Source organism: Indolivaga capnocytophagoides DSM 22835 (assembly GCF_000426485.1).
In the GTDB taxonomy this organism is placed as follows: Bacteria; Bacteroidota; Bacteroidia; order Bacteroidales; family Dysgonomonadaceae; genus Dysgonomonas_A; species Dysgonomonas_A capnocytophagoides.
This window is the reverse complement of sequence record NZ_AUFL01000015.1, coordinates 115,344-157,580: the sequence shown is the minus strand read 5'-3', so window position 1 is coordinate 157,580 and position 42,237 is coordinate 115,344. Positions and strand designations below refer to the sequence as shown.

The 42,237-nt window shown below is 38.1% G+C and carries 36 protein-coding genes, 3 tRNA genes and 1 pseudogene; 22 read left to right on the top strand and 18 right to left on the bottom strand.

Features of this window, described 5'->3' with window-relative positions; genetic code table 11:
* Positions 1–239: 239 nt before the first annotated feature.
* On the top strand, positions 240–1,580 hold the full coding sequence (locus K322_RS0109585; RefSeq protein WP_026626694.1) for a dihydroorotase: 1,341 nt from the start codon (positions 240–242) through the stop codon (positions 1,578–1,580).
* A 222-nt stretch (positions 1,581–1,802) separates the two neighbouring features.
* Here the strand turns inward: K322_RS0109585 and K322_RS0109580 are convergent, their stop codons facing one another.
* Positions 1,803–3,206, bottom strand: a complete 1,404-nt coding sequence (locus tag K322_RS0109580; protein ID WP_035331793.1) for an OmpA family protein — start codon at positions 3,204–3,206, stop codon at positions 1,803–1,805.
* A gap of 285 nt (positions 3,207–3,491) precedes the next feature.
* Between K322_RS0109580 and K322_RS19060 the strand changes: the two genes are divergently transcribed.
* From K322_RS19060 to K322_RS0109530, 10 genes are all read left to right on the top strand, one after another.
* Positions 3,492–4,826 (top strand): DUF3329 domain-containing protein, encoded by a 1,335-nt coding sequence (locus tag K322_RS19060; RefSeq protein ID WP_157279410.1) that lies wholly within the window; start codon positions 3,492–3,494, stop codon positions 4,824–4,826.
* A gap of 5 nt (positions 4,827–4,831) precedes the next feature.
* A complete protein-coding gene (locus K322_RS0109570) occupies positions 4,832–5,704 on the top strand; it encodes a beta-1,6-N-acetylglucosaminyltransferase (RefSeq protein ID WP_026626692.1) in 873 nt (290 codons plus the stop codon).
* Positions 5,705–5,723: 19 nt separating this feature from the next.
* Positions 5,724–6,356 carry a DJ-1/PfpI family protein gene (locus tag K322_RS19055; RefSeq protein WP_051290733.1) on the top strand — a complete coding sequence of 211 codons (633 nt, stop codon included), beginning with the start codon at positions 5,724–5,726 and terminating at the stop codon, positions 6,354–6,356.
* A 154-nt stretch (positions 6,357–6,510) separates the two neighbouring features.
* The gene (gene cysK, locus K322_RS0109560) at positions 6,511–7,458 is read left to right on the top strand and encodes a cysteine synthase A (RefSeq protein WP_026626691.1); all 948 of its coding nucleotides are present in this window, start codon (positions 6,511–6,513) and stop codon (positions 7,456–7,458) included.
* 449 nt (positions 7,459–7,907) lie between these two features.
* Entirely contained in the window at positions 7,908–10,190 is a 2,283-nt protein-coding gene (locus K322_RS0109555; RefSeq protein WP_026626690.1) for a TonB-dependent receptor, read from the top strand.
* A 77-nt stretch (positions 10,191–10,267) separates the two neighbouring features.
* On the top strand, positions 10,268–11,608 hold the full coding sequence (locus K322_RS0109550) for an HmuY family protein (protein ID WP_026626689.1): 1,341 nt from the start codon (positions 10,268–10,270) through the stop codon (positions 11,606–11,608).
* 81 nt (positions 11,609–11,689) lie between these two features.
* Entirely contained in the window at positions 11,690–15,952 is a 4,263-nt protein-coding gene (locus K322_RS0109545; RefSeq protein ID WP_026626688.1) for a cobaltochelatase subunit CobN, read from the top strand.
* Positions 15,953–16,023: 71 nt separating this feature from the next.
* Positions 16,024–16,722: a membrane protein gene (locus tag K322_RS0109540; RefSeq protein WP_026626687.1), complete on the top strand. Its 699-nt coding sequence runs from the start codon at positions 16,024–16,026 to the stop codon at positions 16,720–16,722.
* Positions 16,723–16,766: 44 nt separating this feature from the next.
* Positions 16,767–17,363 carry a MotA/TolQ/ExbB proton channel family protein gene (locus K322_RS0109535; protein WP_026626686.1) on the top strand — a complete coding sequence of 199 codons (597 nt, stop codon included), beginning with the start codon at positions 16,767–16,769 and terminating at the stop codon, positions 17,361–17,363.
* A gap of 1 nt (position 17,364) precedes the next feature.
* Entirely contained in the window at positions 17,365–17,697 is a 333-nt protein-coding gene (locus K322_RS0109530; protein ID WP_026626685.1) for a DUF2149 domain-containing protein, read from the top strand.
* Positions 17,698–17,908: 211 nt separating this feature from the next.
* Here the strand turns inward: K322_RS0109530 and K322_RS0109525 are convergent, their stop codons facing one another.
* Positions 17,909–18,883, bottom strand: a complete 975-nt coding sequence (locus K322_RS0109525; RefSeq protein WP_026626684.1) for an adenosine kinase — start codon at positions 18,881–18,883, stop codon at positions 17,909–17,911.
* 87 nt (positions 18,884–18,970) lie between these two features.
* Between K322_RS0109525 and K322_RS0109520 the strand changes: the two genes are divergently transcribed.
* Together K322_RS0109520 and K322_RS0109515 are read left to right on the top strand one after the other, a co-directional pair.
* Positions 18,971–19,044: transfer RNA gene (locus tag K322_RS0109520), tRNA-Asn, on the top strand.
* Between the two features lie 16 nt (positions 19,045–19,060).
* Positions 19,061–19,134: transfer RNA gene (locus K322_RS0109515), tRNA-Asn, on the top strand.
* Between the two features lie 207 nt (positions 19,135–19,341).
* Here K322_RS0109515 and K322_RS0109510 read toward each other — a convergent pair.
* Positions 19,342–20,337, bottom strand: a complete 996-nt coding sequence (locus K322_RS0109510) for a DUF6268 family outer membrane beta-barrel protein (protein WP_026626683.1) — start codon at positions 20,335–20,337, stop codon at positions 19,342–19,344.
* 165 nt (positions 20,338–20,502) lie between these two features.
* Here K322_RS0109510 and K322_RS0109505 point away from each other — a divergent pair, with 165 nt between their 5' ends.
* The gene (locus K322_RS0109505; protein WP_026626682.1) at positions 20,503–21,393 is read left to right on the top strand and encodes a helix-turn-helix domain-containing protein; all 891 of its coding nucleotides are present in this window, start codon (positions 20,503–20,505) and stop codon (positions 21,391–21,393) included.
* Positions 21,394–21,450: 57 nt separating this feature from the next.
* Here K322_RS0109505 and K322_RS0109500 read toward each other — a convergent pair whose 3' ends face one another.
* The 6 genes and pseudogenes from K322_RS0109500 to K322_RS0109475 form a co-directional block, all read right to left on the bottom strand.
* Complete coding sequence (locus K322_RS0109500; protein WP_026626681.1) at positions 21,451–22,287, bottom strand: SMP-30/gluconolactonase/LRE family protein; 837 nt, start codon at positions 22,285–22,287, stop codon at positions 21,451–21,453.
* 250 nt (positions 22,288–22,537) lie between these two features.
* Positions 22,538–22,741, bottom strand: a complete 204-nt coding sequence (locus K322_RS21360) for a hypothetical protein (RefSeq protein ID WP_395847060.1) — start codon at positions 22,739–22,741, stop codon at positions 22,538–22,540.
* A pseudogene (locus K322_RS19050) lies at positions 22,731–23,435 on the bottom strand (IS3 family transposase); the annotation flags it as partial. The pseudogene K322_RS19050 and the gene K322_RS21360, both read right to left, overlap by 11 nt.
* A gap of 403 nt (positions 23,436–23,838) precedes the next feature.
* Entirely contained in the window at positions 23,839–24,201 is a 363-nt protein-coding gene (locus K322_RS20265; RefSeq protein ID WP_157279408.1) for a phage integrase SAM-like domain-containing protein, read from the bottom strand.
* Positions 24,110–24,541: an Arm DNA-binding domain-containing protein gene (locus K322_RS20260; protein ID WP_051290731.1), complete on the bottom strand. Its 432-nt coding sequence runs from the start codon at positions 24,539–24,541 to the stop codon at positions 24,110–24,112. The genes K322_RS20265 and K322_RS20260 overlap by 92 nt, the downstream gene beginning before the upstream one ends.
* Before the next feature lie 240 nt (positions 24,542–24,781).
* Positions 24,782–24,854: transfer RNA gene (locus K322_RS0109475), tRNA-Lys, on the bottom strand.
* 141 nt (positions 24,855–24,995) lie between these two features.
* Here K322_RS0109475 and K322_RS0109470 point away from each other — a divergent pair.
* Both K322_RS0109470 and K322_RS0109465 read left to right on the top strand, forming a co-directional pair.
* Entirely contained in the window at positions 24,996–26,189 is a 1,194-nt protein-coding gene (locus K322_RS0109470) for an MFS transporter (protein WP_035331792.1), read from the top strand.
* 69 nt (positions 26,190–26,258) lie between these two features.
* The gene (locus K322_RS0109465; RefSeq protein ID WP_026626679.1) at positions 26,259–26,747 is read left to right on the top strand and encodes a DUF4251 domain-containing protein; all 489 of its coding nucleotides are present in this window, start codon (positions 26,259–26,261) and stop codon (positions 26,745–26,747) included.
* Between the two features lie 182 nt (positions 26,748–26,929).
* Here K322_RS0109465 and K322_RS20820 read toward each other — a convergent pair whose 3' ends face one another.
* Together K322_RS20820 and K322_RS0109455 are read right to left on the bottom strand one after the other, a co-directional pair.
* Positions 26,930–27,094: a hypothetical protein gene (locus K322_RS20820; RefSeq protein ID WP_157279406.1), complete on the bottom strand. Its 165-nt coding sequence runs from the start codon at positions 27,092–27,094 to the stop codon at positions 26,930–26,932.
* A 615-nt stretch (positions 27,095–27,709) separates the two neighbouring features.
* Positions 27,710–28,975 carry a DNA recombination protein RmuC gene (locus K322_RS0109455; RefSeq protein ID WP_026626677.1) on the bottom strand — a complete coding sequence of 422 codons (1,266 nt, stop codon included), beginning with the start codon at positions 28,973–28,975 and terminating at the stop codon, positions 27,710–27,712.
* 175 nt (positions 28,976–29,150) lie between these two features.
* Here K322_RS0109455 and K322_RS0109450 point away from each other — a divergent pair, with 175 nt between their 5' ends.
* The 5 genes from K322_RS0109450 (at position 29,151) to K322_RS0109430 (ending at position 32,171) form a co-directional block, all read left to right on the top strand.
* Positions 29,151–29,492, top strand: a complete 342-nt coding sequence (locus K322_RS0109450; protein WP_026626676.1) for a hypothetical protein — start codon at positions 29,151–29,153, stop codon at positions 29,490–29,492.
* A gap of 8 nt (positions 29,493–29,500) precedes the next feature.
* Positions 29,501–30,439, top strand: coding sequence for a bifunctional methionine sulfoxide reductase B/A protein (locus K322_RS0109445; protein WP_026626675.1), 939 nt, complete (start codon positions 29,501–29,503; stop codon positions 30,437–30,439).
* 273 nt (positions 30,440–30,712) lie between these two features.
* A complete protein-coding gene (locus K322_RS0109440) occupies positions 30,713–31,237 on the top strand; it encodes a DUF5606 family protein (protein ID WP_026626674.1) in 525 nt (174 codons plus the stop codon).
* 151 nt (positions 31,238–31,388) lie between these two features.
* The gene (locus K322_RS0109435; RefSeq protein ID WP_026626673.1) at positions 31,389–31,733 is read left to right on the top strand and encodes an MGMT family protein; all 345 of its coding nucleotides are present in this window, start codon (positions 31,389–31,391) and stop codon (positions 31,731–31,733) included.
* 3 nt (positions 31,734–31,736) lie between these two features.
* Positions 31,737–32,171: a Fur family transcriptional regulator gene (locus K322_RS0109430; RefSeq protein WP_026626672.1), complete on the top strand. Its 435-nt coding sequence runs from the start codon at positions 31,737–31,739 to the stop codon at positions 32,169–32,171.
* On the opposite strand, the gene K322_RS0109425 is transcribed toward K322_RS0109430, so the two are convergent.
* The 7 genes from K322_RS0109425 to K322_RS0109395 all read right to left on the bottom strand — a co-directional run bounded on the left by K322_RS0109425 (position 32,161) and on the right by K322_RS0109395 (position 41,817).
* Positions 32,161–33,051, bottom strand: a complete 891-nt coding sequence (locus tag K322_RS0109425; RefSeq protein WP_026626671.1) for a DMT family transporter — start codon at positions 33,049–33,051, stop codon at positions 32,161–32,163. The genes K322_RS0109430 and K322_RS0109425 overlap by 11 nt on opposite strands.
* Positions 33,052–33,110: 59 nt before the next feature.
* A complete protein-coding gene (locus K322_RS0109420; RefSeq protein ID WP_026626670.1) occupies positions 33,111–34,319 on the bottom strand; it encodes an ABC transporter permease in 1,209 nt (402 codons plus the stop codon).
* A gap of 12 nt (positions 34,320–34,331) precedes the next feature.
* Positions 34,332–35,501: an ABC transporter permease gene (locus K322_RS0109415; protein WP_026626669.1), complete on the bottom strand. Its 1,170-nt coding sequence runs from the start codon at positions 35,499–35,501 to the stop codon at positions 34,332–34,334.
* A gap of 6 nt (positions 35,502–35,507) precedes the next feature.
* Positions 35,508–36,497 (bottom strand): HlyD family secretion protein, encoded by a 990-nt coding sequence (locus K322_RS0109410; protein ID WP_026626668.1) that lies wholly within the window; start codon positions 36,495–36,497, stop codon positions 35,508–35,510.
* A 188-nt stretch (positions 36,498–36,685) separates the two neighbouring features.
* The gene (locus tag K322_RS0109405) at positions 36,686–38,107 is read right to left on the bottom strand and encodes a TolC family protein (protein ID WP_026626667.1); all 1,422 of its coding nucleotides are present in this window, start codon (positions 38,105–38,107) and stop codon (positions 36,686–36,688) included.
* 181 nt (positions 38,108–38,288) lie between these two features.
* Positions 38,289–40,760 (bottom strand): bifunctional UDP-N-acetylmuramoyl-tripeptide:D-alanyl-D-alanine ligase/alanine racemase, encoded by a 2,472-nt coding sequence (locus K322_RS0109400; protein WP_026626666.1) that lies wholly within the window; start codon positions 40,758–40,760, stop codon positions 38,289–38,291.
* Between the two features lie 70 nt (positions 40,761–40,830).
* A complete protein-coding gene (locus tag K322_RS0109395) occupies positions 40,831–41,817 on the bottom strand; it encodes a GSCFA domain-containing protein (RefSeq protein ID WP_026626665.1) in 987 nt (328 codons plus the stop codon).
* 146 nt (positions 41,818–41,963) lie between these two features.
* On the opposite strand from K322_RS0109395, the gene K322_RS0109390 reads away from it, so the two are divergent.
* Positions 41,964–42,218, top strand: a complete 255-nt coding sequence (locus tag K322_RS0109390; protein WP_026626664.1) for a hypothetical protein — start codon at positions 41,964–41,966, stop codon at positions 42,216–42,218.
* The last annotated feature ends 19 nt before the right edge of the window (positions 42,219–42,237 follow it).

Sequence of the window (42,237 nt, the reverse complement as noted above, 5' to 3'; positions counted from 1 at the left end):
TCGGGATATTTAATCATCCACTGATAAAATGTTTTTCGGCTGATATTGTGTACTGAGCAGATTTCTCCCAGTGTATACTCATCCTGTTCTATTGCGTCTGCGATTTTCTTGCCTAGTTTTTCTGTGTACTTTGCCATAATTTGAATGTGTTTTTTAGTATAGATAAAAAATGAGATTTCCGACAGTTCAATCGTAAAACATTATCTTTGTCCAAATAATAATCATCAAATCAATGAGCCATGTACTTAATACATAATGCAACAATTATAAACGAAGGAAAGTCTTTTACAGGATCAGTCCTTGTAGATGGAGAACTGATACAAACCATCTATAAAACGACAGGAGATGTTCCACAAGACATACTCAATAGAGCCGAAATCATCGATGGAACGGGACGTTGGCTTATTCCGGGAGTAATCGATGATCAGGTACATTTTCGTGATCCCGGACTGACACACAAGGGTGATATTACGACAGAAAGCAAAGCTGCTATCGCAGGAGGTGTCACATCATATATGGAGATGCCCAACACCAAACCTCAGACTACAACCATAGATGCTTTAAATACAAAGTTCGAATCAGCTTCCGAACGATCATATTCTAACTACTCATTCTATCTGGGAGCAACCAATGATAATCTGGATGAATTGAAAAAAGTCGACAAAAAAAATGTCTGCGGTATAAAAATATTCATGGGATCTTCTACCGGTAATATGCTTGTTGATAAACGTAAGGCATTGGAGTCAATCTTCGGTGAAATCGACATGTTGATCGCAACCCATTGCGAAGAAGAAGAAATTATACAGAAAAACATAGCCTATTACAAAGGGCTGTATGACGAAGATGCCCCTGTAAAATATCATCCATTGATACGGAGCGCAGAGGCTTGTTATCAATCATCCGCAAAAGCTATAGAACTTGCAGACAAACATGGAGCAAGGCTACATATATTACATTTATCCACCGCCCGTGAAATCAGCTTATTTGATATAAAACCGTTGATTGATAAAAAAATCACGGGAGAAGTTTGTGTACATCATCTTTGGTTTTCGGATGAAGATTATGAAAAATATGGCACACGCATTAAATGGAATCCTGCCGTAAAAACGAAGGAAGACAGAGAAGCTCTGATGAAGGGTCTTTTAAGCGGTAAACTTGATGTTATAGCAACTGATCATGCCCCTCACCTACTTGAAGAAAAAATCGGGGGATGTTTTAAAGCAGCATCAGGAGGCCCATTGGTTCAACATTCTTTGCAAATGATGCTGGAACTTGCTAAAAATGGAAAAATAAGCAAAGAAGATGTGGTAGACAAAATGTGTCATGCTCCGGCAACCTTATTCAGAGTACACAAGAGAGGATATATCAGGGAAGGCTATTTTGCAGATCTTGTTTTAGTAAATCCCGAAAAAAGCTATACAATTACCCAGGAAAACATTCTCTACAAATGCAAATGGTCTCCACTCGAAGGAGAAACAGTTTCCTCCACTATCGAAAAGACATTTCTTAATGGACAGATAGCTTTTGAAAATGGAATAATCAAGGGAATTAAAGGTAAAGCTTTAACTTTCGATTACTAAATTCTCAGACCTTCTTGTCTCGTTCTCTCTTCGATAATTATTAATTGTTGACTTTGTAAGCATAACCAGCAAAGCAGGTCATTGCTTTAAAAAACATCATTAAATACTTTCTGTTACTTATTAATATCTCTATCGTTTTAGTATTTATTACAACATTTTATTATTATAAAAAGAAAGACCTTCAGTGAAAACTGAAGGTCTTTTCCTTATATCTTAGAGTTGTTATTCTATCACAAATATTACTACACGATTCCATTCATTTACTGTAAATGGCTGTATTCTATCTCCCGACCAGTTAATAGAAACCCGTGCCGGATTAATACCATATTTTTCGACAAGAGCTTGAGACACTGCTTTAGATCTACGTTCCGACAATTTCATGTTATATTCCGGGTAAGCAGTCTTTTTATCGGCATAACCCGTAACCACAACATTAACTTCAGGGTGCTGATTCAAATAATTAGCAGCTTTATCTATCTTAATCCATTCTGATTGATCAATTACAGATTTATCAATTCTAAAGAATACAGGATCCGGTAAGAATTTAATATCTGTCGAAGGTCTAACGACTTCCACAGGTGGTGGCGGTGGAGGACATGTCGGACATTTCTGATTAGCGATAGTCTCTCTCAATGTATTAACTTGATTGTTCAATCTGTTAATTAACTCTGCATCCATTGGTTCCGCAACCTGCCAATTAGTTTTCCCGAACTTATATGCTAAAGACAATGTCGCTTGTCCGATGGCATCCATACTTTTCTCATCACCAACTTGGCCATCGAATGAATCACTGACCAATGACCCTGAAAACTCAGCATGCAAAGCTAATCTTTCACTTAATCTGAATTTTGAGATAATACCGGCATGAGCACCTACAAGCATTATATTATCATTCCCCATATGAGAGAAAGCATTATACAAACCAATCCCTCCAAAAGGAGTTAATTCAAAGAATCGTTTAGGATTATAATTTCCCACAAGATTAAAGAAGTCAAACATGAAATCAATGTTTACTTGAAAATAGCGCACATGATCCACATATAAAGCTCCTTTTTGTCCCGGTTTCCAGAAATAAGTATTCCCATTTTTACCAATAACAGATTCTTCACTACCGGGATTTGAGGTATTCCAACCTCTATAATTCCATGTAGGATCCCAAGTCAACATACTAGGGTCACCTTGATATTCTTTACCCGGATAACCTGGTTTACCAAGTACACTTTGACCTAAATAATTTTTGGTTCCGTGATTCCATTTCACATATGTTCCGAATTGCCCGTCATTATATCCATGCAATGAACCTCCTGTAAAATTCAATCTTAGTCCCCATATAGGAGAAAAATATTTCGAGATAGAAATTTGGGGAGCAAAGGTCACAGCCTTGGAGAAAGAGCCTTTATTATCATCAATACCAAATAACTTCTGAGCACCACCCCCAACGGAGATAGTCCAGTTATCCTTAAAAGCATTTTTCTTCCAAGTTGTTTTATAAGTATTGTATGTCTGATTGGGTTGACCATATTCAACTTCATCAGGAATCAAATCTCGGCTCAACTCATCCTGAGCTGACAATGTAAATATCCCACTAGAAAACAAGAGTGACAGGAATAAGACCTTGCTATTCATACTAAACATATGTTAATGTTAATCCTAAATACATGTAATACTCCGCAAATATATATTGTTTTTTTGTATTCTGAAACAAATAATTCCTTTTTTCTCTTTTTAACGGAAGAAATTAGATCCTCATATAGAGAATTCTACCTCCTTATTTATACAAAAACAATCCAAAAAATTCCTATATTTGCCCATAAGTATTTCTTAAATAAACCACCCATATAAATGTTAACAAAACCCTTTTATACATCTTCGAAAGCTATTATTTTCACAAAAAATAAGTTAAACGCCTTTATGGATAAATTTGGTTTTACCGATAAAGAGGATGATCTATGTAAATACTCCAATAAAATATGTTTCGTCCTTTTTCTTATTTTTGTTTTTTTAACTATTTTAACACTAAATATATTAACTCCTTTAATTGGTGATGACTTCGTTTATAGTTTTGTTTACCAAACAAATCAAAAACTATCGTCTTTAAATGATATAATCATATCACAACAGCTCCATTACAGCAAATGGGGCGGAAGAACCGTCGTACACCTTATAGATCAACTTTTATTATACAATTACTCTCCACTAAGAACAGATTTACTGAATAGCATCGCATATACTTTACTTATTATCGTGGTATACAGTCATGTCACAGCAAGACGAACATTCAGCCCAAACTTATTAGTTATCATATTCTGCCTTATGTGGTTTATACAACCCGTATTTGCCGAAACATGCTTGTGGCTGACAGGAAGCAGCAATTATCTGTGGGGTACACTCCTCATATTACTATTCTTATTACCCTACAGACTGTACAGCAATAAGAAAAAGAACTTACACAAACGACTAATCTACATTTTCACCATGTTTATCTGTGGAATTATAACCGGATGGACAAATGAGAATACGGCTGCCGCAATGATTGTCATGATCCTATCATTCATCTACTACTATAAATCGGAAAAATGGAATATTCCTTTCTGGGCTTATGCCGGACTCGCCGGGGCAATAATAGGGTATATATTGATGATAGCCGCTCCCGGTAATTTCGCCAGAGCCAGTGAAGCTCCATCATTAAGCTTCTTCCTAATTATCTACAGGCTGCTGACGTACACTCAACGGCTGATTATGTATTTAGGTGCATTGAATCTGGCATTAATTGTCTGCTACTTTATATATAAAAAGACTGAAAGTAAAGAGAAGATCAGCGATTTTCGTTATATAGCTGTTTATTTTATCGGAGTATTCGTTTCCATCTATGTTATGATTGCATCTCCATCATTTCCTGCAAGGGCATGGTTTGGTACAATCTGTTTCAACATAATCGCATTCGGAATAATGTACCGTCGGTTAAATAACAGCGATAAATTGGTAAAAAACATCAAAACAGCCCTTTTTATCGGATCTATCTTTATATTTGCAGCCAGTTATTATGATGCATACAAAGATGTCTCGAACATAAATAACATTTGGAAAGAAAGAGAGGTTATTATAGCCGAAAAGAAAAAAGCAGGAGCCGATTCCGTAACATTCAAAGAATATCAGGCAAAAACAAAATTCGGATTGGGAGATACGTATTATGCTCTGCCCTATATTTCGAAATATTACGAAATTGAATTTATTCTCGAAAAATAAGACACATGCAAGCTATTCTGATTACAGCATATAAAAACATAGAACACCTCGAAGAAATCGTCCGTTTTTTCGGAGAAGAGTTCAATATCTATATCCACATAGACAAGAAAAGCAAGATAACGACTGAATCAATAGACGAATTGCTAAAGAATAAAAACATTGCTTATATCTCCCGCCAATATAAAATAAACTGGGGAGGACTAAATCACCTGTTAGCCATAGTAGAATTAGCCGAACAAGCCTTCAGTGATGAGCGGAACGAATACTTTCACCTGATTACGGGACACGATTTCCCTATCAAGTCAAAAAATGACTTTTCCGATTTCATCAATAAAAACAAACATTCCAATTATATGGAATACCACAAGCTCCCCTATGCCGATTGGCCCGAAGGAGGGATGGATCGTTTATCGAGATATAATCTATATGATTTGATCGACGGCAGAACCGGAAGCAAGGAAATATTACTGAAACGTTTCTCAAAAATCCAAAAACTATTAGGTATCAAAAGACGTTTATCTAATAACTTCCCCGACCAATACGGAGGATCTACTTATTGGTCATTAAACAGGGAGGCACTTGAATACACTTTTTCCTTTATGAGAAACAACCCTGATTACTTGAAGAGGTTTAAATATACATTCTGTGCAGAAGAAATTTTCTTCCAGACGATATTATTAAATTCTCCGCTCAAAGATACGATCATAAATAACAACCTGCGATTTATTGTCTGGGAAAATAGGAATGGAAATTTTCCGGCAAATCTAGACAATACAGACTATAACAATATTAAAAAATCAGAGGCTTTATTTGCCCGAAAGTTTGAGTATCCTGCGTCGACCGGATTATTGGCTATAATAAAGCAAGACATTATATAATTATATTATATCGAAAAGTATGCAAAATAAGAAAGTATTAGTGTTTCTAGCAAAGGCATTTGAAACTATGGAATTTTGCGTCTTTATAGATATTCTCGGCTGGGCAAGAGTTGACTACGGACATAATCTGTTAGTCGACACTTGTGGTTTTACTGAAAAAGTTATAAGCACTTTCAATATACCTGTAACGGTTGATAAAACCATTGGAGAAATAAACGTTGACGAATATGATGCATTAGCAATACCGGGAGGATTTGAAGAATTTGGTTTTTATGAAGAAGCCTACAACGAAAGATTCTTAGAATTAATTAAAGAGTTTGATGCAAAAGGTAAAATTATCGCAACAGTTTGTACCGGGGCACTTCCTTTAGGTAAAAGTGGAGTTCTTAAAAATCGGAAAGCAACCACTTATCATTTGAATAATGGTTACAGGCAAAAAGAACTGAAAGAATTTGGAGCGAATGTTGTGAATGAAAGAATAGTCGTTGATGGTAATATTATTACGTCTTATTGTCTAGAGACAGCACCAAGTGTAGCATTTGAATTATTAAAAATGCTGACCTCTGAGGAAGATATGTCAGTAATAAAAAAAGCTATGGGTTTTGAGGAAGAAGAATTTATAATCCAAAAGAATATCAACAAAAAAGTCTGAACCTTTAATTCTAAAAATACCCTGTTTATGGTATTTGAATTATAGCCCGGAGAGAATAACTTTGTATTAAGATTAAAACAATAAAAAAACAGGTCGAATACCTTCAGCTAATCAATATTGCAAAAAGGTCTGAGACCTTAAAACAATAAAAATTATGGGAACAATAGCAAAAAAATTAACAGACCTGATCGGTAACACTCCTTTACTCGAACTTTCGAACTACGAGAAAAAACATAATCTGGAAGCAAAAGTTATAGGTAAATTAGAATATTTCAATCCTGCATCAAGTGTAAAAGACCGCATTGCTCTAGCAATGATCACCGATGCTGAAGAAAAAGGCTTATTAAAACAAGATAGCGTAATTATTGAACCTACCAGTGGAAATACAGGTATAGGTTTGGCTTTTGTATCGGCAGCCAAGGGATATAAACTAACCCTGACTATGCCCGAAACGATGAGTATAGAACGCCGCAATTTATTAAAAGCCCTTGGAGCAAATATAGTATTGACTCCCGGCCCTGATGGCATGAAAGGAGCTATAGCAAAAGCAAACGAATTGAAAGAGACTACTCCTAATGCAGTAATTCTTCAACAATTCGAAAACCCTGCAAACCCTGCGATCCACCGTAAAACCACAGCCGAAGAAATATGGAGAGACACAGATGGAAAAGTAGACATCGTTGTTGCCGGAGTAGGAACAGGAGGTACAGTCAGCGGCGTAGGAGAAGTACTGAAACAACGCAACCCTAATATTCAGATTGTAGCTGTAGAACCTAGCGATTCTCCCGTTCTATCTGGAGGAAAGCCAGGCCCTCACAAAATACAGGGCATCGGAGCCGGTTTTATTCCTAAAACATATGATGCAAGTGTTGTCGATGAAATTATTCAGGTACAAAATGACGATGCAATCCGTACCAGCAGAATATTAGCCCGCGAAGAAGGACTACTTGTCGGAATATCATCAGGCGCAGCTGTATATGCAGCAGCCGAATTGGCGAAACGCCCCGAAAATAAAGGCAAAAATATTGTAGCGATATTACCCGATACAGGAGAACGCTACTTATCAACCGTTCTTTACGCATTTGAAGAATATCCTCTATAAATAAGAAAGAGTAGAAATAAAAATAGAAAGAAGACTGCATTTAGCGGTCTGAGACCGAAAACCGGAAGATTGTTCATTTACAATCTTCCGGTTTTCTTTGTTTAGAATATGTCTAATTTTACAGTAATTATGAGGAACAGTGTCTTAAATACTACATCAAACTCGAATAATCGCTAAAAAGTATTATAAAAATTAAAAATCTCACTACTTCTAGGTATTGCAGGCCTTTTACATTCAATCTACATTTGTTATCGTAAAATTAGCTAATTGTCGACAATCCGGATTTACAGGGTATATAACCCTTATCATTTGGTATTGAATGTGGTACAACAATAAGGCCGCCAACCTTTTGTTCATTATAGCACAAGAAATACCCGATGATAATTACCAACATCAATATTTTACCAAATAACAAAAGTCTGAAAGACTTCTAATAAACAATTAAATATATGTTTAGATATATATATGTTGTAATTGCCATTCTGGCAGTTACCCTGCCCTCTTTTGCTCAAAAAAATGCAAAAACAAAAGTAGAGGGCATAGTCAGAACAACCGATGCATATCCGGCCGAATACATTTCGGTTTCTCTCAAAGGAACACCATATGGCTCTGTATCCGACAGCAAAGGATATTTCGAATTTGAAGCACCCGAAGGGGAATACACCATGCAGGTGTACTCTATATCGGCTCACAGAAAAGAATTTCCGGTAACAATCAAATCAGGATCAATTAATAGATTTGACGACCTGACTATTATCGAAAATAAAAATCAGCTAAACGAAGTAGTCGTTACAGGACAGTTTACACCTCAATCCATTCAGAACTCAATATACAAGGTTAGGGTTATCTCTCAACAGCAAATACAGCAAAAAGCGGCAACCAGCCTGCAAAGCCTTTTAAATACAGAAATAGGCATCCGTCTATCAAATGATATGGCCTTGGGCGAAACCGATTTCGAGATAATGGGTATGAGTGGAAATAATGTAAAAGTACTGCTCGACGGTATTCCGATGATAGATCGTCTGGACAAAAAACAAAGTTTGAGCCAGATCGATATAAACACAATAGAGCGTATAGAAATTGTCGAAGGTCCGATGTCTGTTATCTACGGTAGTGATGCCCTTGCAGGTGTAATAAATGTTATTACCAAAGGAGGATCAGCAAAAGACGGAAAAAAACTTTCAGTAGGAGCCCGTATTCAGGAAGAAAGCATCGGCGACGAATACAATTTCTTCGATAAGAAAGGAATACATAACGAAGGAGTTAACGCAAGATATGCTTTTGATAACGGATTATTCGCCGCCGGAAGTTTTACCCGAAACCGATTCGGAGGATGGCAGGGAGACTCTACAGGACGAAAAAAACAATGGCAGCCTAAAGATCAATATCTAGCGGGAGGACAAATAGGAATGTCAAAATCGAACTACAACTTGTCATACAGGCTCGATTACCTGAATGAAAACCTACTTACCGAAGCCGACATCAACAAGGTAAATAATACCACCTCGGACAAAGAGTTCATTGTAAACCGTTATACTCACCAGTTGCAAGGAAACTGGAAAGCAAGTAACAACTTAACGTTTTCTCTTGCCGGATCATATCAGGATTACAGCAGACGTACCCGTACTACAAACATAGACCTCAACACCGGAAAAAAGACACTATCGACCAATGCCGGAGAACAAGACAAAACCACTTTTGACGCTTGGTTCGGACGACTTATGGCAGTCTGGAAAGTAAGAAACGACCTGACTCTTCAACCGGGAGTCGAAATACAATCCGATAACGGAGAAGGAGACCGGATGAATGGAGCCCATACGATCACCAATACTGCAGTATTTTTATCAGCAGAATATTCTCCTCTGGAATGGTTGACGATACGTCCTGGAGCACGCTCGTCATTCAACTCTGTATACGATGCTCCTTGGGCTGTACCCGCCTTAAATGTAAAAGCTAAACTTAGCGGCGACCTCGATTTGCGGGCATCATACGCAAGAGGATTCAGAGCCCCTACCCTACAGGAATTATATTATTCATTCCACGACTCAAATCACAATATAGATGGAAACCCCGATCTGAAAGCCGAATACTCAAACAGCTATCAGGTATCACTGACATGGCGTTCTATTCACAAAGAAGATATAAGACTGACAAATCAGCTAACAGGATTTTTCAACGATTTCAGAGACCGTATTTCTTTGACTGAATCAAAAGAAAACTCCAGTTACAGCAAATATTACAATATAGACAAATACAGAACCCTAGGGCTGACTTTCGAAAACAACCTGTATTGGAAGTCCTTAAGAGCCTCTTTGAACATGTCTTTGGTTGGACGTTACAACAAATTGTACGAAGACCAAGCACTGAAAGACGAAGACATGTCAAAATTCAGATACTCACCCGAAGTAGCCGCCAATATCAGCTACGACTGGAGCAAAGTTGCCACATTCAGTGTATTCTACAAGTTCACAGGAAAACGTAAAGAATACATGTATGATTCGAATGACAAACTCGATTTATTGGGCAAAAGCAGTTTCAACTGGGCAGACTTTACGGTATCTCGCCCTATCTGCAAACTATTGACTGCGACAGCAGGAATCAAAAATATCTTTGACATCACTACAGTACGTGACAATACCACAGGCGGAGCTCACAGTGGTGGTACCGGTGTAAGCCAGATGGCATGCGGACGTTCGTATTTCGTAGGACTGTCATTTAATTTCGAACAATAAGAGTTACAGACCCTTCTGCTACTTTAGCAGATAAAACAAATCATCAAATTTCAACAATTATTTTTAAATAAAACAGAATGAAAAAGTTTTTCTATTTAAGCTTAGTTTTAGCAGGATTATTCGTAACGTCATGTAGCGACGATGATCCCCCTTTAGCAGACAATACTGTCAATTTTTCTGCAACCGAACTGGGAATTTCTGAAACAGAATCATCCAAATCTTTCACAATCAATATAGACAGAGCCGAAAGCTCAGATGTTACAGTTAATATTAACGTTACTGCAGCAGGAGTAGTCTATGGTGAAGATTTCACCACGACTCCCGCCACATCAGGCAACGCAATAAGTGCCACAATTAAAGCGGGCAGCACATCAGCAACTGTTGAAGTGAAAAAATTGGCAGAACTTCTCGAAGGTGACGAATCGATAACTTTCGATATCAGCTCAGCAACAGGAGGCTTGGTACTGGGAGATAAGAAATCATTGAAACTGACATTCGGAGCCATCGTATCTACAGGATCTACAATGACACTTCAAGGTGGAGAAGGCGGATCGGCAGCTGCAAACTCTGTATTTGTCGATTTCAGCAGTAATGAACAAACTTCAATAGCCCGTGCATCATGGAATCTTGGTTTTTACAATGGCAGTGAATTTGGTGTAATTATGAATAACACCTTACCAACAACCGCAAAAGTAACAGATCTTGCTATTGACGCTGTAATATCAGATGCTGAAGCAACAACATACCAAACAGAGCTTACTCTGAACTACACAGATAAATTTGCTTATCTGGACGATCTAACCGGAGATTTATCTAAATCAGTAATTAAAGAAGAAGGAAAAGTGTATCTGGTAAATTTCGCAGGACTTACACCTCAGCTTTATAAAGTAAAAGTAACTAAAAAAGATGTCGACACATATACAGTTCAGTATGCAGCAAGCAACAGCGCAACAGTAAAAAGTATAGACGTTGCGAAAAACGCAAGTTATAATTTCACATATGTTTCGTTCACAGACAATAAGATAGTACAAGTGGAACCCGAAAAAACTAAATGGGATATCCAATGGACTCGCGCTATCTATGTAACATCCGGGATACCCTACATCTTCTCTGATTTAGTATTCATCAATAATAGAGGAGGAGTATCTGTTGCAACGGTAACTATTTCCAGCACTCTGACTTATGCTAATGTAAAAGCTAGTGATGTAAAAGATTCAGATTTCTCTTCAGAAGTAGATGCTATCGGAAGCAAATGGAGAGCTACTACCGGAACTAGCGCAGGTGTTACACAAACACAGTTCTATCTGATAAAAGATGCAGCAGGCAATATTTACAAACTTCGATTCTTAAAAATGGGAGTTGGCTCTGATGGTGGAACTCGTGGTTATCCGGAAATTGAATATGCATTGGTTAAATAAGGTCTCAGACCATTTAAAAAATATCTAACAGAGATTGACAGGCCGAAAAAATCGGGCTGTCAATCTGCATTTTTTCACTTTATGTCAAAAAACAAGATAATCATCGCAATAGCGGCTGTCATTCTTATCGTTGGAGGATGGATAGCATGGTCTAAGCTGGCGTCAACTACAAAAATTGCATTGGTCAATTTCCAGCAATTTCAGGCGACAAGCTTTATCAAGTCGAATAACGATAACTTTATCGAATACGAGAATGTTCCGTTAGAAGAACTTGACAAACTGAAAAATTACGATTTCGTACTCGGATTCGGAATGGGAATGAAAGTTTCTGCCGAACAACGGGCACAGATACAGGAAGCTGCGAACAAAGGAGTTCCTATTTATATCTATGCCGCAACTAGTCCTGATAATGCGATTTGTAATCTCGACAGTATCCTGAAAGAAGATATATCAAACTATCTTAAAAACGGTAACAAAAAAAATTATCAGAGTATGGCGAGATATATCCGTCAGTACATCGATAAGAAAACACTATTTGTTACCCCGGCCGATTCGGTCTCGGAAACAGCCGATGATGTACTTTTCCATCTGGATGAGAACCTGTCATTCTCGACTATCGCACAATATGAAGCCTATCTCAAAAAGATTAATGTATACAAAGAAGGAGCTCCCCGTATAGCTATGGTCGGAGGATTTAACGATCCTTTCAGCGGCAACAGGGATAACATCGACAGCATAATTGTTTCGATGCAGAATGCAGGAATGAATGTTTATCCGGTTGCATCAGCTATGAAACGTATGGAGTTTCTGAAAGAAATTAATCCTGATGCTGTACTTTACTTTGCTCACGGACGATTGGCAATGGGACAAGCCGATGCAGCTGTCGATTGGCTCAAAGAACGGAATATTCCGATATTTACACCTCTTACCATCCTCCAGACAACTGACGAATGGATGAAAGACCCTATGGGAATGTACGGAGGCTTTATGTCACAAAGCATCGTTATGCCCGAACTCGACGGAGGCATCTATCCATATGTGATAACTGCTCAGGAAATAGACAATGATGGGAATTACCTGTTCAAAACAATTCCCGACAGATTGAGGAACTTCACTCAGATAGTGAAAAACTTTACAGAACTGAAACGGAAGAGCAATGCCGAAAAGAAAGTTTCGATTTACTTCTTCAAAGGAGCAGGACAATCAACCCTGACAGCTCAGGGTCTCGAAACCGTACCTTCGCTTTACAATCTGCTGAAACGTCTAAAATCCGAAGGATACAAGGTAGACAACCTGCCTGCTACAGAACAGGATTTCGAAAAGCTATTGATGGTTCAGGGCTCGGTATTAAGCACATATGCCGAAGGAGCTTTTGATAACTTCTTAAAGAACGGACATCCCGCACTTGTTGAAAAATCGGAGTACGAGTCATGGATACACCAATCACTGTCTCCCGAGTTATATAAAGATGTGGTAAATACCTACGGCGAAGCACCCGGAGCATACATGTCTGTCAACAAAGACGGCAAATCGTATCTGGCTGTAGCCCGTATACAATTCGGAAATATCGCTTTGCTTCCTCAGCCGATGGCTGCGCTGGGAGGAGACTCTTTCGCTATTGTACACGGTGCAAAATCGGCTCCTCCTCATACATACATCGGAGCATATCTGTGGTCGCAGTACGCATTCAAGGCAGACGCAATGATACACTTCGGCACACACGGCAGTCTGGAGTTTACCCCTCAGAAACAAGTTGCTCTTGGCAGCAACGACTGGCCTGATCGTCTGGTCGGAACTATCCCCCACTTCTATTACTATACAATCGGTAATATCGGAGAAAGTATGATGGCGAAACGCCGTTCGTATGCAACGACCGTATCGTACCTTACTCCGGCATTTATGGAAAGCAATACCCGTTCGCAGTTCCGTACATTACAGGAAAAAATCAGGGATTATTACAAAACTGATGAAGTGAGACAACCTCAGGCATCATTGGCTGTAAAGAAAATAGCTGTAGCAATGGGTCTTCACCGCGATCTGCGTCTCGACAGCATAATGACTAATCCTTACAAGGCAGAAGATATAGAACGTATCGAAAACTTTGCGGAGGAAATTGCCAACGAAAAAATGAACGGACAACTTTATACAACGGGGGTACCTTATACACCCGAAAAAATACGTTCATCGGTGATGGCTATGAGTGCCGATCCTATCGCCTATAGTCTTGCGGCATTGGATAGACAAAGCGGAAAAGTATCCGAAACCCAGTTGAAAAATAAAGCATTCTTTACTCAACGGTATTTAGATCCTGCAAAAACGCTGGTAAATCAGATTCTGGGAGGAAAGGCTGTAACCGATGCTCTGATTTGTCAAATTGCAGGTATTACAGAAAAAGACCTGAGCGAATCGAAGACCATCCTGACTCCGCCTAAAAGAGGAATGGCGGCAATGATGGCTGCTTCTACCGATTCTAAAAACGGTAAAGCCGAAAAAGGAAAACCTTCGGGAGGACATCCTTCATGGATACCGAAAACAGGTAAAAAACCGGATCATGCTCAAGCTGCCGACACTCAGAAACAGGCAAAACCTCAGCATCCGCAAGGAGCAGGTTCTCCTATGGGTCAAGGCAAACCTAAAGCTCCGGAATATACCAAAGAACAAAAAGACAAAGCAAGAGCCATTGCTGAAATAGAACGCACCATCAACAACATTACGGCATATAAAACAGCATTGGAACAAAGCCCCGAAGCTGAATTAAAGTCTATCATAAATGCCCTTTCGGGAGGATATATAGCACCGTCTTCGGGTGGAGATGCAGTAGCCAACCCCAATGCAGTACCTACAGGACGTAACCTTTACGCTGTAAATGCCGAAGCAACACCTTCGGAAGTAGCATGGGACAAAGGAGTTGCTCTTGTAAATGCAACATTAGACCAATACAAAAAACAACATAAGGGAGAATATCCCCGTAAGGTCAGCTATACTTTCTGGAGCAGTGAGTTTATCGAAACAGAAGGAGCGACCATCGCTCAGGCTTTATATATGCTGGGCGTAGAGCCGGTTCGTGACGCTTTCGGGCGTGTATCGGATCTTCGGTTAATTCCGACAGCTGTATTAGGTCGTCCCCGTATTGATGTGGTTGTACAAACTTCGGGACAATTCCGTGATCTTGCCGCATCTCGCCTGTCGCTTATCAGCAAAGCGGTTGAAATGGCAGCATCTGCCAAAGACGATAAGTTCGACAATATGGTATCGAAAAGTACCGTTGAAATAGAAAAACAACTGGTAGAACAAGGTGTATCACCCAAAGATGCCCGTGCCATGTCTACTCAACGTGTATTCGGCGGTATCAACGGAATGTACGGAACAGGTATTCAGGGTATGGTGACAAGCGGAGATAAATGGGAAAGCGAAAAAGAAATTGCCGACACATATATCAACAATATGGGTGCCGTATACGGCAGCGAAAAAGAATGGGGAGAATTCAAAGCCGGACTTCTACGTGCTGTCCTCCACAATACGGATGTAGTGGTGCAACCACGACAAAGTAATACATGGGGAGCCTTGAGCCTCGACCACGTATACGAGTTTATGGGAGGTATGAATCTTGCCGTACGTGAAGTTACAGGTAAAGATCCTGATGCTTATTTTGCCGACTATCGCAACCGCAATAATGTCCGCATGCAGGAACTGAAAGAAGCTATCGGTGTAGAATCACGCTCAACGATCTTCAATCCGGCATACATCAAAGAAGTAATGAAAGGCGGAGCATCAAGCGCAGCACAAATCACCGAAGTGGTAACCAATACTTACGGATGGAATGTGATGAAACCCGATGTAGTGGATAATGAAATGTGGAATGAGATTTATGACGTTTATGTAAAAGACAAACTGAATCTGGGAACACAGGAATTTTTCCGCCAGCAAAATCCGGCCGCATTGCAGGAAATCACCGCTGTGATGATGGAAACCGCCCGCAAAGGAATGTGGAAAGCAAGTGAACAACAGCTTGCTGATATCGCACAACTACATACCAATCTGGTTAAAGAGTTCGGATCTACGGGATCGGGATTCTCGGGAGAGAATGCCAAATTGCAAGATTTCATCTCGAAAAAAGTATCTGCGGAAGATGCCAAAGCATACAACCAGCAAATACAGCAGATGAAAACCTCCGGAACATCATCCGATGCCTCCAAGAATGGCATGGTTCTGAAAAAAGATCAGGTCGGAGGAACCGATGACGGAGAAAAAACATCTCTGAACGGATTTATCATAGGGGCTGTGGTCGTAATCGTATTCTTCATTCTCTTGTTTATACTGAAAAAGAAAAGAAAGAAAGATTAATCACTTGTAACTGGTTAATGTGCCAATAACTATCTTATTGGCACATTATATCATTCCCTAAATAAAAAAATATGGAACTTATCATTCAGATATTGATGCTCTTTATTGTAGTCAACTGCATCCTGAAACTGAGTTTCTGGAAATGGTGGCAATCGGCTCTGTTCGGGCTTGTCTGTGCCGTTTTTATTGTATGGATGAACAAATATGCAATCATGCAGTCAAAAACTCAGCTAAACGATTACCTGATGAATAGAGATGCCTTGCAGGATGCTGCCGTATTGGTTACTGTAGAATCGGCTATTTGCTTTGCCTTTTGCTTTGCCGCTTTAAGGAACTTATTCGGGAAGAAAATAAAGAAGTGGCTGCTGCCTTTATATTGGTATCCGAGCTTACTGCTGTTTCCTGTCCTGTTTTATATTCTCACTCAAACCATATTCAGCATGTCGGGTACAGATTTCGACACACTGGCATATACAATAGCTGCGATTACACTGGGTTTATTGCCGGCAGCAGCTTATGGAGTGAAGTATATGTTTCCCGAAAAAGAATTACGGCTTGAAGTACATTTTCTGGTAAGTCTTTTTGTTGCCATACTTGGGCTTCTCACCACTGTAAATGGGAATGTTACCTATGCGGCAGCCGAAGAGCCTGTCAACTTCAAAGCATTAGGTTTATCTCTCGGGCTGTTTATCATCTTGTTTCTGATCGGATACGGATGGAGCAAAATCCGATGGATAATTATGCAGAAAAAACAAGCTAAATTTAAATAATTGTGAAGTAATAATTAGGTCTGCGACCTCAAATAAAAAAATCAATGGAAATTATTTCTAAAGTACTCTTTTGGGTAGCCAACAGTTTATTGATTCCCGATATTATTATATTATTATGTCTTTTTGCGAGAGGCTTACTGCTTATCGGAGGCTTTTACAACCAGTACATGACCAAACGGAAGAACGATAAAATACTTAATGATAAAATTAAGGAATTGACGTCCTCTTCAATTAATGAACTGAAAGGGTTATTACCACAGAACGATAATTCTCTTTTCATAAAATACATGAGAGATTTACTGTCAACCACCCCAAGTGAAGCTTACTCTGATTTTCTTCTGTCTAATTTCGAAAACGAAGCTGAAAAAGACACTTCATTGTCGAAAATGTTGGCTAAAATGGGTCCTGTATTAGGTCTTATCGGTACACTGATAGCTATGAGTCCTGCATTGGTCGGACTATCGACTGGTGATATTGCAGGTATGGCCTACAATATGCAGGTTGTATTTGCAACTACGGTAGTAGGTCTTGTCGTTTCCGCCATTGGGTTGGTAACCTTACAGTTTAAACAACGATGGTATGCCAAAGATGTAAATAATCTCGATTATGTATCTCGCATATTAACTCAAAAAGAAGACTGATATGAGAAGACAACGCCGAATCAGCAAATTTGCAAAAGAAGAAGATACCGATCCGCTAAGCGTGATCGTAAATCTCTTTGATGTGGCAATGGTATTTGCCGTTGCTCTGATGGTAGCAATGGTCATGCACATGAATATGACCGAAGTATTTACACAGGAAGACTATACGATTGTAAAGAATCCGGGAAAGGATAACATGGAGATCATCACCAAGGAAGGTAATAAAATCAATAAATATACACCTTCGAACGAACAATCTTCAGGATCAAAAGGCAAAAAAGTAGGTATAGCTTATGAACTGGAGAACGGAGAAATTATTTATGTCCCGGAATAATCTAATTCATCTGTAAAAAACAAGGAGGATGATGCAGATCTGCATCATCCTCCTTGTTTTTTATCTATACAGAAAAGGGTCGCAGACCCTCTTTATAAAAGATCTTTGAACGACTGAAAAAAATTTAAGAAAAGAAAAAAGTAACATCCGAAAAAGTACATTTATGATGTTACCTTTGTTTCCTTTTTAGGATTCTGTACATTTTATGTGGTTAATAGCTCGTTTTAATCGAACTTATCAATTCATTCCACTTGTCATCATTCATCTTAGGTCCCATCACCTGAATAACGTTCCCTGCAAGCAAAGTACCGATCTCTCCGGACTCTTTTAGCGACTTGCTGTTTATAAGTCCATACAGAAAGCCTGAAGCATATAAATCACCGGCTCCGGTGGTATCTATACAATCAACTTTAAGTGCGGGAACAAATACTTTTTCTTCACCTCTTTTTATCCATGAGCCTTTTTCTCCAATCTTAACAATGGCTATTTCGACCATATCTGCTATGACATCCAAAGCTTTTTCGGGTTCTGTGTTACATAGAGCTTTCGCCTCTTCCTCATTAGCAAAAAGTATATCAACGTATTGAGGTATAATTTCCAATAAGAAATCTTTACTCGCTTCCACAACATTGTAACTAGCCATATCAAGAACAACCTTCGCTCCGTTTTCGTGTGCCAGAGCTACTGCCTTGCGGATCAAATCGAGATTTTGCACTAAATACCCTTCAATATAGAAATAATTGTACCCTGCAAAGTCTTCGGTTTTTAAGTCCTCAGCTGTTAATCCGGCTGCGGCACCCAGATAAGTACCAAAGGTTCGTTGTCCGTCTTTCGAAACAAAAGTTGTAGCAACTCCTGAATCTTCATTACAAATACGAAGCAACGATTTTACATTGTATTTTTCTAGATCTTCTTTATAATAATTACCAAAGAAATCCTTACCGACACGCCCGATAAAACCGGTATTCACACCTAATTTTGCAATTCCGGTGATGGTATTTGATGCGGAACCTCCCGATGCCAGGAATTTTTCTTTGTCTTCCATTGCTTTATGGAGAGCCTCTTTTTTAGCGGCATCTATCAATTGCATACTACCTTTAGGCAGCTCTAACTGAGTGAGTAACGAGTCGTTTTCGATCAATGCCAAGACATCGACCAAGGCATTTCCCATTCCTAATACTTTCATTTATTTTAAAATTTTAGTGCAAAGATATTGTATATTTCGGAAATAAGACCTACTTTTGCCATGCTTTTCAAATAAAGCATTTGTCACTCTTCAGTAGCTCAGTTGGTTAGAGCATCTGACTGTTAATCAGAGGGTCGCTGGTTCGAGCCCAGCCTGAAGAGCTTGCAATACAGGATTGCTTTCTTAGCTCAGCTGGTTAGAGCATCTGACTGTTAATCAGAGGGTCCTTGGTTCGAGCCCAAGAGAAAGCGCAAAAGGAGTCAAAATTTTGACTCCTTTTCTTATTAAAGAATTCCACTATTGGCTCATCATCCTACAACAAGGTAACAATAAAGATATCCACGATTAGAAATAAATGTATGGGCTGACAAATAGCTGACTATCCCTGATGAGCAAAGAGAAATATTAAAGGAGATAAAGAAGGGAATAACATAATTATTCCCTTTTGTATTCTATATTTAAAATATATTATAAGAAAACCCAAGATTAAAGAAAGGTGTAACAGGTTCGGTGTATTTAATATACGGATCTCCATCAATCCCTTTTCTGTTCGTATTATAAAGTCCGCCTTTTATTAGTTTTGAAACACCTCCCCGTGCACTTAAATAAAAATGATTATTTATGATATATTCATAAACAATCTCCGGCCTTATTGATGTTTTCCTAAAATAAGAGGTTTTTGGGAGACCATCTACATCTGTAGCCATATAGAATTGTTCGCTATACATGGATGTGCCAATAGAGAGGCGATGGCTATTCTTGAATTGATAGCGTAAATAAGTTCGGCTGGGTAAAGTTATATCAATACTTAAATTAGGGGTAAACTGATGCGTATAGGCTATAACAGGCATTACAGGAATTTTGTCATAGAGAGTCATACCATATAAGCCTACACTTAAATTACTGGTATTGGATTGTTTTAAAATTAAAATTGCCGAAAAGACACCCGAAACTTTCTCAAATTTTTTATCCCAACCATCACCTAAAAGGGACGCCATCAGCATAACGGGTTTATTGCCTATTCTAAAACGGTAATTTCCGGATATTGAACCTTCATAAAAGCTATACCCTCCCTCATTTTTTGTGAACAAAGCGGATGCTCCTTTATCTGTATTATTAAAAGAATCAAACTGATACGAATTGTATTGACCATTAGCATATATGGAAGCATTCTTGAGAAGTAGGATCGGAACCGTAGCCGAAAAATTTATAGTGTGTATATCTTTACTTTCTCCCTCTTCTATCTTTTGTCCGTTCTGTTTTAATGTATAGTCATGGCTCAGGCTTGTGTTCCAGTATAAATTGATAGTCCTTGCTTCGGAAAAATTGCGGGCAACATATTTACGTACACCATTAGTCAGAGAATCCGAAGACTGTGAAGTCTGAGCAAAAATATTAACAAAGAGAGAGGACGCATAAATATACAATATCAGACAGAATATATATTTTTTCATTAATTCTTATTTTTTATTTGAAGATGAAATCTAATATTTAAGACAAAGGTCTTGCTTTTCGGAATCTGAATCTGTCATATAGGATTGATATTGTATCCAAAAGGTCGAAAATATAGAAGAAGAAAGAATAATTAGGTATATTTGATATACAAAATATCGATTCAGATGAATACTATTGAAAATATAAAGGCTCAGACTATCCGAAACTATTTTTCCGCAGAAGCATTAGAGGATAGCTTTTTTATATTGGAAAATAAAGCAAGAGATCCTGATAATGTTTCTAAATACATAGTTTCAATAGATTTTCCGATTAAACTTGATATTGGTATTGCCATCGTTTGTGAAGCTGGCTGCTTAAATATCAATATTGGATATAGCAATTATAAAGTAGGTAAAAATGATTTTATAAATATACTGGCCGACAGAGTTTTTCAGGTTATAGAGGTCAGTGAAGACTTCGAAGCGAAAATACTTTGCTTAAAACCGAGCTATCTGGAGATTGACAATACTCTTCACAGTTTTAATATTCGGAATATTCTATATGAGTTTCCCCATCATACATTGACAGATTCTAAAATGAAGTTGTTCTATTCTTTATTTGATTATTGTCAGGATATAATACGGGATACTGAAAACATATTTCGTAAACAATTAATACGAAGTGTTCTAAATACCATGTTTCTGGAAGTCTGTAATATGCTGATGCAGAAAAGCCACTCTGAAAATAAAACAGATGATATCCGAAACGAAATGTTTACTAAGTTTATGAAACATGTCGAACTGAACTTTAAAAAAGATAGGAGTATTCGGTTCTATGCAGAAAAGGCTCATTTGACTCCGAAATATTTTTCATCAATAATATTCCGTTTGACCGGTAAACATGCAAAAGTATGGATAGATGAATATGTGATACTGGAAATAAAAGCTTTGTTAAAATCAACGAATCTCACAATTCAACAGATAAGCTATGACCTGAACTTCGCGACACCATCTCACTTTAGTCGTTATTTTAAACATCACACGGGGATTTCTCCCAATGAATATCGAAATGGTTAACTCAAAAATGTCTACGAACATTTGAAAGACCTTATACTGACAAAGCAAAATCATATTTTATTCTATCAATCTGTAGCCAATAACTGTTTTGTATAAGGTTGGTATTATTAACAGCTTTTTATTGGCAATATATTCAATATCGGCAGTAATGTTTTTTTCTTTTCCTAAATCAATAATTAACTTCTTCTTACCGTCCGCATCAATGTGAAATATCTGACCTTGCCATGCTCCCGAAACAAAGAAACCGTTACTTCCATCACTAACAATACCATCTAAATTATCAATTCCACTAAATATTTTGATAAATTTCTTTGATGATTTACTTATTGCATAAGCAGTTTTGTCATTCATATTAAGGACTAAAACATCTTCTTTTGTACATAGCAATCCATTAGGTCCTGAAAGAGTTTTAGAATCAAGCCATACTTCAATTTTATTTTCCGATATTTTATAGATCTTATTCCCAAAACAATCAGAAATATACATGTCGCCATTCGAGTCTGCTGCAATATCATTAAGAAATTTAGCATTGTCGACCATAAACACATTCTCTATTTTGGCAGTATTTGTATTAACCTGAACAACTCTATTAATATCTGCAACATAAAGTTTATCTTTATACAACCCCATCCCCTGCGGATTATCGAACCCCTCTACCCATTTAAGGGACTCTATTTTGCCATTTATATTTATCTTTGAAATGAAGCCGTTTCCATCTTTTGCAAGATATTCTCCATTTATATTTGATATGTAAACAGTCTTTTTTGAAGAATCATAAAGTGCTGATTCCGGTTTAAGGAAAAGAGAATCAGAGACCCATACTCTTGAAAAATTTTGAGAAAAACAAATTGTCGAACTCAAAATAAATAAGGCTAATAATACTGTCTTTCTCATTTTTCTAGTTAATATTTAGACAAAGTAATTCTATACTAAGCTTGTGGTAAATATCGGAATTAATTTAATCATCAATAGCTTTTTAAGAAATTAATATTTTAAGTTATTACATCTTTCAGATTAACCTTCAAATAGAGTGTAGCTGTAGTGTTTGCAGGAACAACAAACTTGTCTTGTCCTGAAAATAGTTTACAGATTATGAATAATAATTAGTTAGTTTGTATTCCATTTTAATAGTCCTGTTATAGGTTTACAACTTCGTTGATAAAGATATTTTATTTGTCTGATAGTTTCTCTTCTTCCAGCGTCTTTTTATTTGTCCGGTTAGGTTATATGCCTGAACCGGAGTTTTCATATCACAGCTCAAATGAGGTCTATGATAGTTGTAAATAGATATAATTTCATCTATCCTATTGCTGAGATCTTCAAAGCATGTGTAATGCTCATGATCCAGCCATTCGTCTTTTAAGATACCATTTTATCCTTTCTGCTACTGCATTTTGATAAGGGTCTCCATTTTCAGTCATACTGATTCGAATGCTGTTTTCTTTCAATAATCTTACATATTCATGACTACAATACTGAACACCTCTATCTGAGTGATGGATTAGCCCGATTCGATCTTCTTCCGGAATATGCTCCAGTGCCATTTTCAGGGCTCCTACAGCCCCGTCACGCTCTAAAGTCAGTGATAACCTGTAGCCTACAATCAGATGAGAATAAACATCTGTTATCAGTGAAAGATAAACAAAGCTATTGTTAATAGGTATATAAGTAATGTCACTTACCCATAATTGGTTGGGGTCACTAAAATTAAAGCCTCTGATCAGGTTTGGATATTTCTTCATCCAATGTTTAGAGTTGGTCGTTACAGCATACTTTTTCTTTCTTTTGATCAGCATCCTGTTATTACGAAGAATATCATATAAAATATCTCTGCCTATATCTATTCCTTTTTCTTTCAACAGGTGATGGATTTTCTTACAACCCAAACGAGGCATATCCTTGCGGATTAATCTTACCTGACTGATAATAAAACCTTCGTCCAGAGCCTTCCGCGCGTTTTTATTCAATTGCTTGTAATATGCCTGCCTTGTATAGCCAAACAATCCACATAAAGTATCCAAGCCTACTTCTGCGTATCGTTCTTTAAGTCGGAAGACTGTTTGGCTTCGGACTTTTTTAACAAGTCAACACCATACTCATCTTGTAGGATATCACCTATGATCTGATAACCTTCAAGCTTGAGTTGTGCCAGCTTCAATTGACGTCTCAATTCTTCATTTTCTAACTTAAGGGATAAATCTTCCTGCTATTTCTTTTTACGACCCATAATCGGTGTTGTAATACTTTCTGCTAAGATAGTGCCATTTTTCTGTTGATAACGATGAACCATCTTATTTATGTTCTTTTGATCGACACTATATCTCTATACTTAACATATAGGAGCTTTTCCTTCCACTCAGATAATCCTGAATAATGGCTTGTCTTAATAACCGGGGAATTGTAACCCCTCGTTTCTTCTTTTGTCCGTCCATTGGTTTACTCTTTTTATTGTAAACCATTTTCAGGACAAGACATTATATTGGTTTCCTCAAACTTGAAGCGGTAAGTCATAAAAGGGTCTTTCTGAATCCAGTCATTGGAATAAGCAATGCGCATAATTTTCTTAACTTGCTTCAATCGGGTGATAGCTGTATTTTGAGTACAGTTCTTATCTGTCTTTAGAAAAGTATCGAATTTCTGAATGAAGGGTAGATCAATATCCTTTAGATTGATATCAGACTTCTTATATTCCTTCTTTAAGAACTCCTTCAAATATCTAACTGTACCCTCGAAGCGGATTATAGTCTTTTGAGCATAACCTATAACCTTTACCTTGTAATTGTTTGATTTCTTTGTTATGCTCTTCAAAAACTTCTATCAGGGTTTTGTGCTTTTCTTCGACACCACAAAAACGGTTACAAATTTCTTTAGCGGATATTTCGAGGTTGTCGGCTTCGAGCTGCCTGTGAATATTCTGAACTTTAGCCCTGACTGTATCAATATACATATTGATTTCGGTTGATCGTTTGTCCTTGGTTTTTAGTTTTCCTTTGGTCTGATCCCAATTCTCTACTAATGCACTTCTTCGGACAAACATCTCACGAAATCGCTTATCTACAGTGATTCTCATTGCAATAGGAGCTTCTCCGTTTGCTTTGATTTTATTCTTTTTGAGAAAGAATAAAACATGAAAGGATTTTTGTTTCATTTTACTACTTTTTTTGTGGTTAAAATTACGTTTAAACCATCAAGTAGTCACGAAGTAAATCACTGACAAACAATGACTAACACACATAATCGTGGACAATTTCTGTCTCTTGTCTTTGTCCACGATTTAGGCATGTATATACTGTCGTAAATTGCCCTTTTCTGCCTATTTGGACAAAAGAAAAAACCTCGACTTTCTACTGAAAATCAAGGTTTTACTTCTTTTTTCATCATTTGCTAGTGATCCCGCTGGGGCTCGAACCCAGGACCCCATCATTAAAAGTGATGTGCTCTACCGACTGAGCTACGGAATCTCCGGTTATGCTTTTCTTACAAAGCGAGTGCAAAGGTATAACAAAAATTTAAAAAATAAAAGAATTCATAGGCGAAATTTATACCTTTGTTATTACAAGTAAGCTGAAAATTGTTTAGGTAATCTTTATTAATTATTGTATATGAATGAATTGAAAGACGGTCAGGTTCATCAAAATTATTTATCAAAATCTTTATTATGGCTAATGACAATCGGAGCAGGATTGGTTGTTGCGAATAATTATTACAATCAACCTCTTCTGGGAAAAATAGCTAAAGAGTTTAATATTTCCGAATCTACAGCCAACAATGTAGCGATGCTTACTCAAATCGGTTATGCCTTAGGCCTATTGTTATTGATACCTTTAGGCGATATGTTTAGACGAAAAAAGATCATTATTGCAGACTTTGCTCTTATCATCCTATCCCTATTGACTTTCTCGCTAAGTACAAATATATATGTAATGTTTGCAGCGAGTTTTTTCATCGGATTCAGTTCCGTTATCCCCCAAATGTTTGTTCCTATTGCAGCTCAACTATCTAAGCCCGAAGAGAAAGGAAAGAACGTTGGACTGGTTATGAGCGGACTTCTAGTAGGGATCCTTGTCTCCCGCGTTTTCAGCGGTATCGTAGGAGAAATACTCGGATGGAGAGAAGTCTATTATATTGCAATAGCCGTAGTGACTCTCTTTGGCATCTCTATTGTGCTAGTATTACCTAACATAAAGCCGACTTTCAACGGAACATATTCTCAATTAATGCAATCGCTGCTTCTCTATGTATGGACGGTACCCAGTTTGAGATTAGCATCCCTTCGAGGAGCGTTAGGTTTCGGATCATTTATGGCATTCTGGACTACCCTGACCTTTCATCTCGAACGCCCTCCCTTTTTAGCAGGAAGTGATGTTGCCGGCATGCTAGGGCTTGTAGGCGTGGTCGGCGCACTTGCCGCATCTCTCGTCGGACGTATGACCGACAGGATCAATAAGAACCTGTTGATTATAATCTCTGTCATTATAATGATTCTTTCGTGGCTGGTATTCGGAATCTGGGGATTCTCTTATGCCGGACTTATCATTGGTATCATATTACTGGATGTAGGTTTACAATCCATGCATATAACAAATCAAACTATAGTGTTTTCAACCCATCCGGAAGCGACAAATCGCCTTAATACCATTTATATGGTAAGTTACTTTATCGGAGGATCACTCGGAACCTTTATCAGTGGGAAAGCTTGGGGTGCCTATGGCTGGCAAGGATCGGTCGGAGTCGGAATAAGTTTTGTTGTTATAGCTTTACTGGCTCACCTTCTGCTTACACGAAAAGTAAAATAAGACAAAAACGGCTCCCGAATTCGAACAAATAACTGATACAGATGTTTTTAATATAAAAAAGGAAACAACATGAAGAAGATTGCATCTGTATTATTTATAACTTGCTTAATAGCTCTTATCGGATGTAAAAGCAAAGTTCTCACAGCCGAACAGCAAGCTAAAGTTGATGGTAATATTCAAAAAATAGAGAATCACAATCTGACTTTTTCTGCAACTAATGCATCGCCGTTATCCGGAAGATCGATTGCTCTTACCGATACTTATTTTTTGAAGATATCAGCCGATACAGTTATTGCCCGATTACCTTACTTCGGACGTTCTTATATTGCTCCGACAGATCCTTCGAATATTGGGATTGATTTTCTCTCCACAAACTTTGATTATAAAGCAGAGCAAACTAAAAGAGGGATGTACAACATAACCATAATACCAAAAGATTTATCTAAAATGGAAGAACGAGGTATCAAGCTATTTCTCTCATTAGGGGATAATGGATATGGTACATTACAGGTATCTTTTACCAATAGGCAGCCCATTTCGTTTTATGGAACTTACTAATCTATTTAGAAATAAAATAGAAAAGGTTACAAAGGTTACACAAAAATTATACTTTTTAGCTTCCATCTTTTATCCTTATTGATAAAAGATGGCTTGTGTTTTCTGTTATTTAAAGAACGCTTTACCCATAGATAAAATTGACGATTAATGTTTGATTATATTTTGAGATTTAGGAGAAGATGCTAATTGTACCATCGTTTGTGTTTCCACTTTCCCAATTGATCCAATATCTCTGTTTCAATTTTTTTCTTTATTTCTCTATTTTCTTCTTTCGAAAGATCATCCGTATTTATATTTTTCCAACTGGCAAAGCTTACTCCTCGAGATATTGCAAATATGGATAACATAGACTCATCATCATTGATTGGATCTAGTAAACATTGAATAGTAAGATCAATGTCTTGGAAATAAAAAAATACATGAAAGTGTTTTGAAGACTGATAATCTTTATAAATGTATCGTTCCCCCTTTTCATTGGTTGTAACGAGGTAATATCGAGGATTTGATTTCTTAAAGTTATAAACTGTACAATCTAAATCACTAAAAGATTCTTCAATAATATATTCTTCTGAATCTTTATAACCATCACTGGTGAAAAGAGCGAGAATATAGAAGTGTATTCCTAAAAACAACACCAAGATAATGCATAAAGATATTAGACTTATTTTTTTTGAATCTTCTTCATTTTTTCATTGATTGTAGCTGTAGTTTCTTCAATATGCAAACTGACGAGTTTTTCGATTGAATAGTGTGGCTGTGGAAATATGATGTTTATTGAAGACAATAATAGTAAAAAAATCTCGGGCTCAGAAATAACCTATATAAAATAGGAAAGGTTGTCATCACGACAACCAATCTTCATTGTTAACCTTAAATCTAATACCATGAAAAACACAGTACAAATATAAAGCATTTTATGTTATAGAACATAACTTTTATACTTGTTTTTTCAATAATTAACCTTATTTAGCTAAATTACTATCCGGAAGGTCTTTTTGCGACTTCACCCCAAGGTCTTTTAACATTTCCGCCTGCCTGATCAGGTTACCATTTCCATCCCTTAACTGCATGAGAGCCTTATCATAACTCCGCTGAGTGCGTTCCATATTTTTACCTACATCTTGCAGAGTTTCTACAAATCCGACAAATTTATCATACAATATAGATCCTCTACGGGCTATCTCCTGCGCATTACGGCTTTGATACTCCCTTTTCCACAAATCAGCAACAACTTTCAACGATGCAATCAGGTTTGTAGGGCTTATCAGGAGGATTCGTTTGCGGTAGGCATAATCCCATATTGACGAATCAAGCTGCATTGCCAGAATATAAGCAGGTTCATTAGGAACAAACATCATCACAAAATCCAAAGAATCGATATAATCCTGATAAGATTTCGAGCTAAGCTCGTCGATATGCTTTTTTACAGACAGAATATGCTCCTTTTCTGCCGATAACCTCTCCTGATCAGTTTCCGATTCCACATATTTTACATATCCGTTAAGAGAGACTTTCGAGTCAACTATAATTTTCCTTCCTCCCGGATATACAATAACAACATCAGGCTGTAAGGCTTTATTCTCATCATTCAATATCCTTTCGCCTTTTTCATTTGTAAGTATCTCTTGGGTAAAATATTCTTCACCCTTCTTGAGACCCGATTTTTCGAGAATAGACTCCAGAATCATTTCACCCCAATTACCCTGAATTTTACTGTTTCCTTTCAATGCTTTCGTCAAATTGTTTGCATCTTCACTTATCTGGTGATTCAAAGAGACCAATTCCCGAATCCTTTCTTCGAGAGAAAATCTTTGTTTAGATTCCTTGTCGTAAGTTTCTTCGACTTTCACCTTAAATTCAGACAATTTCTCATTCAATGGTTTTAGAATCGATTCCATATTCAACCGATTAATATCAGTAAATTTGGATGTTTTTTCTTCCAATATTCGGTTTGCGAGTAACTGAAAATCTTTGTTGAACTGTTCTCTGACATTGGATATTTCACCTTGTTGAAGAGAAAGAAGTTCTTCTTTTGTACTCAATGAAGCCTCCAACAGAGCTTTAGAATGAACAAACTCGAGTTCTTTCTGCTTCAATCGGCTGTTTTCATCTTTCAACTTCTCATTTTCGGTTTTCAAATCATTGATCTGCTGCTTACCCGTACGATACATCCAGACCATCACGAAAAACGAAAAAGCTATAATTATAGCAATATAAATAAACTCCATACTTACTTATTTGTTTTACTCATATAAAGATACGTTTCGAAAGTTTCCGGCTTTGATAATCTACAGAAAATCAACACCTGATATTCGAACCCCGAAATTATAACCGAAAGTTAGGAAAAGATAACTTTTCATGAAAATTTGTTCCTTTCTTTGTGTGTATGTTCATAATAAAAGAATGAGAATTTTTTACAGTAAATATTTCCCGCCTAAGGGATTCGCCGCTATTAATCTTTTCGGAATAATTATCGGCCGAAAAGAATATGGAATCCTATCTAAGCAGGAAATTAATCACGAAAAAATTCACACAGCCCAGATAACAGAACTGCTTTGGATATTTTTTTATCTACTGTACTTTTTAGAATGGCTGGTCAGGATCATACAATATAGAGACCCTCTCAAAGCATATTACAATATTTCTTTCGAAAGGGAAGCATATAGCAATGACAAACATGTCCATTATCTAAAAGAGCGTTCGAGATACTCTTTTGTATATTATTACAAGCAGCAAAAAAAATGAATCTAAAAATGAAAATTAAAATACTGGTTTATCTTTTATTTGCATTAAGCACAGGAACATCTTGTGCCCAGAAAACAGAAAATCCAAATCATAAATCAATGAAATATAACGATCTTACGCCCGAAGAAGAAAGGGTCATAGTACACAAAGGTACCGAATACCCGTATACAGGAGAATATGTAAACAACAAAAAAGAAGGTACATATGTCTGTAAACGCTGTGATGCCCCACTCTACAAATCATCCGACAAATTCGATTCTCAATGCGGATGGCCATCTTTCGATGATGAAATAAAAGGTGCAGTCAAACGGATTCCCGACGCTGATGGTATGCGAACCGAGATAGTCTGTGCCAACTGCGGTGCTCATCTCGGACATGTTTTCATCGGAGAAGGATTTACTCCGAAAAATACCCGGCATTGCGTTAATTCAATTTCTATGAAATTTATCCCCGAACAGAATAAAAACATCAGAAAAGCCTATTTTGCCTCGGGATGTTTTTGGGGTACCGAATACTACTTCATGAAAGCAAAAGGAGTAAAACACACCGCTGTCGGCTTTATGGGAGGACATGTAGACCATCCTACATACCGTCAGGTTTGTGAGAAAACAACCGGACACCTCGAGACCACAGAAGTAGAATATGATACTCGCAATATATCTTACGAAGATCTGGTGAAACTTTTCTTCGAGACCCATGATTTTACCCAGACCAACGGACAAGGACCTGATATCGGCCCTCAATACCTCTCATGCATATTTTACTCGACAAATGAAGAGAAATCTATTGCCGAAAAGTACATTTCAATACTTACCGATAAGGGATACAAAGTTGCGACTATGCTAAAACCGGCAGTCACCTTCTGGAAAGCTGAGGATTATCATCAGCAATATTATGAGCATAAAGGAGATAAGCCATACTGCCATGTTTACAAGAAGATATTTTAAGGCTGAGATTATAAACGGAAAAAAGCCTTTGATAATTTCTTCCGGGGCTTTTTTATATTTTATAGCATTTCAAAATTTTTATATTAAAACAATCACATTATTTTTGTGCACGGTTTAAAGGGCATAGTCCTTTTGCTTTTAGTTTCAGACTGCCGATTACACGTAATCTGATGATCGGTCAAGTTTGTAAGTGATTAAATTACAAGATATCATTAAATACTTTCGGTTGGTATGAAAATGGAGACCGAAAATTAAAAATTAAAAATAATATTTATGTTGAAAACTATTTTATCTGTATCGGGCAAACCTGGATTATTTAAATTAATATCCAATGCTAAGAATATGGTTATTGTTGAATCATTGGCAGATAAAAGAAGACTTCCTATCTATGCAAGAGATAAAGTCGTTTCTTTAGGAGATATTGCCATGTATACCGACGAAGGAGAAGTTCCTTTGAGCGAAGTACTAACTAAGATACAGACAAAAGAAAATGGAGGAAAATCATCTATCGTTCCAAATTCAAAACCGGAAGAACTAAGAAAATACTTCGCAGAAATCCTTCCTTCTTATGACAGAGACAGGGTATATGATTCTGACATAAAAAAGCTGTTAGCCTGGTATAATCTTCTTACTGAATCAGGAATTGCTTTCGCAGAAGAGGCTCAATCCGAAGAAGAACCTCAAGCTGAAGAAGTAAAGACTGAACCTGCCAAGGAAGAAAAAGAAGAAAAAGAGCCAAAGAAAAAAGCTGCTCCTAAAGCAAAAAAGGAGACTAAAAAAGACAAAGAAGACAAATAGTCTATTCTAAGAATAAGCTCAAATGACGCTGCTCCAAAAACGGGCAGCGTTTTTTCTTCCATAAAGATTTTTTATTGTAAATTTGAGAATAACGTACAAACTAAGCCTTTGATGGGATACACACCCCGAAAATATTAAGATACCATCAGACATGACAGAGAAGGAAAAGAAAGAGTTTACCGAAGCCGTTCACGAAATAGTAAGGATGATTCCTTACGGACGGGCAACGAGCTACAGCGCATTGGCAAAGGCATCGGGATATCCCAATATGTCTCGGATGGTTGGGCGAATCATGTCAAATTCCGATTCTGTCAATAACGATATTCCCGCATACAGGGTTGTAAATAGCCAGGGTGTATTATCCGGAAAAAAAGCATTCGGCAATTCCGATGAAATGGAACAACTCCTCGAAAAAGAAGGTGTCATTATCAAAAACGACCGTATTCAAAACTGGAAGCAGGTATTCTGGAATCCAATGGATGAAATAAAGCTATAACACATGGAACAACAATACATAACCCGACTCGAAGCACGGGGCATCAAACCCACAGCAGTAAGGCTGCTTATCTTTAAAGCGATGGCAGAACAGCATCAGGCTTTCAGCTTGTCGTCACTCGAGGAAACACTTGATACAGTAGATAAGTCAACGCTTTCGAGAACCATTACCCTTTTTCACAATCAACTGCTGATACATAGTATTGACGATGGATCAGGGTCGATGAAATATTCGGTATGCAGTCCCGACTGCCAATGCTCTATCAAAGACCTTCATGTTCACTTCAATTGCACAGAGTGTAAACAGACCTTTTGTCTCGAAAGCATATCTATACCCAAGGTACAATTACCCAATGGATTTATTCTCCAAAGTGTAAACTTTGTAATGAAAGGGCTTTGTGACAAATGCTCTTCAGGAAAATCACAGATCAGGATATAGCCTTATCTTTCTTTTTGCGTTCATACATGACATTAAACATCTGCAGAACAGTTGACAGCACAATAAGAGTCAACCCAAGATAAAAAGAATAATTAAGCTCTTTTGCTTCCCCGAAAAATGCCATGGCAAGAACTATACTGTATACCGGTTCCAGATTATAGCTTAAATTCACGGTAAAAGCAGAAATCGACTTGAGAGCCTGAATCTGTAAGATGTACAACAATATTGTACAGAACACACTGAACACCATCAAATAGATTATATTTTGCGTCGATGGGACAAGTGTATCTACCTGAAAATTGTATAAATACACAGGCAATATAACACTTAAGCAAATAAACCCTCCGACCATTTCATAGAAAAGCATTGTTGAAGAAGTATAATCCGCTCCTACCCTCTTGTTCATGATCGTAAATAAGGCAGCTAAAGCCGAAGAGATAACCCCCAGAATAATACCGCTCTGATAACGCATATCCAAGTTAAAGATCAGAATAATACCCGATAAGGTTATCAGGCTTAAAATAAGCTCTGTCACCGAAAATCTGCGATGATTGATAAAAGGCTCCAATATTGCTGTAAAAAAGCCCACCAGCGAAAAACAAATAACCCCTATTGATATATTAGAAGCCTTGATACTAGCATAGAAAAATACCCAGTGCATTGCAAGAAGAAATCCGACTCCGCCGATACGGATCATATCCTGTAAAGGAAGTAATCTGAATTTCTTCCAAATTTTAAGAAGAATAAACAGAAGCAGTGATGTGATCAACATGCGATACCACACCAACAATCCTTCATTGAGTGTGATCAGCTTACCGAATATACCGGTAAAACCCGCCAGAATAATAGATAAATGCAGCTTTATAAATGCCTGTTTCATGAAATAATATAATTACTATACAAAGATAGTATGGGGCTTTTATCCGATAGCCGATAATATCAGAATTTTGTAATCGAAGGATGCTTTCCTTTATACTTTGGATCGTAATTGTCTATCCACCAGTAATACATCATTGTGGCTAAGACACAGTACACAACAGCATGTATCCATAGCATTACGTACTGAAACCAGACATCGCTCAGAGAAGCACCCATAGTATTGATCTTTACAAAACCATGAATTCCGGGAGTAGAAGGAAGCAGATAGGCAATTGCCTTTAAAGGACCGGGAACTGCCGGCCAGGGCCACGATATACCCGACAAAAACAGAAACGGAACACTTGTAAATACAATAAGCAGCATAATAAACTCCCGCTGAGAAGAAAAATACGATAAGGTCATTGCAAAGAATGATGCTGCAAGTATATAGGGGAAAAGAAAAACTGCAATAGTTTCGGGGCTCCCGATCTGAGGAAGTCCGAACAGATACGGAACAACCCTCAGTACCCAAGCCGATGAAACAAAGTAAATCATACTGTAACAGAACCCTTTACCGATAGTCAGTTTCAACGGATGAATATCACGTCCCGAAAAAGTATGAGATGCCACGGTAAACCGTTTTTTATCGTTATGCGTACCAACCAGTGTACCGATACCCAACAACAGAGTTTGCTGGATAACCAATATAAGAATAGCGGGAACCAGAAAACTGGCAAACCCGTTAGATACATTATAAAACGGAACCCATTCATAATCGACGGCCTGCATAGTAGATTGGTCCTGCTCCTGCGTTCCGTATCCCATATCCTGAACCCTGATGCCTGCTCCCATTTCAAGAGAAACTTCGGTACAGGTAAGCATCATGGCCTTATAAAAAAGCATACTGCTCATATCAGAATACAGGATTACTGTAGTTTGCTTATTTGTATTGAGATCGGTACTGAAAGAAGAAGGGATAAGAATAATACCGTATACTTCTTTTTTCCTCATCATCTCACGGGCTTCTTCCATATTGGCTACATGCGCTACAACATTTACATCGGCAGCACCATCAACTTTTCGCGTAAACTCTCTCGACAAGGCCGAATTGGACTCATCAACCACTACAGCTTTCACTTCATGTACAACCTCATTATTGTACAGATAAGCATAAAGCACAGGGTATAATAATGGAACGATCACCAAAAGGAGAATAACCGCAGGATCACGAAAAACGACCTTTAGCTCGTTTATCCAAACATAATATATATCGAGAAATAATTTTTTCATAATCTTCAATCGTTATTCTTCATAAACATTCTCATAAAGAAATCTACGAATACGCCCCATAAGCAAAAGCCCTACCAGGAAGAATCCTAATAACGCCGCATAATGATAAGCCGAATACCCTAACGGAATTCCATTGAGAGCCTGATCCACATAAATTAGAAAAAAATGCCTCAACGGGAAGAGAAAGCTCAATCCGTACAGAATAGGACTCATAGCCATGGATGCAAATGAAAAGCCTGTTATCGAAAACGATATCATACCCAACAGGCTCGCCGAACTTAAAGCCAGGCGATAGTTGGGGAATACTGCCAAAAGTATAAGTCCGAAACCCTGAGCTGACAAAATAAGGCAGAGATATGCCGCACACATAGGCCAGAATCCCGAATGAAGTGGAAAATGGTTATAGCCGTACAATACCGACATAAAAAACAGCGATAAAATGAGAAACAGAGCCGTATAAGGCAACAGTTTACCGAAAACGGCTTTTACGATAGATCCTCCCGACAGATCTAGCAGTTGACGTCCTGTCCCCGATTTTACCTCCGACCCTAAAGCCGATATCGTAAACATAGCCAGAATCAGAAAAAGAATACCGGGAGTAAGCACATTGTTGAGATAAACAGAATAATTGAGCATCGGATTACCTATCACATGAGCTTCTATTGAGATCGGCTGTAACACAGGCATAAGCTCTCCTTGTGTATAGCCTTTTGCTTCTCCCATCTTCAACCCTACAGATGCAGATGCAAGAACGCTTATCATCTTCATATCCTGAAACAAGAGTGAACCCGAAATCAAGAAAGCGTTATTAGTATAAAACACTATTTTAGGACGATTGCCCGATACAGCATCTTTTGCAAAATCCTCCGGTATCGTAAAGATTCCGTATACTTCGGCACGTTCCATTGCTATACGGGCTTCTTTAAACGACAAGCTCTTAAATTTAATATCGGTTTTGGCAAAAGCATCCAACTGACGAACCAACGCACGTGAGGTAGACGAATTATCAAGATCGACAACAGCTACAGGTATTTTAGTCGGCAATCCGGCACTCATCATATACATAAGTATAGCGAATGTCAACAAAGGCGCAATAATCATCCCCCAGATACAGATCTTGGAAGATATTATCCGCTTACACTCACGAACGAAAACTACCCGAAAACCGGTTTGTAAACTCATCAGTCTTTAGCGTTTTATTATAATTGACATTCCCGGTAATACATCCGGTTGATCTTCGATAAAACGACCTCTTACCTCGAAAGTTTTCCGGTCATAACCTCCGGTTGTTTTAGTCGCCTTCCAGGCTGCATACGAACCGAGGTCTTTCATATAGTAAATTTTCAGTTTTACATCTTTATTCAGTGCCGGAACAAATGCTGATATTTCTCCTCCTACCTTAAAGTCGGCTAAAAGATCTTCACGAATATTAAAGGTACCCCATTTGTCCGATAAGTCCATCACATTCATCACGGGAGCCCCCGTTCCTACTAATTCTCCTACATTGGGGAAACGATCGGAAATACGCCCGTCAACCGGTGAAATCAGGTATGTTTCATTTATATAAGACCCTACCTCGGCAACAGCACCTTTTGCTTTGGCAACCATTGCAGCAGCAGCTTCTTTATCTTCTCTCTGCGCTCCGTTTACAGCCATGTCGTATTGATACTTAGCAGCTTTTTCGGTAGCCAGAGCAGCATTGTAGTTCGCTTCCGCCTCATCTCTTTTTTGAGCCGTAGTAACTCCTTTATCAAAGAGATTCTGTACACGATTAAATGACTTCTTGGCAATGTCGCTGCCCACAATTGCTTTCTGCCACATCTCGTAAGCCGATTTCAATTGCTCCGAACGGGTTCCCCTCTGAGCCTTTTCACTTTGAGCTGCAGCACCCTGTTCTGCGGCACTGGCCTGAGAGAGTTTTGCTACAATATCGGGAGCACTAAGTATAGCGAGAGTATCTCCTCGCTTTACATAATCACCCTCCTCTACAAAGAACTTCTCGATACGTCCCGGAACTTTACTCGATATACGAACTTCGGTTATATCGGCTTCGCCTTGCAAAGTGTTATCCTCCTGATTGAGGAAGAAAAAACCGTAAACAGCTGCTCCTATTATTACAGCGGCAAACCCAAGAATAGGAATTAGTTTAGAGCCCGATTTGTTATCTTGTGCACTCATATTTTTATTTTTTACATCATTTATTATCAGTTATTTAATATAAAAAAAGGTTACAAAGGTTACACGCTTTATGTACGCTTTTTGGATGCTACTTTTTTTCTTGTAACTCGTACTGCCCGCAGGGCAAAGCAACTTGTAACTTTCTTATAGATAAAAATCAGAAGAGGGTCATGACCCTGTCCCCAACCCTACTTATTCAGTAAATTACGTCCCAGAGCCTTATTCAGATATACCTTACATAACCGAATATCAATTTTCGAATCAATAAGCTCCGAATGAGCCGAAAGCCACGCTGTATGAGCAGCCAGCACATCTGAAGCAGGAATTACACCTTCTTCAAACCCCACTGTTGCATAGCGCAAGTTCTCATCAGCTTTCTCCATATTTTTCTCTGATGAGGTGTATTTTTTATAAGCCTCATTGAGTTTAAAATTTGTCTGATTTACCTGTAGTTCTATTTTCTCTTTAGCTTCGTCGAGCTTATACTCCTGAATCCGGGTTTCAGCTTTAGCCGCATTGTATTTCGATGAGCTCGACATGAAATTCAGTGGAACTTTCAGCGTAAGCCCCAAAGTCCACATTCCCCCGAATTTGGTATCAAATCCATCAAACGAACTCGGATTTGTATACAAATAACTGGCCATAAAAGCCAGATTAGGCATAAATTCCGATCGAGCAACCCGTTCTTTTCCTTTATAAATTTTTGTAGCCAATTCCAGACTTTTCAGCTCCGAGCGATTAACCAGAGCTTCTTCAACAGAAACCAGTTCGGGTGTATATAATTCGTTCGATACCGTTTCCCTATTGTTTTCGTCCGACAATTTCACGTTCTCATCAATCGATAGTCCACAAAGCTGATTCAGAGCCATACGGGAGAGAGCCAATCCGTTATCAACTTTAGTAAGTGTCATATCCGCTTCGTTGAGTTTTACAGCTACAGATAATACATCTGCTTTTGTCGCAACCCCTTCTTGCTCCATCGTTGAAATATCGGAATGCATCTTTTCTAATAAAGATTTGTATGACTCTGCCAGTTCTTTCTTATAGGCAAGGGATACAACCTGCCAATATCCGGCATCTACTTCGGTTATAATATCCTGTAACTTTGTATCTTTTTGTGCAGCTGCCAGAGCCTGCGAATTTTTCATTATATCGTTATAAGCAACGATTTTTCCGCCCATAAACAACGGCTGAATCAATGTAACACCTCCGACCCATACATTTTTGATATCCACTTCGCCGACACTGCGTATCTTATCCCGAATCTCGTCAGGAATAGGTATTTCTGTTCCGGCAGGTATAGGGATACCTAACGAACTCAAATCGGGCATAGTTATAGAGGACGGAATAGCTGATGAAGATATTAATTGAAGATTTTTCTGATTGCGGAGATAAGCTCCTATCATCGACACTTCGGGTAAATATTTAGAGAAAGCCTCTTTCTTATTATAGAAGGCGACACGCTCCTGCTCCGAAGCCATTTTCAGATTCTTATTGTTTTGTATGGCGAGATCCCGAACCTCGTCAAGATTCAAAATTCTTTGCCCCATCATAGGGGAAATACTTATTGAAACAAAAAGCAGAATACCCAGAAAATATCGTTTTTCCATAGAATGAGTGCTAAGCAAGGTCTCAGACCTTTTTTATTTATCTTCTTTATTTAATCACAAATATAGTTGTCGAAACAATTATATATTTATAGATTACATTATTTAACTAAAATAAATAACATACGGTCATACAATTTGTTCAGAATTGTATGACCGTATTATTAAGTGAAAATAGAATGACCTATTCCCTGAAATAAATCCTCTTAACCCTTGACGAAACCGAAGTCAGTATTTCGTAAGGAATCGTATTAATTGTTTTGGCTAATTCCGTCACAGGGAGATCATCCCCAAAGATAATAACCGACTCTCCCTCTTTTACATCCAGTCCGGTTACATCAACCATCGATAAATCCATACAGACATTGCCCACAAACGGAACAAGTTTATCTTTGATAAGCACATGTCCGGCTCCGTTTCCGAACTGACGGCTCAGCCCATCGGCATATCCGATACGCAGGGTTGCGATATCCGAATCGTGCTCGACTTTGCCTTTACGCCCGTAGCCAACCGTTTCTCCAGCTTTTATATGTTTAATCTGCAATATGGTAGTACGCAAAGTGCACACATTTCGTAAGCCCGAAAGTCCGCTTGCACTGATGCCATACTGACTGATACCTAACCGTACCATATCCATCTGCTCTTCAGGAAAGCGTTCCATTCCGGCTGAGTTGAGGATATGACGCCATACAGGATATCCCAATCCATCTTGAAGCATACCTGCCAGCTTTTTAAATATAGAAATCTGCTGTATAGTAAAATCATCAAAAGACCAGCTTTCGCTTGCCGCCAGATGAGAGAAGGTAGACACAACCCTTAATGCTTTTTGTGAAGTAAGCCGATCTACTAATCTGGGTAAATCTTCTTCGGTAAATCCTAAGCGGTGCATTCCTGTATCCATCTTAATATGGATGGGAAAATCCGAAATACCACGGCGTTGTGCTTCCCGTATAAAAGCATCCAATATTCTGAAATTATACACTTCGGGTTCAAGGTATGACTCGAAAAGCTGGTTGAATCCACCTACTTCAGGGTTTAAAACAATCACAGGAGTCTTTATACCCGATTTTCTCAATAAACTGCCTTCTTCGGCAATGGCAACTGCAAAATAATCACACTTGTGATACTGCAATATTTTAGCAACCTCAACAGAGCCCGAACCGTATGCATCGGCCTTAACCATACATATCATTTTAGTTTCGGGTTTCAAACGTGAACGGTAAAATTTGAAGTTATGCACCACAGCGTCCAGATTAATATCTAAGACCGTTTCGTGGGTTTTCTGTTCGATCAATTCGGCAATACGTTCAAATTCAAAACTGCGGGAACCTTTCAGTAATATGGTTTCGGCATGGAAATCGTTCCAAATACCCGATTCGATAAATTCTTCGGTCGTTTCGAAAAAAGCGTGAGGAATATTTTCGAATATTTGCTGCTGCTGCGAAATATGCTTACCAACACCGATGATCTTCTCGACATTAGCAGCTCTCGCCGAATCAAGAACCGAGCGGTACAAAGCCTCATCGGAATACCCCGACTGCAATATATCGGATAATATCAATGTTTTCTTTTGAGATTCCTCGGTTGCCTGCTGTCCAAGGAAAGAAAGGGCGATCTTTAACGAATTAATATCGGAGTTGTAAGTATCGTTTACAATAATATTCTGATTCTTTCCCTGACGCACATCCAGACGCATAGCTACCGGTTCGAGCTGACGCACTTTCTTTTGGATAATGTCGATAGAAGTGGTGAGATAAAGAGATACGGCTATAGCACTGGTTACGTTCTCGATAGAAGCATCGTCAACAAAAGGCAGTTCTATTGTAAATGGTAACCCCAGAAACGAGTATGTGATATACGAAACTGTTTCGGAACGGTCGATGCTCTGTATAAGCAGAGGGCTTGATGATCTCAGATTGTAAGACCATGTAAAACGCTTCTGAGAAAGGCAAGCAGACTGCATACATTCATCGAGCAGTTGATTTCCTTCTTCACAAATTATAACATCGCAATTGATAAATAATTCTAACTTTTCGAGGCATTTTTGTTTCAGATTCTGAAAGTTTTCCTGATGGGCATCTCCAATATTGGTGAATACTCCGATAGTAGGTTGGATAATACGCTGCAATTTAGCCATCTCGTTAGGCATAGAAATACCGGCTTCGAAAAGGCCTATCTCTGTATTTTCATTCAACTGCCAAACCGATAAAGGCACACCTATCTGCGAGTTATAACTACGGGGCGAACGAGTGATACGACGTTCGGAACCCAGCAGCTGATAAATCCATTCTTTTACGATAGTTTTTCCGTTACTTCCGGTAATAGCTATTATCGGTATTTTGAAATGGTCGCGATGAAATGTCGCTGCAGCCTGTAATGCCTGCAATGTGTTTTTTACTTGTAGGAAATTCACTGCCTGCAAATTGCTCCATTCTGGGGCAATTGTATCTACCACAAAGTTCCGAATACCGAGTTTATACAGCTCTTCGATGTATTTATGCCCGTCATTATTTTTCGTTTTCAGCGCAAAAAATAATGTTTCTTCAGGATTAAAAACTTCCCGGCTATCGGTCAGTAAATGACTGATCTTATAGTCAGGAAAAGCAATTTCTTTAATTTTTAGTGTTTTAGCTATATCCGCTATCTTGTATGCCATCTTCTTTTTAGAGTAAAAGCAATTTCTTAAATAATATATACAGGCTTTAAAGCCATTAGTTATCAAGTAGTTATTGACTGATTCTATTCTCCAACAACTCTATTTCGTTATAACAATCAAAGTAAGGATATTTCTCTCTGAAAGATTGGAGCTTTAACAAAGTTTGCCTTAAAAATTGTTGATGCTCCGGAGTATCCTCGTTAAAGGGACGGTGCAAAATTGCTCTATGGAGACTCTGCCATTGCGTATTAACCTGTTTAGTTATATCGTCAAAAAATGTATCTGCAAAAATACTCCAAATATATCGAATAGCCATATCATTCGGATGAATCATATCGTCCGAATAAAAGCGATAATCGCGAAGCTCATCAAGCACTATTTCGTAAGACGGGAAATAAAAAACTGCAGGAAAGGCCCGCTGCAATTCATCTATTGCCAATAACAATACCGACTTACTCAACTGATTGTTATGGACTCCATCTTTCCAGTGGCGTATAGGACTTACGGTAAATAAAATCTTTAAATCCGGATTCTTCGAAAGCAGAACCTCAATCAGATCTGTCCAGTCATTCACAATATCAGAAACAGACAAACGGAAGCGGTCAAAATCCGAAGCCGGAGATTTATGGCAATTTGCAACGATTGCTCCCGATTCCTTCAACCGATAAACATAAGACGTTCCGAAAGTTATCAGCAACACATCTGCTTCTCGTAAATCGGCTGATGCTTTTTGACAGACATTGTTGATTGATAGCAGAAAACGGTCTTCATCTATTTCGCTAAATACACTATGATGACTGTAAGACCGAAAAACGCCCTGCTGCTTAAAAATATCGGATCGGGTAAAAACTTTTTCATCCAGCAGAAAGCGCACGGATTGACTAATAGACGAAGGGTTGTATAAAACCCCAAATGGATTTACATTAACATCGAATTTATTTTCGAGCAAATATCTTCCGATATTTTCGGCAAAACACGAACCGAACATCAGCATTTTATCCTGATGCCCGACAGTCAAACCGGAACGTGGTATATCTATCTTTTTTCTGAATTCCATATATTAAGGTCTCAGACCTATTTTATTACCACCCAAATATAAGAGTAATAATTAGCTATAACTAAGCACAAAGGTAAATAAGTTTCTAATCCCAGAATAAAACAAAAGACTATATTTGTAGATAAACCAATTAACACTCATGAATTATGAAAACGGATATCTACACTAAAATTGTACTGACGGTGATTGCTATTTTCCTAGCTCTTAATTTCTTTAAAGAAGTAAATATTATACCCACCGCCAAAGCTGATACTACGGCAACAGCTGCTGCTCCTATGCCAAATGCGATACAAAGTGCGCCTGTGGATGTGAATATTACGCATATAGATGGAAGAAGTCTATCTGATTATTACGAATACACAGCGATACCTGTTACAATATCTAAAAACTTCGACAAATAGCCATTAGATTTTTTTCTTT

Coding starts and splice junctions, on each gene's coding strand:
- K322_RS0109390 (WP_026626664.1), top strand. CDS start 41,964: ATGAAAACGGATATCTACACTAAAATTGTACTGACGGTGATTGCTATT.
- K322_RS0109445 (WP_026626675.1), top strand. CDS start 29,501: ATGAAAATTAAAATACTGGTTTATCTTTTATTTGCATTAAGCACAGGA.
- K322_RS0109430 (WP_026626672.1), top strand. CDS start 31,737: ATGGAACAACAATACATAACCCGACTCGAAGCACGGGGCATCAAACCC.
- K322_RS0109585 (WP_026626694.1), top strand. CDS start 240: ATGTACTTAATACATAATGCAACAATTATAAACGAAGGAAAGTCTTTT.
- K322_RS0109535 (WP_026626686.1), top strand. CDS start 16,767: ATGGAAATTATTTCTAAAGTACTCTTTTGGGTAGCCAACAGTTTATTG.
- K322_RS0109540 (WP_026626687.1), top strand. CDS start 16,024: ATGGAACTTATCATTCAGATATTGATGCTCTTTATTGTAGTCAACTGC.
- K322_RS0109395 (WP_026626665.1), bottom strand. CDS start 41,817: ATGGAATTCAGAAAAAAGATAGATATACCACGTTCCGGTTTGACTGTC.
- K322_RS0109405 (WP_026626667.1), bottom strand. CDS start 38,107: ATGGAAAAACGATATTTTCTGGGTATTCTGCTTTTTGTTTCAATAAGT.
- cysK (WP_026626691.1), top strand. CDS start 6,511: ATGGGAACAATAGCAAAAAAATTAACAGACCTGATCGGTAACACTCCT.
- K322_RS0109510 (WP_026626683.1), bottom strand. CDS start 20,337: ATGAAAAAATATATATTCTGTCTGATATTGTATATTTATGCGTCCTCT.
- K322_RS0109530 (WP_026626685.1), top strand. CDS start 17,365: ATGAGAAGACAACGCCGAATCAGCAAATTTGCAAAAGAAGAAGATACC.
- K322_RS0109400 (WP_026626666.1), bottom strand. CDS start 40,760: ATGGCATACAAGATAGCGGATATAGCTAAAACACTAAAAATTAAAGAA.
- K322_RS0109455 (WP_026626677.1), bottom strand. CDS start 28,975: ATGGAGTTTATTTATATTGCTATAATTATAGCTTTTTCGTTTTTCGTG.
- K322_RS19060 (WP_157279410.1), top strand. CDS start 3,492: ATGGATAAATTTGGTTTTACCGATAAAGAGGATGATCTATGTAAATAC.
- K322_RS0109420 (WP_026626670.1), bottom strand. CDS start 34,319: ATGAAAAAATTATTTCTCGATATATATTATGTTTGGATAAACGAGCTA.
- K322_RS0109500 (WP_026626681.1), bottom strand. CDS start 22,287: ATGAGAAAGACAGTATTATTAGCCTTATTTATTTTGAGTTCGACAATT.
- K322_RS0109425 (WP_026626671.1), bottom strand. CDS start 33,051: ATGAAACAGGCATTTATAAAGCTGCATTTATCTATTATTCTGGCGGGT.
- K322_RS0109555 (WP_026626690.1), top strand. CDS start 7,908: ATGTTTAGATATATATATGTTGTAATTGCCATTCTGGCAGTTACCCTG.
- K322_RS0109505 (WP_026626682.1), top strand. CDS start 20,503: ATGAATACTATTGAAAATATAAAGGCTCAGACTATCCGAAACTATTTT.
- K322_RS0109545 (WP_026626688.1), top strand. CDS start 11,690: ATGTCAAAAAACAAGATAATCATCGCAATAGCGGCTGTCATTCTTATC.
- K322_RS20260 (WP_051290731.1), bottom strand. CDS start 24,541: ATGAAACAAAAATCCTTTCATGTTTTATTCTTTCTCAAAAAGAATAAA.
- K322_RS0109470 (WP_035331792.1), top strand. CDS start 24,996: ATGAATGAATTGAAAGACGGTCAGGTTCATCAAAATTATTTATCAAAA.
- K322_RS0109415 (WP_026626669.1), bottom strand. CDS start 35,501: ATGAGTTTACAAACCGGTTTTCGGGTAGTTTTCGTTCGTGAGTGTAAG.
- K322_RS0109450 (WP_026626676.1), top strand. CDS start 29,151: ATGAGAATTTTTTACAGTAAATATTTCCCGCCTAAGGGATTCGCCGCT.
- K322_RS0109435 (WP_026626673.1), top strand. CDS start 31,389: ATGACAGAGAAGGAAAAGAAAGAGTTTACCGAAGCCGTTCACGAAATA.
- K322_RS0109465 (WP_026626679.1), top strand. CDS start 26,259: ATGAAGAAGATTGCATCTGTATTATTTATAACTTGCTTAATAGCTCTT.
- K322_RS0109525 (WP_026626684.1), bottom strand. CDS start 18,883: ATGAAAGTATTAGGAATGGGAAATGCCTTGGTCGATGTCTTGGCATTG.
- K322_RS0109570 (WP_026626692.1), top strand. CDS start 4,832: ATGCAAGCTATTCTGATTACAGCATATAAAAACATAGAACACCTCGAA.
- K322_RS0109410 (WP_026626668.1), bottom strand. CDS start 36,497: ATGAGTGCACAAGATAACAAATCGGGCTCTAAACTAATTCCTATTCTT.
- K322_RS20820 (WP_157279406.1), bottom strand. CDS start 27,094: ATGTTATCCATATTTGCAATATCTCGAGGAGTAAGCTTTGCCAGTTGG.
- K322_RS0109550 (WP_026626689.1), top strand. CDS start 10,268: ATGAAAAAGTTTTTCTATTTAAGCTTAGTTTTAGCAGGATTATTCGTA.
- K322_RS19055 (WP_051290733.1), top strand. CDS start 5,724: ATGCAAAATAAGAAAGTATTAGTGTTTCTAGCAAAGGCATTTGAAACT.
- K322_RS0109440 (WP_026626674.1), top strand. CDS start 30,713: ATGTTGAAAACTATTTTATCTGTATCGGGCAAACCTGGATTATTTAAA.
- K322_RS0109580 (WP_035331793.1), bottom strand. CDS start 3,206: ATGAATAGCAAGGTCTTATTCCTGTCACTCTTGTTTTCTAGTGGGATA.